Consider the following 57,671-nt stretch of genomic DNA (forward strand, 5'->3'; position numbering starts at 1 on the left):
CTCGGGCTCGACCCGATCGTCGACAACGACGCCCTCCGCCGCCGTATCGGCGTGATGCTCCAGGGCGGCGGTGCCTACCCCGGCGCCCGCGCCGAGGAGATGCTGCGTCTCGTCGCCGCCTACTCGGCCGACCCGATCGACCCCGAATTCCTCCTCGACGCACTCGGTCTCGGCGACGTCCGACGCACGTCGTACCGACGCCTCTCCGGCGGACAACAGCAGCGCCTCGCGCTCGCCTGCGCGATCGTCGGCCGTCCCGAACTCGTGTTCCTCGACGAACCGACCGCCGGCCTCGACGCCCACGCGCGTCTCGTCGTCTGGGAACTCGTCGACCGACTCCGCGCCGACGGGGTCTCCATCCTGCTCACCACCCATCTGATGGACGAGGCGGAGGAACTCGCCGACCAGGTCGTGATCATCGATCACGGCCGCGCGGTCGCCGCCGGGACGCCCGCCGATCTCACCAGCACCGGCGCCGAGAACGAGTTGCGGTTCACCGCACCCCGCGGGCTCGATCTGTCGATGCTGACGCTCGCGCTGCCCGAGGGTTACCACTGCACCGAGGCGAATCCCGGCTCATACCTCGTCATCGGGCCGATGACCCCGCAGGTCCTCGCGACGGTGACCGCCTGGTGCGCGAAGATCAACGTCCTCGCCACCGATCTCCGTGTCGAGACCCGCAGTCTCGAAGACGTCTTCCTCGACCTGACCGGACGGGCCCTACGACCGTGAACTCCCCCGCAGTGAACTCCCCCGCGCCCGGCACCGGACTCTTCGCCGACGGCATGTTCCGGCCGGCGCCGCGTCCGGCCTCCCTACCCGCGATGATCACCGCACAGTCGACGCTCGAGCTCAAGCTCCTGTTGCGCAACGGTGAGCAGCTGCTGCTCACGATGTTCATCCCGATCACCCTGCTCGTCGGTCTGTGCCTGCTGCCGATCAACACGACGTTCGGCGACGGCCCGGCCGAGCGGGCCACGCTCTTCGTTCCCGCGATCCTCACGGTCGCCGTGATGTCGACAGCGTTCACCGGCCAGGCCATCGCCGTCGGCTTCGACCGTCGGTACGGGGCCCTGAAACGATTGGGCGCCACGCCGATTCCACGCTGGGGCATCATCGTCGGCAAGTCGGTGGCGGTGCTGATCGTGGTGGCCCTGCAGTCGGTCATCATCGGCGCCATCGGATTCGCCTTCGGGTGGCGGCCCGACCCGGTCGGACTGCTCATCGGCGCGCTGGTGATCATCATCGGCACCGCCTGCTTCGCAGCGCTCGGACTGCTCCTCGGCGGCACGCTCAAGGCGGAGGTCGTCCTGGCCCTGGCAAACCTGCTCTGGTTCGCCTTCATCGGTTTCGGCAGCCTCGTGGTCGTCGACTCCAACGTTCCCGGCGCCGTGCACACTCTGGCACGGTGCATCCCCTCGGGTGCGCTCAGTGAGGCCCTCGAAATGGCCTCACGCGGTTCGTTCGACGCTTTCGGGGTGGGCGTCTTGCTGGTGTGGGCCGCAGTGGCCGGCACCTTGGCGGTGAGGTGGTTCCGATTCCGATGACGACGTCGCAGACTTCGACACGACCCGACGGGGCGGACCCCGACCGGGCGACTCCCGACGAGCGCGGTGACGGGCGGATGAGCGGGTTCTGGCGGTCCATCCCGGGATTCGGCCGGCCGACGATCCGCTTCGTGCACCGCTGGGCGATCGCGCTGCTCGTCTCCAACGTGGGGATCGTCGCCACCGGCGGCGCCGTGCGCGTCACGGGTTCGGGACTCGGTTGCCCGACCTGGCCGCGCTGCACCGACGACTCCTTCGTCCCGCACGGCGAACTCGGCATCCACGGTGCCATCGAGTTCGGCAATCGGATGCTGACCTGGGTCCTGATCGTCATCGCGATCGCCACCTGGATCGCCGTGCTCCGGTACGCCGGATCGGCACGTCGCGACAAGTGGCTCGTCACCCTGATCGCGCTCGGCATCCCGTTCCAGGGCGTGATCGGCGGCATCACCGTCCTGACCGACCTCAATCCGTGGGTCGTGGCGCTGCACTTCATCCTGTCGATGATCTTGGTGTCGGCGGCAACCGTACTGGTCTTCCGGATGCGTCCGTACCCGACTCCGTCCGAGCCCGCCCCTGCCGACACCGACACCCCGGGGATGGCGACCCGGCGACTGGGCATCTACCTGGCAGGTCTGCTCTACGCGGTCACCTGGGTGACGATCTACCTCGGCACGGTGGTCACCGGCTCCGGCCCGCACGCCGGCGACGTCGACGCTCCCCGCAACGGACTCGACCCCGACAACGCCACCCAGCTCCACGCCGACGCGGTGTTCGTCCTCGTCGGACTGGGTTTGGCGGCACTCGTCTACGCCCGCGTCTTCGCGCGCCCCCAGCAGCGCTCGGCGCTGGTCTTCGTGGGGCTGCTCGCTCTACAGGGCGTGATCGGCTTCGTGCAGTTCTTCACCGATTTGCCCGTCGCACTGGTCATCGCGCACATGTTCGGCAGTGCGCTACTGCTCATCGGCGCCACCTGGCAGGTGCTGGTCGCCCGGGTGACCGATCAGCCGCGCGTCGACGCGGCCTGACCACGAGCCACGAACGAGAACGACCCCCGGCGATCACGCCGGGGGTCGTTCTCTGTTCTGCAGGTCGGACCGTCGGGTCAGAGGATCGCGCGGTTGCGCGCCTTCGGGAAGCGCTTCTGTCGGGCCACCCAGCCGGCCATCTTGCGGTAGTGCGACGGCTTGACGGTGGTCTCCGAGGTGAGATCGCGGTCCCACTCGGCGATCTCGAGACCGTCGACGGCATCGACGACGGCCTGCGCGGTCGCGAGGTCGGCGACGACGCGGTCACCGAGCACGCCCCCGGCATCACCGACGAGCGTGATCCGAACGCCGGCCGCACCGATGCCCTGGAGAACGACCTTCGCGCTGCCGCCCTCGCGGGCGACGAACTTCTTCACCGAGGCGACGACATCGCCCGGGGCCTGGACGGTCGGCGTGGCTGTGGTGTCGGTGGCGGCACTGTCAGTCATGACGCTCAGCATACCGGTGGGCCCGGGCCGGTCCCGATAGCGGGATCGGCATCACATCCGGCGTGTTCCCCGTGTACAACGGGTGTCGTGCGCGCGATACAGGTGACCCGCCACGGCGGCCCGGACGTACTGGCCTTCGGAACCGTCGACGACCCGATCCCGGCCGCCGACGAGGTGATCGTCCGGACCTCGGCAGTCGGCGTCAACTACATCGACACCTATCTCCGGCGCGGGCTCTACCCGTCGACCCCGCCGTACATCCCGGGCACCGAGGGCGCGGGTGAGATCGTCTCCCTGGGCTCCGGAGTATCCGGCCTCGAAGTCGGCCAACGGGTCGCGTGGTGCGCCGCACCCGCGTCGTACGCCGAACTCGTGGCGGTGCCCGCAGCGCAGGCGGTCGTCGTCTCCGACGGGATCGACGACGCCGTCGCAGGATCGTCGCTGCTCCGCGGGCTCACCGCCCACTACCTCCTGGACGGGAGCGCACATCCGCATCCGGAGGACACGGTGCTGATCCACGCCGGGGCGGGCGGGGTCGGGCTGATCCTCACCCAGATGGCCAAGCGCCACGGGTTGCGGGTCATCACGACGGTGTCGTCCGACGAGAAAGAGGAGCTGTCCCGGGAGGCCGGAGCCGACCACGTGCTGCGGTACACCGACGACCTCGCCGCGCGGGTCCGGGAACTGACCGACGGCCGCGGTGTCCCGGTGGTCTACGACGGAGTCGGCGCGGACACCTTCGAGCAGTCGCTGGCCGCCACGGCCGTCCGCGGCATCATCGTCCTGTTCGGCGCCTCCAGCGGACCGGTGCCGCCGTTCGATCTCCAACGCCTCAACCCGGCCGGTTCGTTGTCGGTGACCCGGCCCACGCTGGCGCATTTCACCGCGACGCCGGAGGAACTCAACTGGCGCGCGAGCGAGTATTTCGAGGCGATCGAAGACGGCGACGTGGACGTGCGGGTGGGTCAGCGATACCGGTTGGCCGACGCCGCACAGGCCCACGCGGACCTCGAGGCCCGCAGGACCACGGGTGCGACCGTACTGCTGCCGGCCGATTCCTGACGGGTCGCCTCGGACGGGATCAGAAGTACGAGGAGATCGTCTGCATGCCGACGACCGCGTCGATCGCGAGGCCACAGAAGACGATCGCCAGGTACTCGTTGGACTGCAGGAACACCTTGAGGGGCTTCACCTCGGCACCGCGCTTGGTGTCGCGGTAGAGCTTGGTGACCCGCTCGAGGAACCAGGCGCCCGCGAGAAGGGCGATCACGGTGTAGATCCAGCTCGTGGCCGGGATGAGGGCGAGCGAGCTGATGACGGTCAGCCAGGTGTAGACCAGCATCTGACGCGTGACGCGTTCCTCGGTCGCGATGACCGGGAGCATCGGCACGCCCGCTGCCTTGTAGTCCTCCTTGTAGCGCATCGCGAGCGCCCAGGTGTGCGGCGGAGTCCAGAAGAAGATGACCAGGAACAGCACGATCGGCTGCCAGCTGATGGAGCCGGTGACGGCGGCCCAGCCGACGAGCGTCGGCATGCAACCGGCGGCACCGCCCCACACCACGTTCTGCCAGGTGCGGCGCTTGAGGATCATCGTGTAGACGCCGACGTAGAAGATGATCGTCGCCGAGACGAGCAGGGACGACAGCAGGTTCGCGGCGAAGTACAGAACCGCGAACGACGCGGCCCAGAGCACCAGGCCGAAGATCAGCGCACTGCGCGTGGCGACCGCCCGACGTGCCAGTGGGCGCCGTTCGGTGCGCTTCATCTTCTTGTCGATGTCGGCGTCGACCACCATGTTGAGGGTGTTGGCGCTGCCGGCACCGAGCCATCCACCGATCAGGGTGAAGGCGATGACGGCGATGTCGACCTGACCGCGATCGGCCTGCAGCATCACCGGGATGGTCGCAACCAGCAGCAGCTCGATGACCCGCGGCTTCGTCAGCGCGACATACGCAAGCACCGTCGCGCGCACACGTCCGGCCCACGTCAGATCCGCCGGCATGACCGGCTCGGTCGAAACCTGCTGTGATGCGGTGTCGGTCGAGTGGGATGCGGCGGGATGGTCTCCGCTCACACGCTCCCCTATCCTCACGAACACTCCTCGTCCGCCCGCACAGATCGCCGCGGGCTACTACAGAGCATGGTAGACGTTTGCCTTTGCGAACCGTGAATCGCGTCGTGGCGGAGGCCGTGACCGGCGACGATCGGCGAACCGGCGGGTAACTTTCGGTCGGCGCGCAGGTCGCCGTCGCAGCCGATTACTCTGGACTCGAACGCGCCGAAAACCGAGCAGGCACAGGAGACAATCACCATCGTGGCCGACACAGATGAGATCCGCGCACTGACCACCCCCCGCCATCCGGACGACTGGACCGACCTCGACACCCGGGCAGTCGACACGGCCCGCCTGCTGGCCGCCGACGCGGTGCAGAAGTGCGGGAGCGGCCATCCCGGTACCGCGATGAGCCTCGCGCCGCTGGCCTACACGCTGTTCCAGCGTGTGATGCGGCACGACCCCACCGACACCGACTGGGCCGGCCGCGACCGCTTCGTGCTGTCCTGCGGACATTCGAGCCTGACCCTCTACATCCAGCTCTACCTGGGCGGCTTCGGCCTCGAGCTGTCCGACATCGAGGCGCTGCGCACCTGGGATTCGCTGACCCCGGGCCATCCGGAGTTCCGCCACACCCGCGGTGTGGAGATCACCACCGGCCCGCTGGGGCAGGGTCTCGCCTCGTCGGTCGGCATGGCGATGGCCGCCCGCCGCGAGCGCGGCCTGTTCGACCCGGACGCGGGCGTCGGTGAGAGCCCGTTCGACCACTACATCTACGTGGTCGCCTCCGACGGTGACATCGAGGAGGGCGTGACCTCCGAGGCCAGCTCGCTCGCCGGCACCCAGCAGCTCGGCAACCTGATCGTGTTCTACGACCAGAACCAGATCTCGATCGAGGACGACACCGACATCGCCTTGTCCGAGGACGTCGCCAAGCGCTACGAGGCCTATGGCTGGCACGTGCAGACCGTCGAGGGCGGCGAGGACGTCGTGGCCATCGAGGCCGCGATCAAGGCCGCCCAGGAGGTCGTCGACCGTCCGTCGATCATCTGCCTGCGCACCATCATCGGCTACCCGGCACCGAACATGATGAACACCGGCATGGCCCACGGCGCCGCTCTCGGCGAGGACGAGGTCGCGGCCACCAAGAAGGTCCTCGGCTTCGACCCCGAGAAGAACTTCGAGGTCACCGACGAGGTCATCGCGCACACCCGCAAGCTCGTCGAGCGCGGTGCCGAGCAGCGCAAGGCGTGGACCGCCTCCTTCGATGCGTGGGCCGAGAAGAACCCCGAGCAGAAGGCGCTGTTCGACCGCCTGACCGCCCATGAGCTCCCCGAGGGCTGGACCGACAGCCTGCCGAGCTGGAACGTCGGCGACAAGGACGTGGCCACGCGCAGCGCCTCGGGCAAGGTGCTCGGCGCCCTCGCGCCGGTGCTGCCCGAGCTGTGGGGCGGTTCCGCCGACCTCGCCGGCTCGAACAACACCACGATGGACGGCGAGCCCTCGTTCGGCCCGACGTCGATCAGCACCAAGAAGTGGTCGGCCAACCCTTACGGCCGCACCCTGCACTTCGGTGTCCGAGAGCACGCGATGGGTTCGATCCTGTCGGGCATCGCCCTGCACGGACCGACCCGCGCCTACGGCGGCACCTTCCTGCAGTTCGCCGACTACATGCGTCCGGCCGTCCGCCTGGCCGCGCTGATGGAGATCGACCCGATCTACGTCTGGACCCATGACTCGATCGGTCTCGGCGAGGACGGCCCGACCCATCAGCCGATCGAGCACCTGGCCGCACTGCGGGCCATCCCGAACCTCGACGTCGTGCGTCCTGCCGATGCGAACGAGACCGCCTACGCCTGGGCGCACCTGCTGACCCGGCGCAACCACCCGGTCGGCCTGGCACTCACCCGCCAGAACCTCCCGATCCTCGAGGGAACCTCGGCGCAGGGCGTCGCCAACGGCGGCTACATCCTCAGCGATTCCGAGGGCGACCCGCAGGTCGTGCTCATCGGTACCGGTTCCGAGGTATACCTGGCCGTCGAGGCGCAGAAGGCGTTGGCCGACAAGGGAATCAAGGCCCGCGTCGTGTCGATGCCGTGTGTCGAGTGGTTCGACGAGCAGCCCAAGGGGTACCAGGACCACGTCCTCCCGCCGTCGGTTCCGCGTGTCGCCGTCGAGGCCGGCATCGCGATGCCGTGGTATCGCATCGTCGGCGCCGGTGGCGAGATCGTCAGCATCGAGCACTTCGGTGCATCGGCCGACTACAAGGTGCTCTTCACCAAGTTCGGGATCACCGCAGAGGCCGTCACCTCGGCCGCCGAACGCGTCGTCGCCGGCTGACCAACCCAAGGAGAGAGATCGTGACCCAGAACGAGAAGCTCGCCGAACTGTCCGCCGCCGGTGTCTCGGTGTGGCTGGACGATTTGTCCCGTGACCTGATCAGCTCCGGCGACCTGGCCGAACTGATCGCGACCAAGTCGGTGGTCGGCGTGACCACCAACCCGTCGATCTTCCAGGCTGCACTGTCGAAGGGCACCGCCTACAACGCCCAGGTCAACGAACTCGCCGCTCGTGGCGCCGACGTCGACGGCACCATTCGCACGGTGACCACCGACGACGTCCGCAACGCCTGCGACGTCCTCGCACCGGTGTACGAGGAGTCCGACGGCGTCGACGGCCGGGTGTCGATCGAGGTCGATCCGCGCCTGGCCCACGACACCGACGGCACGGTCGCCCAGGCGATCGAGCTGTGGAAGATCGTCGACCGGCCGAACCTGCTGATCAAGATCCCCGCCACCAAGGCCGGGCTCCCCGCGATCACCAAGGTCATCGCCGAGGGCATCAGCGTGAACGTGACGCTGATCTTCTCGGTGGAGCGCTACAAGGAGGTCATGGACGCCTACCTCGAAGGCCTCGACGCCGCCGCGGAAGCCGGTCACGACCTGTCGAACATCCACTCGGTGGCGTCGTTCTTCGTGTCGCGCGTCGACACCGAGATCGACAAGCGCCTCGACGCCATCGGCACCCCGGAGGCGGTGGAGCTCAAGGGCAAGGCCGCACTGGCCAACGCCCGCCTGGCCTACTCGGCCTACCAGCAGGTCTTCGAGGTCGAGTCGCGCTTCCCCGACCTGCTCGCCCATGGGGCCCGCCCGCAGCGCGCGCTCTGGGCGTCGACCGGTGTGAAGAACCCGGACTACCCCGACACCCTGTACGTCAGCGAGCTCGTCGCGCCCAACACGGTCAACACCATGCCGGGCAAGACGATGGACGCCTTCGCCGACCACGGATGGGTCAACACCGGCTCGATCATCGGCCTCGCACAGGAGTCGCAGGAGATCTTCGACAAGATCGCGGCACTCGGCGTGGACACGGTCGACGTCTTCAAGGTCCTCGAGGAGGAGGGCGTCAGCAAGTTCGAGGACGCGTGGAACGATCTGCTCGACGCGACCGCCGAGCAGTTGTCCGCGGCGAACAAGGGCTGAACCCACGTGGCCGACGGCGAGGACGCAGTAGGACCCGATTCCTGGATCAATCCGCTCCGTGACCCACAGGACAAGCGGCTCCCCCGCATCGCGGGCCCGTGCAGTCTGGTCATCTTCGGCGTCACCGGAGACCTGGCACGCAAGAAGTTGATGCCTGCGGTATACGACCTCGCCAACCGCGGGCTGCTCCCCCCGTCGTTCGCGCTCGTCGGGTTCGCCCGGCGCGACTGGAGCGACGAGGACTTCGGGGCGGTCGTGCACGACGCCGTGCGGGAACACGCCCGCACGGGCTTCCGCGAGGAGGTGTGGGAGCGCCTCGCCGAGGGCTTCCGCTTCGTGCAGGGCAACTTCGACGACGACGCCGCCTTCGACAAGTTGCGCGACACCCTCAAGTCGCTCGACAACGAACGCGGTACGGACGGCAATCACGCCTTCTACCTGTCGATCCCGCCCGGTGCCTTCCCGACAGTGTGTGAACAGCTCGAGCGAAGCGGGTTGGCGGCACCGACCGGCGACAGCTGGCGCCGGGTTGTCATCGAGAAGCCCTTCGGTCACGACCTCGAGTCGGCCCGTGAGCTCAACGCCATCGTCAACAACGTCTTCCCGGAGTCGTCGGTGTTCCGCATCGATCACTACCTGGGCAAGGAGACGGTGCAGAACATCCTGGCGCTGCGTTTCGCCAACCAGCTGTTCGATCCGCTGTGGAGTGCGCACTACGTCGACCATGTCCAGATCACCATGGCCGAGGACATCGGTCTCGGCGGCCGGGCCGGATACTACGACGGCATCGGCGCGGCGCGCGACGTCATCCAGAACCACCTGTTGCAGCTGATGGCGCTGGTGGCGATGGAGGAGCCGATCTCCTTCGAGCCCAAACAATTACAGGCGGAGAAGGCCAAGGTCCTCGCCGCCACCCGCAACATCGAGCCGCTGTCGGAGAACACGGCCCGAGGCCAGTACACCGCGGGCTGGCAGGGCAGCGAGAAGGTCCGCGGCCTCAAAGAGGAATCGGGTTTCGCGAAGGACTCCACCACCGAGACCTTCGCCGCGATCGCTCTCGAGGTCGATTCCCGACGCTGGGCGGGGGTGCCCTTCTACCTGCGCACCGGCAAGCGCCTCGGTCGGCGCGTCACCGAGATCGCGCTGGTCTTCAAACGGGCACCGCATCTGCCCTTCGACCAGACGATGACCGAGGAACTCAGCCAGAACGTGCTGGTGATCCGAGTCCAGCCCGATGAGGGCATGACGCTCCGGTTCGGCTCCAAGGTCCCCGCGACGAGTATGGAGGTCCGCGATGTGAACATGGACTTCAGCTACGGCACCGCGTTCACCGAGGCGTCTCCGGAGGCCTACGAGCGGCTGATCCTCGACGTGCTGCTCGGCGAACCGTCCCTCTTCCCCGTCAACGAGGAAGTCGAATTGTCCTGGAAGATCCTCGATCCGGTGCTCGATTACTGGGCCCAGAACGGTCGGCCAGACGCATATGAGGCGGGAACGTGGGGGCCGGCGTCCGCCGATGAGATGCTCGCGCGCCATGGCCGACAGTGGAGGCGTCCATGATCGTCAACCTGCCGGACACGACGAGCCGGGAAGTCGCCAAGCGACTGGTCAACCTGCACGAGACCGAGGGTTCGGTCAACAACGGCCGTGTGCTGACGCTGGTCGTCTGCGCCGAACACGACGAACCGACCGAAGGCGCCATCGAGGCCGCGATCGCCGCGAGTCGCGAGCATCCCAGCCGCGTCATTGTCGTCTCCCGCGGTGTGCGCCATGCCCGTTCGCGGATGGATGCCGAGATCCGCGTCGGCGGCGACGCCGGCGCGTCGGAGGTCATCGTGCTGTCGCTGGCGGGCGACATGGCCGACCACGCGCATGCGGTGGTGATCCCCTTCTTGCTGCCGGACACCCCGGTGGTCACCTGGTGGCCGAGTATCGGTCCCTCGAAGCCGGCCTCCGATCCGCTCGGGACGCTGGGCCGCCGCCGGATCATGGACGCCAACCGTGACCCCGGTCTGAACACCGTCCTCAAACGGCGTCTGGCCGGGTACTCCCCCGGTGACACCGACATCGCCTGGACGCAGCTCACCCCGTGGCGGGCGATCCTGGCATCGGCACTCGATCGCCCTCCGTTCACCCGGGTCCTCGAGGTCGACGTGACCGGACCCGATCGCAGCCCGGCCATCGATCTGCTCGCCGGTTGGCTGCGGTCGGCGCTGGGTGTGCCGACGCGCAGGTTCACCGGCAGCTTCGAGGTCCGACTGGTCCGGACCGACGGCGACACCGTGCTGGCCGTCGACGAGGCAAACAACGCGGTGCTGACCGCTCCGGGTAAGCCGGACGGGAAGATCGCGATGACGCCGCGATCGCTGCCTGTGTGCATCGCCGAGGAATTGCGACGTCTCGACATCGACGAGGTGTACGCCTCAGCGCTGGCGGGTGTCGCCGACGTGGAGCGGATCTCGCCGGAGCAGGAGGCGCTCCTCCGCGCCGATATGCGAGCCGCGGTGAACCACGCTGCGCAGCAGAGTGATTCAGCAGCATCCGACGAAGAGGAGTGAACGACGTGGCCATCGAGACGCTGGTCTTCGATTCCAAGCAGGAACTGGTCCACACCGCGGCCGCCCGTTTCGTCGACCTGGTGACCCGCGCACAGTCCGAACGCGGCGTCGCGAGCATCGTCCTGACCGGCGGCAGCAACGGGATCGGCATCCTGTCGGCGCTGGCCGCCGACAGCGGCACGATCGACTGGTCGCGGGTCGATCTCTACTGGGGCGACGACCGTTTCGTGCCGGCCGACGACCCGGAACGCAACTCCGGCCAGGCCCGCGAGGCCCTGCTCGACAAGGTGCCGGTTGACCCGTCGCGGGTGTTCCCGATGGCCCCGTCCGACGGTCCGTTCGGCGACGACATCTCCGCCGCCGCAGCCGACTACGCGGCGATCCTGGCCGGCCGCTCGGTCGACGGCATCGCCCCCGAGTTCGACCTGCATTTGTTGGGCATGGGCGGCGAAGGCCACATCAACTCCCTCTTCCCGCACACCGCCGCCACCGCGGAGACCGAGAAATCCGTTGTCGCCGTGGAGGACTCGCCCAAGCCGCCGCCGCGTCGGATCACTCTGACGCTGCCCGTGGTCAACCGATCGCGCAACGTGTGGTTCCTCGTCGCGGGCGCCGACAAGGCCGAGGCCGTGGCCGCCGCCCACAACGGGGCCGATCCGGCGGACTGGCCCTGCGCGGGCGCCCATGGCACCGACGAAACCATCTGGTTCCTCGACGAGGACGCCGCCAAGAACCTCTGACCGATGCGGCCCTCAGGCCGTCGCCGGTGCGCCGGCGGAGCCGGTGAGCAGAGTCAGAAGGTACTCCGACGCCATCCCGAATGCGACGCCGACCACGAACGCACCCGCAACGAGCACACTCGGGTGCTGCCAGCTGACCGGATCGTTCACCGCTGACCCGGTGGCCGCTACCGTGCCTGCGGTCGAGGCGAAGCCGAGAAAGCCTGCAGGCGTGCCGCCCCCCGGCCGATTCTCAATCGCTCGCGACGGCGCCGGGCTTGGACAGCAGGTCCCGGATCCCGGCGTCGATGAACGCGGTGTCGACGTCGTTGGCACCACCTCCCGCGAAGTGCCCCCAGATTCCCGGGATGACCCGCACCTCGCCGTTGGCGATGAACTGCGTCGCCCACTGCTCGTCCTCCGGCGGGAAATAGAGATCCTTCTCCGCAGGCATCGCGAGCATCGGACATACGATGGAGCGCAACGCCTTTTCGGTGTCCCCGTCGAATCCCGGGGTGTTGCCGACGTCGCCCGCATGCCAGGTCCTCAGCATCGCGAGCAGGTTGTTCGGGTCACGGCCGTCACGAAAGAAGTTCTCCCAGAACCCGTAGAGAAAATCGTCGAACGAAGTGAATCCCAAGGCACGCCACTCCTCCTCCCAGTAGAAGGCCTGCGAGTAACCCCAGCCCGAGTACACGCGCGCGAAGGCGCGGAGTCCTTTGATCGGCAATGCTTCTGGCGTGTAATCACCATCGGCGTAGGCCGCGTCGGCCTTGAGGGCGAACTCGAGCGACTCCAAGAACACCTTGTTGTGCGGAGAGGTGATGCTCGAACCGCAGAACGGAGCCGCACGTTCCACCATCTCAGGATGGCTGACCGCCCACTGATAGGTCTGCCCGGCACCCATCGACCAGCCGGTGACCAACGCGATCCGTGAGACTCCGAACTTCTCGGTGACCAGCCTGTATTGGGCCTCGACCTGGTCATAGAACGTCACAGCTGGGAATCGGGCACGGTCATACGGCGGCGGGGTGTTCGACGGCGACGAGGACAGGCCGTTGCCGAGCATGTTCGGCACGATGATGAACCAGTCGTTGGGATTGAGGGCCTTGTCGTCTCCGATCAGCCACTCGTTGTCGGTGTGCCACCCCGAGTACCACGTCGGGTAGACGATGACGTTTGACTTGTCGTCGTTGAGCGCACCATAGGTCTTGTAAGCGAGGCGGGCTCCGCGAAGGGTGGAGCCGGATTGCAGGGTGAAGTCTCCCAGTTCGAAATACTCGGCGTCCGTTGGTGCCGGCATGGTCGGTCTCCTCGTGGTTGGGCGTGAAACGAATCGGGTGATGACGGGATCAACTGCTGACTGCACATTGGCCGCGATCGACCTGTACCGGCCCCTGAGCCGAAGGACGGACGTCGATGTCGAAAATCGCCGTCGGGACGTAGAGGGTGGCACAGGAGTTCGGCACGTCGACGACGCCGGAGAATCTGGCCTCCACCGGTGCGGCACCGAGCAGGAGATACACCTGCTCCTTCGTCCAGCCGAACTTGGACAGATACTCGATCGCATTGAGGCAGGCGTTCTGGTACGCCAGCGTCGAGTCGAGATAGTGCTGATTTCCCTGCTTGTCCACAGAGAATCCGACAAAGGTGAGGAACTCTGAGTAACGCGGCTCGACGATCCCCGGGATGAAGACCGGGTTCGTGGTGACCCCGTAGGTCTCCATTCCCCCCTTGATCACCTCGACCCGGAGATCGATATAGCCGCCCATCTCGATCGCCCCACAGAAGGTGATCTCCCCGTCGCCCTGCGAGAAGTGGAGGTCGCCGAGCGAGAGATTCGCGCCGTCGACGAAGACCGGGTAGAAGATCCGACTGCCCTTCGACAGATTTTTGATGTCCTGATTTCCGCCGTTCTCGCGAGGCGGCGCGGTGCGGGCGGCCTCGCCTGCGATCCGCTCGTGGTCGGCGGGGTCGACACCACCGAGCACCGCATTGTGCGGTAGCGGCGGCAGGGCGAGCGGTGGTACGCAATCGGGGTCGGTGTCGATCAGCGCCTGCTCGCGCGAGTTCCAGGTCGCCAGCAGGCTCTTGCTCGGTGCGGTGCCCATGAGTCCCGGATGGATCAGCCCGGTGAACTCGACGCCCGGGATATGGCGGCTCGTCGCCTGCTGTCCGGCGAAGTCCCAGACCGCCTTGTAGGCCTGGGGGAAGAAGTCGGTGAGAAATCCACCGCCGTTCTCGCGAGCGAAGATGCCGGTGTACCCCCATCCCTGTCCGGCGACCGGGCCCTGCTGCTGCGGCACCGGGCCCACGTCGAGGATGTCGACCATCAGCAGATCGCCCGCCTCGGCGCCTTCCACTCCGAAGGGCCCGGACAGCTGATGCACCATCGACAGGTCACAGTCACGGATGTCATCTGCGTCATCGGAGTTGAGAATCGTACCGTCGAACCACTCCTTGGACTCGACCCGGAAGGACTGTCCCGATCGAACGGTCGCCACTGGTGGGATCTCGGGGTGCCACCGGTTGTGGCCGACGAGCTCCTGTGCGCGAAAAGGTTTGGCATGATCGACGGGAAAGATGACGTCAGGCATATGGATTCCTCCTAGGAGAGTTGGGTAGTCGAGAATCGACCTGTCAGGGCCGTGGCAGCTGCCGCCAGCGCGGATCCTGCGTGGGCGCGCGGCGACCTGCCGCGGTACGCGACCGGGTGACAACGGACGGACTCTCCGCGGAAGACTGCTGCAGGGCAAGCAATTTCGTTGCCAATGGATCGTGTGACAACACCGCCGTCGGCCCGTAGACGCGGGACGCCTTCCCGCCGCAGGTGCCACAGCGCGCCGCAGCCGGAGCCTCCCCCATCGGAAACCGCTGTTCGAAGTCACCGTGGGCGGGGCACCGGTAGTCGTAAACGGTCACTGAACCCTCCATCGGCCTCATTACTCCCATTTGGGAGTAATGAGGACACTACTCAGCGCCGCTAGGGTGTCAATGCCAGAACGGCGGTGGATGTTGCGATTCCGGAACTGTTAACGCCGGTGCAACAGACCTCGTACCATTCACGAAAGGCGTTACACAGCAGAAACCTCGTGCAGGGTCGAGCGGTGTCAGAGTGACAAACGAGCGGGTTTCATCCTTGCGACCCGCGAACCGACGACACAGCCGACTCCTCGTACACCAGGGAGATGATCGGTTCGACCTCCCGTAGGAGCAGGGCACCTTGAGCAGAGATCTGAAGCGTCACCCGACGACGGTCATCGGGCGCCGGGCTCCGGTACACGGCTCCGCTTTCGACCAGGGAATCGATCGCACGAGTCGCCGAGGTCGGCGGGATCACCAGGGCATCGATGAGGTCGGCCATCGACGACCCGGGGTTGGCCTCGACGGCGGCCAGGGCTCGCCACCGGTCGGCCGTCAGTCCGTGTTCGCGAAGCGATGCGTCGAGACGGGCGGAAACGAACGCAGCCTGACGCAAGAGAGAAAGGGCGGCGAGGACTTCGGTCATGATTGGTCCCCTTTCGCGTTGTCGCCCGCGCTCGACTCCGACGGCGTGCACAACCTGCAACATACCAACTCATCGCCACTTGTTCGCGGGGCCGGTGACCGACGAACTCGAACCGATACTTCTTGCCGAGTTGCACTCGTCCTCCCTCGAACAGGGCCGGCCGGGATCTTCGGGCCGCAATGTCTGGCCGCCGCCGAACTGGCGGCAACCGAGATCGAGGCGACGGGCGGAATCGGCGGACGGGCAGTCGAATTCGTTCATCTCGACGCTGGACGACCGCCGGCACAGGTTGCACGCGACGTGGGGTTGCTCCTGCACGACGGCGCCATCGACGCGATATCCGGATGGCACCTGTCGAACACCCGACAGGCCATCGCCCGTGTGGTGCGTGGCTCGATTCCCTACGTGTACGCCGCCGCATACGAGGGCGGCGAGAACAGTGATGGCGTGGTGTGCAGCGGTGAGGTCCCGATCGACCAGATCCTCGCCTCCTTGCAGTGGTTTCGGCGAGAGCGCGCTCTGAAGCGCTGGTACATCGTCGGCAACGACTACATCTGGCCCCGAGGCACGGCGGTAGCTACACGGAAAGGGTTGGAGGGCAGCGATGTCGGCGTTGTTGCCGAATGCTATCTGCCGCTCGGTACCGAGGACGACTCACAGTGGGATGCGACGTGTACTGCCGTGGCCCGAGCCGAACCGGACGGCGTTCTCTCGCTCCTCGTCGGGTCCGACGCCGTCCGCTTCAACCGCGCGTTCGCGCGGCATCAGCTTGACGTCTCCGTCGCCCGATTCAGTCCGTTCACCGACGAAACCGTGGTCCTCGCCAGTGGCGCCGAGGCCACCGGCGATCTGTACATCTCCGCGGGATGGTTCGCCGGCCTGGGCTCGGCGTCGGCAACGGATTTCACCACCGGATTCACACGCGCTTTCGACCTTATCCATGGGACCGGTCCCATCGGAGTCGGCGCAGCACCACCGCCGGGGACGATGGCCGAAACCACCTATTCTGGGCTGAAAGTGCTCGCCGGGATGGCCCGCGACGGCATGCCGAGTGTCGATGACGCTCGACGGGTACTCGAGTCATGGGGCTGGGACTCACCGCACGGACCGGTGGATATGCGAGACGGAAGTGCCCGGCACCGAGTTCACCTCGCGGCGGCCGACGGCGTCGGACTCGATGTCATCGCACGTGTGAACTGAGGTCGCCATCGATCGGGACGCCTCGCGGACCGAGGTTCTACGACCCGGCCTGCCGCTCCTGACCACGGACCTCCCGCGATCATCCGGTGGCCGGCTCGCTAGGCTCAGTGCTCGTGACCGAGACCTCGACCTACGCGAACGTGACCCTCGACCCGGCCGCCAACGTCTACTTCGACGGCAAGTGCGTGAGCCACACGTTCCATCTCGCTGACGGCACCCGCAAGTCGGCCGGCGTGATCCTGCCCGCGACGCTGAATTTCGGTACCGGCGCACCCGAGATCATGGAACTGCACAGCGGTGCCTGCCGGGTGCGGCTCGCCGGCAGCGAGCACTGGACCACTTACGGCGCGGGCGACTCGTTCTCGGTACCCGGCGATTCCTCGTTCGACATCGAGGTCACCGACGCCGTCAGCTACGTCTGCCACTACGGCTGAGGAATCATTCGGGGAGGCATCGTGTTGCACGCCACATGCGCGGCAATGCACTGTGGGTGCTCGCCCACCCCGATCAGTCCTCCCTGAGTAGCCATCTGCGGAATGTCGGTATCGCGGCGTTACGCGAAAAAGGTTGGCGCGTCGTCGAATCCGACCTCTACCGGATGAGATGGGATCCGCTCCTCGTCACCGACGACGGATCGGCCGATGTCCGCGCCGAGCAACGGAAACTCGCCGATGCCGATCTGGTGATCCTGCAGTTCCCTCTGTGGTGGTACGGCGTGCCTGCCATCCTCAAGGGCTGGTTCGACCGGGTCTTTGAGAGCGGGTTCGCCTACGACGTCCCCGACCCCGAGACCGGACGGTTCCTCAAGTACGGTCGCGGCGGACTCATCGGGAAGCGGGCGCTCGTCGTCGTGACCGCCGGGGACCGGCACGCGAGCCTCGGGCCCCGCGGGATAAGCGGCCACATCGACGACGTGCTGTGGCCGACCCTGCATGGAACCCTCTGGTACACCGGCATGCAGCCGCTCCGACCGCACCTCATCACCGAGGCCGACGACGTCGACCAGCAAACGGTCGGTTCGGTGGAGCGGTCGCTGATCGATCGCCTCGACCACGTCGCGGAGGAAGAACCGATCTCGTATCTGCCGATGGAGGACGAGTTCTACGATCACTCGATCCGCCTGCACGACCACATCTCACCGGGCGTCGAGGGCAACGCCGCGCACCAGCACTGCGCGGTCTAGCCCGAGTTGCGCAGTGCCGTCGCCAGGCCGTTCATGGTGAGCTGGATACCGCGCCGCACCAACGGGGTGTCCTCCCCCGCACGGAATCGGCGCAGCAGTTCCACCTGCAGCAGGTTGAGCGGCTCGAGGTACGGGAAGCGGTTGTAGACAGAGCGTTTCAGGGCCGCGTTGTCGTGCAGCAGGTCGTCGGTGCCGGTGATCTTCGCGCACATGGCGATCGTGCGCTCGTGTTCGTCGACGATCATGCCGAACACCTTGTCGCGTAGTTCCTCGTCGGGAACCAGCTGTGCGTAGCGTTCGGCGAGACCCATGTCGGACTTCGCCAGCACCTGCGCCATGTTCGACATGACTGTGCGGAAGAACGGCCACTTCTCGTAGTAGCGCTGCAAAGCCTCGAGACGGGTGGGATCGTCGCCGACCCATTCCTCGAATGCGGACCCGGTGCCATACCAGCCCGGGAGCATCACTCGTGACTGTGTCCACGACAGCACCCATGGGATCGCGCGGAGATCCGAGATCTTCTCGGTCTGCTTGCGCGACGCCGGGCGGCTGCCGATGTTGAGGGCGCCGATCTCCGACAGCGGCGTCGACGTGGTGAAGTACTCGACGAATCCCGGTGTCTCGTGCACGAGGCGGCTGTACGCCGCGCGCGCCTTGGCGGCGATGTCGTCCATGATCTCGTAGGCCGACTCCGATTCGTCGCCGAGACCCTCGACGTCGAGCAGCGACGACTCGATGGTCGCGGCCAGCAGCGTCTCCAGGTTGCGGCGTGCAGTCACCGGTTCGGCGTACTTGGCGGCGATGATCTCGCCCTGTTCGGTGATGCGCAGCGATCCCCGCACCGCGCCCGGCGGCTGCGCGAGGATCGCGTCGTAGCTGGGCCCGCCGCCGCGGCCGACGGTGCCACCGCGACCGTGGAAGAGCCGCAACCGGATTCCCGACTTCGACGCCGCCTCGACGAGGTCGAGCTCGGCGCGGTACAGCGCCCAGTTGGCGGCCATGTAGCCGCCGTCCTTGTTGGAGTCGGAGTAGCCGAGCATGATCTCCTGCATGCCGTTCTGGGACTCCACGAGCGCCCGGTAGAACGGCACGTCGAGCACGGCGAGCAACGTGGTGGCGCCCTGCTGCAGGTCCTCGATCGTCTCGAACAGCGGCACGACCCGGACAGTGGAGCGCGGCGTGTTCTCCCCCGCGGCACCGGGGTCGTAGAGACCGGCCTCCTTCAGCAGGATCAAGGCCTCGAGCATGTCACTCACCGAGGTGCACATGCTGATGATGTAGTTGGGCACCGCTTCCGGACCGAACGTCGCGACCGCCTTCGCCGCCGCACGCACGATCCCGAGTTCCTTGGTCGCCAGCTCGCTGAGTTCCGCGTCGGGACTGGTGAGGGGCCGGCGCCGCTGTAGCTCGGCGGACAGGATCTCGACCCGCTCGTCCTCCCCCAGCGAGGCGTAGTCGGCGTGGACCCCCGCCCAGGCCAGGAGTTCGGCGACGACCTCCTCGTGCATGTCGGAGTTCTGCCGCATGTCGAGACCGGACAGATGGAAACCGAACGTACGCACCGACTCCCGAAGCGACAGGAGGCGATCGTCGGCGATGGTGGCGTCGTTGTTGACCCGCAGCGCGGCGTCGATGACGTCCAGGTCGGCGAGCAGTTCCGATGCGTCGTCGTAGGGTGGCTTGCCGTCGACGAGGAAGAGGTCGCTCGAGGAGAGGAAGTCGTCGTCGAACATCCCCCGCGCCGTCGCCGCGAGACGGGATCGGATGTGCCGCAACGCGAGCCGGAATGGTTCGTCGACGCCCGGGTCGTCGGCATCGGCACCGGCGAGTTCCAGCAGCGGCTCGGTGCCGGTGATCAGTCGCGCCGACATGCTCAGTTCCTGCGCGAGGTTCTCGAGTTCGGCGAGATGGTGCCCGACCGCGGTCGCGGCGGCCAGCGTGGTGGCCAGGGTGACGACCTCGGCGGTCACGAACGGGTTGCCGTCCCGGTCGCCGCCGATCCAGGACCCCATGCGGATCATCGGCTCGTCGGCGAGACCCGCCTCCGGGTACGCCGACCGCAGTGCGGCACGCACCGAGGTGTTGATCGCCGGCACCACGTCGAAGAACGAGGCATCGTAATAGCGCAGACCGGAACGGATCTCGTCCTGGATGGTGAGTCGTTCGAGGCGGATGAGCGCGGTCTGCCACAGCGTGAGGATCTGGCGGCGGATCGCCTCGGTGACCTCGGCGTCCTCGTCGGGGGTCAGTTCGGTGCGGCCGCGGAAGCGCATCAGCTCGGTGATGCGGTTCTGCGCCTCGAACACCGTGCGACGCCGCGTCTCGGTCGGGTGGGCGGTGATGACCGGCACGACGTTGGCGTCGGCGAGCGCCTTGCCGACCTCCTCGTCGGCGAGTCCGGCGTCGGCGAGCTGACGGTAGGTCGCGGCCAGGCTGGACTTCTGCGGCGGGTCACCGGCCCGCACGTGAATGGCACGGCGACGTTCGCGGTGGATGTCCTCGGCCAGGTTGGCCAGCAGCGCGAAATGGCTGAAGGCGCGGATGACGGGCACCGCGGTGGCCACGTCGAGATCGACGAACATGTCCGCGAGTTCGCCGCGATCGATCTCGTTGCGACGCACGCCGAATGCGGCCACCCGAGCCGATTCGACGAGATCGAAGACCTCGGTGCCGGAGTGCTCGGCGACGACCTCGCCGAGGATGCCGCCGAGCAGTCGGATGTCCTCGCGTAATGGTTCGGTGAGTGCACGGCCCTCGTCGTCGACGACGATGTGGTCGACGATCGAGATGGACGGACGCGATGCCGGGGCTCCCTGTGCGGGGGCGGTTTCACTCATACCCTCAAGTATCCCGAGATCAGGGGTATCCGGCATCCCGGGGAAAGCGACGGGCGACGCGTCAGACGCGTCGCCCGAGGTCGAGAGCAGAAATCAGCTCAGGAAAGTTTGATGTCGACGCCCACGCCGACGATGAAGATCACCCAGATGAGGCCGACGAAGATGGTCAGCCGGTCGAGGTTGCGTTCGACGACGCTCGAACCCGACAGGCTGGACTGGACACCGCCGCCGAACAGGGACGACAGACCGCCACCCTTGCCGCGGTGCAGCAGGACGAGCACGATCAGCAGCACGCTGGTCACGATCAATCCGATGTCGAGTGCACCTTGCACAGTCACGAGTCGAAACGCCCTTCCGTAAACACCTGGAGAAACAGCTGTGGCAGGTGGTGCCGACGCAAATCGACACCAACCTGCCACAGTGTACGCGTGGGTGCGACCCGTCAGGGCAAGGGGCCACCCGCGGCGATCGCCGACAGCGTCGCGAACTCGTCGGATTTCAGCGACGCGCCCCCGACGAGAGCTCCGTCGACGTCGGTCTGGCCGACGATGTCGCCGACGTTCTTGGCGTTCACCGAGCCGCCGTAGAGGATGCGGACCGAGGCCGCGGTCTCCGCGTCGGCGATCTCCGCGAGGGTTTCGCGGATCGCCTTGCAGACCTCCTGGGCGTCGGCGGCACTGGCCACGCGACCGGTGCCGATGGCCCAGACCGGCTCGTAGGCGATGACGGTCTTGGCGATCTCGTCGGCCGAGAGGCCCGCCAGCGAACCCTTGAGCTGCGCGACGTTGTACGCGACGTGCTCGCCGGCCTCGCGGATCTCGAGCCCCTCGCCGATGCAGACGATCGGGGTGAGCTCGTGCCGCAGCGCGGCCTTCGTCTTGGCCAGCACGACCTCGTCGGTCTCGCCGTGCAGGGTGCGACGCTCCGAGTGCCCGACGACGACGAAGGTGCAGCCGAGCTTCGCGAGGAAGGCACCGCTGATCTCGCCGGTGTAGGCGCCCGAGTCGTGCTGCGACAGGTCCTGCGCACCGTAGGTGAGCAGGAGCTTGTCGCCGTCGACGACGGTCTGCACGCTGCGGATGTCGGTGAACGGCGGGATGACCGTCACGTCGACCTTGTCGAAGTACTTCGCCGGCAGGGCGAAGGCGATCTTCTGAACCAGCGCGATGGCCTCGAGGTGGTTCAGGTTCATCTTCCAGTTGCCCGCGATGAGCGGTTTACGAGTTGCCATGGCTCAGCTCTCCAGCACCTTCAGTCCGGGGAGTTCCTTGCCCTCGAGGTACTCCAGCGACGCGCCACCTCCGGTGGAGATGTGCGAGAAGTCCGAGTCGGGCAGACCCAGGGTCCGCACTGCGGCGGCCGAGTCGCCGCCACCGACCACGGTGAACGCACCGTTGCCGGTCGCCCCGGCGATGGCCTCGGCGACACCGCGCGTGCCGGCCGAGAACTTCTCGAACTCGAAGACGCCCGACGGACCGTTCCAGAAAATCGTCTTGGCGCCCGAGAGGACCGCGGCGAATCGCTTCACCGACTCCGGTCCGATGTCGAGGCCCATCCAGCCGTCCGGAATGGCGTCGGCAGCGACGGTCTTCGCCTCAGCGTCGGCGGCGAACTTGTCGGCCACCACGACGTCGATCGGCAGGTGGATGACGTCGCCGAAGCGCTCGAGCAGGCTCTTGCAGACCTCGATCTGGTCTTCCTGCAGCAGCGAGGTGCCCACCGAATGGCCCTGTGAGGCCAGGAAGGTGAAGGCCATGCCGCCGCCGATGACGAGCGTGTCGACCTTGGGAGCCAACGCCTCGATGACCCCGAGCTTGTCGGAGACCTTCGAGCCACCGAGGACGACCGCGTACGGGCGGGTCACGTCTTCGGTGAGCTTCGACAGGACGTCGACCTCGGCCGCCACCAGCTCTCCCGCGTAGTGCGGGAGGAGCTTGGCGACGTCGTAGACCGAGGCCTGCTTGCGGTGGACCACTCCGAAGCCGTCCGACACGAACGCGCCGTCGTCGCCGACGAGTTCGACGAGGGCCTTGGCGAGCTTCTCGCGCTCGGCGTCGTCCTTGGAGGTCTCCCGCGGGTCGAAGCGGATGTTCTCCAGGAGCAGGACGTCACCGTCGGTGAGACCCTCGGCGCGGGCGAGCGCGTCGGTGCCGACGACGTCACCGGCGAGCTGCACGTTGCGACCGAGCTCCTCGCCGAGACGCGCAGCGACGGGCGCGAGCGAGAACTTCGGATCCGGCTCGCCCTTCGGCCGACCCAGGTGCGCGGTGATGATCACCTTGGCACCGGCGTCGATGAGCGCGTTGAGGGTGGGCAGGGATGCGAGGATGCGACCCGGATCGGTGATCGTCGACCCGTCGAGCGGGACGTTGAAATCCGAACGGACCAGCACTCCGCGACCCGAAACACCCTCTTCCAGAAGGTTCTTCAGAGTGGGAACACCCATGAGGCGTTGACTCCTCTTTCGTTGTACGACGAGTGGACTAGAGAGACTTGCTGACGAGTCCGATGAGGTCGACGAGGCGGTTCGAGTAGCCCCACTCGTTGTCGTACCAGGACACGACCTTGGCCTGATCGTCGATGACCTTGGTCAGGCCGGCGTCGAACAGCGAGCTGTGCGGGTCGGTGACGATGTCGGAGGAGACGATCGGGGCGTCGTAGTACTTCAGGATGCCCTTGAGCGGACCCTCGGCAGCGGCCTTGAGCGCGGCGTTGATCTCCTCGGCGGTGGCCTGCTTGGCCAGCTGCGCGGTGAGGTCGGTGACCGAGCCGGTGGGGATCGGCACACGCAGGGCGTAGCCGTCGAGCTTGCCCTTCAGCTCCGGGAGGACCAGGCCGATGGCCTTGGCGGCACCGGTCGAGGTCGGCACGATGTTCAGGGCGGCGGCGCGGGCGCGACGCAGGTCCTTGTGCGGGCCGTCCTGCAGGTTCTGATCCTGGGTGTAGGCGTGGATCGTGGTCATGAGGCCCTTGACGATGCCGAACTCGTCGTTGAGGACCTTGGCCAGCGGGCCGAGGCAGTTCGTGGTGCACGAGGCGTTCGAGATGATGTTCTGGCTGCCGTCGTACTTGTCGTCGTTGACGCCCATGACGATGGTGATGTCCTCATCCGACGCGGGGGCCGAGATGATGACCTTCTTGGCGCCGGCGTCCAGGTGACCCTGGGCCTTGGCGCGTGCGGTGAAGATGCCGGTCGACTCGACGACGACGTCGACGCCCAGATCGCCCCACGGGATCGAGGCGGGGCCTTCCTTGACCTCGAGCGCCTTGATCTTCTTGTCGCCCACCACGATGGTGTCGTCGCCTTCGAGGCTGACCTCGTCGGGCAGACGGCCGAGGATCGAGTCGAACTTCAGCAGGTGCGCGAGAGTCGCGTTGTCGGTGAGGTCGTTGACCGCGACGATCTCGATGTCAGTGGTGCCCAAAGCCTTTTGCGCTTCGACGGCACGGAAGAAGTTGCGGCCGATCCGGCCGAATCCGTTGACGCCTACCCGAACAGTCACAGTTGTGCTCCTTAGCGGTATTCATGGTCAGGCCTGTGGGTCAAGCCCTGCTGGCCGCGCCGTGAGCGGTCACCGATGGCACACAGGGGCGACCCCCGGTCCGCACACGTCGACCTCAGCCTAGTAGGCCGGGTTGGGTCCGGCACACCGCAGGTCCGACTGTTGGCTTCCCCGCAGTGCTCAGGCCTCGTCGAGCAGCTCTGAGGTGACCGCCGATTCGGTGTCCGGGATGCCGTCCTGGCGAGCTTTCTTGTCGGCCATCGACAGCAGACGACGGATGCGTCCGGCGACGGCGTCCTTGGTCATCGGAGGATCGGCGAGCTGGCCGAGCTCCTCCAGGGAGGCCTGCCGATGGGTGATGCGCAGCTGTCCGGCCGCGACGAGATGATCAGGGACCTCGTCACCGAGGATCTCCAGGGCGCGTTCGACGCGGGCCGCCGCGGCCACCGCCGCGCGGGCCGAGCGTCGCAGGTTGGCGTCGTCGAAGTTGGCGAGACGGTTCGCGGTCGCACGCACCTCACGGCGCATGCGGCGTTCCTCCCACACCAGGCGGGTGTCGTGGGCCCCCATCCGGGTGAGCAGGGCGCCGATGGCCTCGCCGTCGCGGATGACGACCCGGTCGGCGCCGCGGACCTCGCGGGCCTTGGCGGTCACACCGAGGCGACGGGCCGCTCCGACGAGGGCAAGCGCGGCCTCCGGTCCGGGGCAGCTGACCTCGAGGGCCGACGAACGTCCGGGTTCGGTCAACGAGCCGTGTGCGAGAAACGCACCGCGCCAGGCGGCTTCGGCGTCGGCGACACTTCCGCCGACGACCTGGGCGGGGAGCCCGCGCACCGGACGGCCACGCAGGTCGAGCAGGCCGGTCTGCCGGGCGAGGCCCTCGCCGTCCTTGGTGATGCGCACGATGTAACGGGCCGACTTACGCAGTCCGCCGCCGCGCAGGACGTGGACGTCGGAGCCGTAGCCGAACAGGTCGTGGATCTCGCGTCGTAGGCGCCGCGCGACATTGCCCATGTCGACCTCGGCCTCGACCACCACGCGGCCGGCCACGATGTGCAAGCCGCCGGCGAACCGCAGCAGGGCCGACACCTCGGCTCTCCGGCAACTCACCTGGGTCACCGTCAGGCGACTCAGCTCGTCTTTCACCGCCGCCGTCATCGCCACCGGTTCCTGTCCTCCTGTCAACAGCCCACACGTCCCTGAAGAAAACGCCGAATCATCGCCTGTGTCAGGCGTCCGCCCGGTCAGCGTAACGGTTCGATTCACCTTCGCACAGTTCGTTCACCACGGCGGCGACTTTCGCCGGGTCATGGACCCGGCGACCGGGTACGGCGACATCGCCGACGTTCAGTTCGGCGCCGAAGAGCCCCGCCGCACGCACGAGATGCTCTCGTTCACGTCCGGCGGGCACCGACGACGCATCGACCAGGACGTTGTCGACACGGAAGGTGTCGGCGTGCGCGTGCAGGACGTGCAGATGCCGCTCCACCGAGAACCCCGGGGTCTCCCCCGGTTCGGGTGCGAGGTTGACCACCAGCACCTTGCGGGCGGCGGTGCGCTGCAGCGCCTTGAGCTGTTCGGGCACCAGCACGTGCGGGATCACGCTGGAGAACCACGAGCCGGGCCCGAGCATCACGAGATCGGCGGATTCGATTGCCTCGACGGCACTCTCGCAGGCGGGCGGATCCTCGGGGATCAACCGCACGCGGCGCACCTTGCCGGGCGTCGTGGCGACCGCCACCTGTCCGCGGATCTCCCGGCTGATGCGAGGGTCCGCCTCGAGTCCGGAGACGTCGGCCTCGATGTCGAGCGGGACGGTTGACATGGGCAGCACCTGACCGACGATCCCGAACATCGACCGGAGCTCCTGCAGCGCGGCCACCGTGTCGCCGAGGACCTCCGTGAGGCCCGCCAGCATCAGGTTGCCGATGGGGTGTCCGGCGAGGGCTCCGCGACCGCCGAAGCGGTGCTGCAGCACTTCGGCCCACAGTTCGTGGCGCCGACGGGTGTCGGGATCGCCCGCGGTCTGGAAGTCCTCGAGCGCCTTGGGTGCAGACATCAACGCGGCCAGCGCCATCCGCAGGTCCCCCGGCGGGATGAGCCCGAGTTCGGCACGGAGTCGGCCCGACGACCCGCCGTCGTCGGCGACCGTCACCACCGCGGTGATGTCGGTGCTGAGGTAGCGCATGGCGGTCAGCGTCGCGTACAGGCCGTGGCCGCCGCCGAGTGCGACGATCTTCTGGGTCATTCGCGCCCCAGATCGCGGTGCATCACGCGCACGTCGTAGGAGGCCACGCCGGAGTCGTCGACGGTCTTGCGGAGTCGTCGGGCGAGTTCCTCGGAGATGGCGACGCTGCGGTGTTTGCCACCGGTGCAGCCGACGCTGATCGTCATGTACCGCTTGCCTTCTCGCAGGTATCCGCGACCGACGATGGACACCAGGCCGGTGTAGAGGTCGAGGAAGTCACCTGCGTCGGGCTGGCCGAGGACGTAGTCACGGACCGGCGCCTCCTGCCCGTTGTGGTCGCGCAGTTCGTCGATCCAGTGCGGGTTGGGCAGGAACCGCACGTCGGCGACGAGATCGGAGTCGATGGGCAAACCGTACTTGAATCCGAAGGACTGCACCGCGATGCTCAGCCGCGGTTCGGTGTCGCCCGGGGACACCCCCTCCACCACGGAGCGGAGCTTGGCCGCGGTCAGCGCCGAGGTCTCCACGACCAGGTCGGCGACGTTCTTGATCGGCGCCAGGATCGCGCGTTCACGGGCGATCCCCTCGATGAGGGTTTCCTTGCCCTGCAGGGGGTGTCGGCGACGCACCTGCTCGAAGCGGCGCACCAGCGCCTCCTCGCTCGCGTCGAGGTAGAGCAGCCGGGTACGAATCCCCGACTCCTCGAGGCTGTCCCGCAGCTGTTCGAGTTCATGCGCGAGGTTGGGGTGGGAGGCGCGCAACACCATTGCCAGCCGGGTGATCGTCGGGTCGTTCTCCCGCACCATCCCGACCATCGTCGAGATCAGCGACGGCGGAACGTTGTCCGCGACGTACCAGCCGTCGTCCTCGAGCACGTTGGCCGCCGTGGATCGGCCTGCACCGGACATGCCGGTGACGAACAAGACGGTGAGCCCGTCGGGCACCTCGCCGTTCCGGACCCCTCCGTTCAGCTGCTGGTCGTGTTCGGCCTCGGCCTGCTCACTCATCGACACCTCGTCCCGCGTCACCGGTCACCACCGTCATCTCTGCCTCGTTCACCGCGTCGGACACCACCGTCTCCACCGGCACCGCCTCGGACTCCACCGGTTCGGACTCGGGCACCGCCTCGACGACGGTGTCACCGCCGAGCGCGCTCTGCACCGCACGTGCGGTGGTCAGTCCGATCCCCGGGACCTGGGCGATCTCCTCCAAGGATGCCTCACGCAGACGCGCAACCGACCCGAAGTGGGTCACCAGCGCGGTGCGTCGTGTCTTCCCGAGACCCGGGATGCCGTCGAGCGCCGAGGCGGTCATCCGCTTGCTGCGCTTGCTGCGGTGGAAGGTGATGGCGAACCGGTGCGCCTCGTCGCGAACGCGCTGCAACAGGAACAGCGCCTGGCTGCTGCGCGGCAGGATCATCGGGTCGTCCTCGCCGGGCACCCACACCTCCTCGAGTCGTTTGGCGAGTCCGATGACCGCGACGTCGGTGACGCCGAGCTCATCGAGGACCGCCGCGGCCGCATGCACCTGCGGTGCACCGCCGTCGACGACGAACAGGTTGGGCGGGTACGCGAATTTCCTTGGCTGCGCAGGGGTCTCGGGCACGGCGTCGACCTCCCCCGACTCGGGCGGCGGCGCATCGCGGTCGGCACGGTGCCGGAGGAATCGGCGGCGGGTCACCTCGGCGATCGACGCGACGTCGTCGGAGTGGCCGTCGCCGGCGGCATGACGGATCGCGTAGTGCCGGTAGTCGGACTTGCGCGGCAGCCCGTCCTCGAAGACGACGAGAGAGGCGACGACGTCGGTGCCCTGAACGTGCGAGATGTCCACACACTCGATACGCAGCGGCGCCTGATCGAGCATCAGGTTCTCCTGCAGCTCGGTGAGGGCTGCCGAGCGGGTGGTGAGGTCACCGGCGCGTCGGAGCTTGTGCTGGGTGAGCGCTTCGCCTGCGTTGCGGGCGACGGTCTCGAACAGCGCCTTCTTGTCGCCGCGCTGCGGGACGCGCAGTTTGACCCTGCTCCCCCGCAGTCCGCACAGCCACTCCTCGAGTTCGGCTGCGTTGGCGGGCAATTCGGGGACCAGGACCTCGCGCGGAACGGACTCGCCGTGTGCGCGGTTCTCGCCGACGTCGACGGTGGCGTCGAAATCGACCTGCGCACCGTAGAACTGGGTGATGAACTCGCCGATGACATCGCCGTCGGTGCCGTTGTCGCTGCGTTCGACGACCCAGCCACGCTGACCGCGGACGCGTCCGTCGCGCACGTGGAAGACCTGTACCGACACCTCGAGTTCGTCGCCGGCGATTGCCACGACGTCGGCGGTGGTGCCGTCGCCGAGGACCACGGCCTGCTTCTCCATGGCGCGTCGGAGGGCGCCGATGTCGTCGCGCAGGCGGGCTGCGCGTTCGAAGTCGAGATCTTCGGCCGCAGCGGTCATATCGCGTTCGAGCTTGCGGATCAGCAGGTCGGTGCGGCCGGCCAGGAAGTCGCAGAAGTCCTCGACGATCTCACGGTGCTCCTCGGCGTCGACGCGGCCGATGCAGGGGGCGGAGCACTTGTCGATGTAGCCGAGCAGGCACGGGCGGTCGATCTGGCGATGCCGTTTGAACACGCCCGCCGAACAGGTGCGCGCCGGGAACACCCGCGTCAGCAGGTCGACGGTCTCGCGGATCGCCCAGGCATGTGCGTACGGACCGAAGTAACGCACGCCGCGGCGGCGCGGCCCGCGGTAGACGAACAGCCGCGGGTATTCCTCGTTGAGGGTCACGGCGAGCATCGGATAGCTCTTGTCGTCGCGGTAGCGGACGTTGAACCGCGGATCGAACTCCTTGATCCAGTTGTATTCGAGCTGAAGCGCCTCGACCTCGGTGCCCACGACGGTCCACTCGACCGACGCCGCCGTCGTCACCATCTGGCGGGTGCGCGGGTGCAGCGAGGCGATGTCGGCGAAGTACGAGGTCAGACGCGACCGGAGGTTCTTGGCCTTGCCCACGTAGATGACGCGACCGTGCTCGTCACGGAACTTGTACACCCCGGGATCGGTCGGGATGGTTCCGTGAGCAGGACGGTAGGTAGTCGGGTCGGCCACGTGTTCCAGGCTAGTTGGCGGGTCGGACGGTCCCGCGATAGCGCTCTTCGAGCTCGCGGAACCGGGCCATCGCCTCGACGGCCCGCGGGCCGTCGTTGGCCTGAACGGCCAGGACGGTGATGTGTTCGTCGGACGGGAACAGCAGCCAGGCGCCGTAGCCCTTCTCCGGGTAGGTCAGCCCGAGCACCTGGTCCCAACCGAACAGCCGGACCGGTACGAGGTTGCGCACCTCGACGCCCTCGGCCCCGACGCGCAGCCGCGGACGGGTCAGCAGGAGGATGGCGCCGGAGACGAGGACGCCGATCAGGATGATCGCGACCTGGTCGGAGCCGCCGAGGTTGCGGACCCCGACGTCCTCGACCGTCAGCAGCAGCCCGAAGATGATGTGGATGGCCAGCACGATCACGGCCGCGATGATCGCCCAGCGGGGCAACTTACGCGGCCGATAGACCAGGTCCCATCGCGGGGAGGTCACGCCGATGCTCCTCCGACCGCGTTCGGCAGGGCCTCACCGCGTGCCAGTGCACGCAGGGTCAGTGCCGACGCCAGTGCGGCGACGGTCGCCTGGGCGCCCTTGTCCTCGGTCGAACCGGGCAGGCCCGCGCGGGCGATGGCCTGCTCCTCGGTGAGCGTGGTCAGCACACCGTTGCCGACCGGGGTCGACTCGTCGAGCGAGACGCGGGTCAGACCCGCGGTCACCGCGTCGCACACGTACTCGAAATGCGGTGTCTCACCCTTGATCACGACGCCGAGCGCGACGACGGCGTCGTGGGTGCGGGCCAGCGCCTGCACGATGACCGGCAACTCGATCGCACCTGCCACCTGCACGATGGTCGGCTCGGTGACACCGTTCTCGTTGGCCGCGCGGACCGCGCCGTCGAGCAGTGCGCCACAGATCTTCTCGTGCCACTGCGACGACACGATCGCCAGCCGGAGCTTGCCGGCGTCGGCGAGTTCGAGGGTCGGTTCTCCGTGGCCGCTCATGCAGGGGCTCCTTCAGATGCATCGTCACCGGTGTGCGCAAGGTCGTCGAGGCCCACGAGGTCGTGTCCCATCCGGTCGCGCTTGGTGCGAAGGTAGCGCAGGTTCTCGGCGTTGGCGCGCACCGGCATCGGCACACGGTCGACGATGTGCAGGCCGTAGCCGTCGAGGCCGACGCGCTTGGCCGGGTTGTTGGTGAGCAGACGCATCGACGACACACCGAGGTCGACGAGGATCTGGGCGCCGAGACCGTAGTCACGGGAGTCGGCGGGCAGACCCAGTTCCAGGTTGGCGTCGACGGTGTCGGCGCCGGCGTCCTGCAGCTGGTAGGCCTGCAGCTTGTGCAGCAGGCCGATGCCGCGGCCCTCGTGGCCACGCATGTACAGGATGATGCCGCGGCCTTCCTCGGCCACCATCTCCATCGCGGCGTCGAGCTGCGGACCGCAGTCGCAGCGCAACGAGCCGAAGACGTCGCCGGTCAGGCACTCCGAGTGCACGCGGACGAGGACGTCGTGTCCGTCGTCGCTGGAGATGTCGCCCTTGACCAGGGCGACGTGCTCGACGTCGTCGTAGACGCTGGAGTAGCCGACGGCGCGGAAGTCGCCGTGACGGGTGGGGATCCGGGCGTCGGCGACGCGCACGACGTGCTTCTCGTGACGACGACGCCATGCGATGAGGTCGGCGATCGAGATCATGGCTAGGTCGTGCTCGTCGGCGAAGACGCGCAGCTCGTCGGAGCGGGCCATCGAGCCCACGTCCTTCTGGCTGACGATCTCGCAGATGACACCGGCCGGTGCGAGGTCGGCGAGGCGGGCCAGGTCGACGGCGGCCTCGGTGTGGCCGGGACGACGCAGCACGCCGCCCTCCTTGGCGCGCAGTGGGACCACGTGGCCGGGACGGGTGAAGTCACCCGCGGTGGCCTCCGGGTCGGCGAGCAGGCGCATGGTGGTGGCGCGGTCCGAGGCACTGATGCCGGTGCCGATGCCCTCGCGGGCGTCGACGGTCACGGTGTAGGCGGTGCCGTGCTTGTCCTGGTTCATCGAGTACATCGGGGGCAGACCGAGACGGTCGCAGGCGTCGCCGTCGAGCGGGACGCACAGGTAGCCCGAGGTGTAGCGGACCATGAAGGCGACGAGCTCCGGGGTGGCCTTCTCGGCCGCGAAGATCAGGTCGCCCTCGTTCTCCCGGTCCTCGTCGTCGACCACGACGACCGCCTTGCCGGCGGCGATGTCGGCGATGGCCCGTTCGATCGAGTCGAGCTGGACTCGTTCGTCGGTGGTCGCGTCTTCACCATCACGCGGCGATTCGCTCATCAGAACCTCACTCGTTGTGCTCATTTCGGCCGCTGTGCTCATTTCGTCTCGGTGACTTCAAGCGCAGGGACAGCTGGGGTATTTCCGAGGTGCAGACGTTCGACGTACTTGGCGATCACGTCGACCTCGAGGTTGACCACGGTGCCGGGCTTGGTTGCACCGAGGTTGGTCTCGTTGAGGGTGGTGGGGATCAGGGAGATCTCGAACCACGAGTCGTCACCCGGTCCGCCGACGGACGAGACGGTCAACGACACACCGTCGACGGTGATCGAGCCCTTCTCCACGAGGTAGCGGGTGAGCTTCTCCGGCACGCCGATGCGCACGACGGTCCAGTTCTCCGAGGGGCTCACGGACAGGACGCGACCGGTCCCGTCGACGTGGCCCTGCACGATGTGGCCGCCGAAACGCCCGTTGGCGGGCATGGCGCGTTCGAGGTTGACGGTGCTGCCCGCGGCGAGGTCGGACAGCGAGCTGCGACGAAGCGTCTCGCCCATCACGTCGACGGTGAACTCGCCCGGTCGGAGGTCGACGACGGTCAGACACACGCCGTTGACCGCGATGGAGTCGCCGTGGCCGGCATCGGCGGTGACGATGGGTCCCCGCACGGTGAAGCGGGCTGCGTCAGAGAGATCCTCGCGGTCGGCGATGACGCCGAGTTCCTCCACGATTCCGGTGAACACGCACTCCTCCTGCTCGCTCGGAGCAGACAGGGCGGCACTGTGTCGCCTGTTCTCTCGCATCCGGACTATGACCGTCGGCTTCGGAATCTCACCGAATCTGCTGTCCCTGTCTTCCGACAGGCGCTCGCGGGCTGGAAGGTGCATATCCATAGCACCCTCATCACCGCCGGTGGGGAATCTCACCCCGCCCCGAGAACTGGTGATATCGACGCTAGCACGATGCACGAACGGAGTCGCATTGGAATTTCGCTGAGCGAAACAGTCCGGCCCAGGTGTGTCGCGCATCTCGCCCTGCTCAGACCTGCGCCGATGGCCGCACAGAGCGGGCCAGTGTGACCAACACGTCATTCCCGAGCGTCGTGACCTCGCGGGTCTCGAACCGTCTGGCGTCGCCCAGAGTGGTGACTCCCGGGATCTCGATGGAACTGCGTCCCGCGCCCAGGACCATCGGCGCCACGTAGGCGTGCACCTCGTCGACGAGGTCGGCGGCAAAGAAGGCGCCGAGGATGTGCGGCCCGCCCTCCACCAGGACCCAGAGTGCGTCGGGCAGTGCGGCGAGGACGTCAGCCGGGTCGTGGGAGTCGACCCGGACCAGCGGTCCCCCGGTGTCCCCGCGGAGGTTGGCGTCGGCCGGTAGGTCGCGGTGTCCGAGCACCACGCGCGCCGGCTGGTGCGGATAGAGCCCGCCGTCGGCGGTGCGGGCGGTGAGGGTCGGGTTGTCGGCGAGGGCCGTGCCGGTGCCGATGACGATGGCGTCGAGGCGTGATCGCTGCTCGTGGGCGTGGTCGCGGGCGGCGGGACCGGTGATCCACTGGCTGGTGCCGTCGGGAGCAGCGATCCGGCCGTCGATGCCGGCCGCGATCTTGGCGGTGACCATCGGCCGCCCGAGCCGCTGTCGGGTGAGCCACGGACGCAGTGGACCGTTCTCCACGACGTCGGCCGCGACTCCCCCGGTCACCCGGATGCCGGCGGCCCGGAGGGTATCGGCGCCACCTGCGGCTACGGGGTTGGGATCGCTGACCGCGTAGTGGACCTCGGCGACGCCGGCCTCGATGAGTGCCTGCGAACACGGACCGGTGCGTCCGGTGTGGTTGCAGGGTTCGAGCGTGACGATCGCGGTGCCGCCCCGTGCGGCGTCACCCGCCGCACGCAAGGCCATGACCTCGGCATGCGGGCCGCCCGGCGGTTGGGTCGCGCCGACGCCGGCGACAGTGCCGTCAGCGGCCAGGATCACCGCTCCGACAGGCGGATTGGGTGAGCTGACACCCATGGCCGCATACGACGCCTCGACGGCGCGGACCATGGCGGCGGCGATGTCCATGTGTCAGGTCAGATGTCGCTGTGGGCGCGTGCGGTCGCGGCGGACTCGCGGAGGGCGGCGACGGCCTGGCCGGGGTCGGCGGCACCGTAGACCGCCGATCCGGCGACGAAGCAGTCGATTCCGGCCTCGGCCGCCTCTTCGATGGTGTCGGCGTTGATGCCGCCGTCGATCTCGACGAGCAGCCTCAGATCCTCGGAATCGATGAACTTCCGGATGGCGCGGGCCTTCTCGAGAACCTCCGGGATGAACTTCTGCCCACCGAAACCGGGTTCGACGCTCATGATGAGCAGGGTGTCAAAGTCGCGGAGGATCTCCAGATACGGCTCGAGCGCGGTGCCCGGCTTGATCGACAGACCCGCCTTCGCACCGGCGGCGCGGATGTCACGGGCGACGCCGATCGGATTCTCGGTGGCCTCCGCATGGAAGGTGACGTTGTAGGCGCCGGCCTCGGCATACGGCGGCGCCCAGCGCTCCGGGTTCTCGATCATCAGATGGCAGTCGAGCGGGATGTCGGTGGCCTTCAGCAGGCTCTCGACGATCGGCAGACCCAGCGTCAGGTTCGGCACGAAGTGGTTGTCCATCACGTCGACGTGCAGCCAATCGGCACGGGTGGCACCGGGCTTGGCAACAGCAGCCGCCTCGTCGGCGAGATTCGCGAAGTCCGCGGACAGAATGGACGGAGCGATCATGGGCGCGTTACCAGCGGTGCACATGGTGGACAAGTGTAGGGCGCGGCAGTCACCGCCCCCGCGATCGGTAGAAGTAATGCGCGCTATATGCCGATTTCTTCTACTCGACGCCGGACATCGGCCAGCCAGGGTTCTGGTGCTCCGGTGCGCGCGGGACGGCGCTGCTTCCGCGCACCTCGGACTCTGGGGGCACGCCTTCGGGGCGGGGTAGCGAATCACATCCCGCCATTTCTCGATGGAATTCAGGACCGTTCGCAACGAACTCGAAATCGAGCACTCGCCAGCCTCCGAAGACGTCGTTCTGAGGCCGCCGCGCACTTCCACGCTGTCGCGGGGGCGGCGACTGACCAATCCTGTCAAATTCGATTATCGAAACCAGACTGCTCTTCGCATAGGTCTCCCACAATCCTGTGCTGATTACCCCTGTCGGACTTGACGCGTAACCGAATTCGCACAGAACGAGTCTAGTCATGGATCCGCGATCATCACGACGCAAAACGCTGAACGTCGACGTGCCAACCAACTCTCTTCCAGCGCTGGCCGAGTTCGGCCGTAGCACCGAGGAAGCGAATCCGTCTGGCGCAGCCTCCAGAAATCCGGGATAAGCCCAAGACGTCGAACTTCCCTCGCGGGCCACATAGAACGACTCCACAAACCCGCGAACGAACGTACCTTCGGCTGCCAGAGGATCGAACTTCTCGTCGGCAACCCATCTGAAAGTGACGTCGAAACCTGGCGGTAGGCCTTCGTCGACGCCAGAGCCAGATTCCTCGACTCCCCTTGAGTCGGCATCTTGGGTGCACGAGCACAGTACGAACGCAGAAACTAGTACCGCCACAACCCGAAGAAGAAGCGTCCTCACCATCCACCCCCGTTGGGGGTTGGACGATTATGCCTCTCCATCTCACCTTGGTACTGATTCAAGAAATCATTGTCGCGAGCCCCAAAGAGCCTCCCCGCCACCTCGCTCAACACCGTCCTATCCATTCCATCCGGACTCAGCCCGTCGCGTCGCAACGATTCGACGAAAGCAGGATCGTCCATCCTGTCGCCGTAGATTTCCCTCATCTCAGGGCTGTCTACGAAATCCGGATTGTTCTTGAGATAGCCTTCCATCATTCCTTCGTATACGAAATCCATATTCGTACTTCTGAAAACACTGGCTCGCACCTCGTTGAACTTGACGTCAGGAGAGATGTCAGACGCGTTGGGAGGATCGCCGATAATACTCAACTTGAGCGCCGAGGACGAGAGATCGACAAGAGAACTCAGGCCCGGATGGAGGCCCGGTATCGCAGTTCCCAGAGCTGCAATCGAGTCAAACGCCGCCCCATAGCGCGCGTAATCTCTGGCCGCCTTGTAGCGTTCGTCCTCGACATCCTCATCCAACATGTCGTTTAGACCTGCAGTCATCGCGCCGTGGAGTCTGCCTGCAATTTTGCCTAGGCCAGAGCGACTGTCGTCGGCACCGAATACTTGCTCCAAGACACCCGCTTGCATCATGGCATTTGTGTTCACGATTCGACCAGCTTCAGGATCCGTGTCCAAGACCTGGAAGAGTCCCTTCAAGTCGTGGGCATCACTTAGCTGTGAAGCGCCACGCGTCTGGAAGATATCCTGGTCAGCGCCAGCCATCTCAGCGAGGTATGGCGCTATCGATTTCGCCAACGTCCTCGTCAGCTCCGGGTTTAGTTCGCCGAGAGCTTGGTCGCCGTGCACATCGGCGAAATAATCCTTGTTGTCGCCAAGGTATTCACCTAGTGCGGTTGCGATTTGGCCGGACCGGACGCTATCAGCCATTCTCACATCGGGCGCTCCGTCGGGGGTGCTCGCTACGTCCGGCATCCAGTTGAAAAGCTTATTGACGCCAGAGTTTTCTTTTCCGTCATCGTCTGTCCAATCGAACGAAAGAAGGTTCTTCAGAGTGCCCGCATCATGGAGAGTCGTTTTGTTCCCATCAAGGTCGTAGGCGGCGATCCCGCCGCCATCAACGTCCCGCCCCGTCCCGGACATAACAGCGTCATGAACCGCGATGTGGTCCGTGCCGGCCACATCGAGCATTCGAACGAGTAGACCTTCAACCTCGGACTTGTCAATATTGCTGTGGCCGAAGGTTCCGAGGTCGGTGACGTAAGCCCCCTCTCTACCGGCCGCTACCTCGCCAGCCCTTGCTATCAAAGCGCGGTCCACATCGCTACCAAGTTGAAGAGAGTCAGAACCGTATAACTCATCAGCGTCCAACGACCGATGCTCGAGGATATCCACCAATGACTTGAGGTCATTGAACGTGTTCAGATTGTTAACCGACTTGCTACTCCCCGAATGCGCACCCGCGTCGCTGGCGCTCAGCTGCCCCTTGCTACTGGCCGGACTCGTCAACACCTCGCGAACTGGCGCAGACAGTTCGTTCAGTCCGCCCGTCACAAATCTCGGTCCCGGTGGCAATCCCATCTGCTCAAGTGGGCCGGCAAGGAACGTCGGCTCGACCTGCTGGTCTGTCCGCAAGCTTGGGTTACCGAGAAGGTAGATACCGTCACCGAGCGCGTTCTTGAGCTGAAGACGTTCCGCGCCAGAGTATTCGTCACCGAAACGCTTCAAAGCGTCGAGCGAGTAGGGCGCCGAGCCTTCAGCACTCTGACCCCAATTGGGCGTGTAGATGGCCTTCAGATAATCGAACTGTTCTTTAGAGATGACCGCTTCTTCGCCGCGTGCCAGCGCCGCGCGCTGTTCGGGCGTCAGACTGGTCGCACGGTAGAAGCGTTCCTTCTGCTCCGGTGTTGCAGTCCCGCTCATGATCGCCTGGACGTCGCGACTTGCTTGCCCGGCGGAGAAGCTCGAACTGAGCGGAGCGTTGATCTCGGCGTTGCCGAAGACCACATTCAGCGCGCGGGCACCGTTACGGTCGTCCTCCCCGATCTGGTACGCCAGCGACTGCAGCGACAACGTCGCTGTCTTCGCCTCCTCGGCGCGCTTGGCCAGGTCGTTCCGAATCGACTGTTCGGCCGCGCTTCCGGCCTCCACACCGTTCAACTCCGAGGCGTAGTCCCGAGCGTCGCGCACGGTCCAGTCATCCGAGACGCTGAACTTGTCGAGTTCGAGGCCGAGCGCCTTCGTCAGAGCAGTGCTTCGGTTGGGGCTGATCGCGGCGGCCGTGTCGTGCAGCACCCTCGCGGCCGCGTTGAGTTCGGTGGCGAGCCTGTTGATCTCGTCTCGGTCGGACGTCGTACGGTCTTCGCACGCACGCTTGGATTCGCCCGACCAGCCCTCCACGTTCATGGGAGCATCGGCCATCGTCTTGGTCTGGGTTCGCAGATGTTCGGCTGTCGTCTCCAGAGAGTCCGCAGACTGGAGCAGGACCATCACGTCCCAGCTGTTGACGGTCGACCGTGTCGGACGGTTCATCAGAACACGGAAATGGCTCGGAAACCGCTCGCCAACTCTTCATCGGTGTCTGCGAACTCGGTCGCAACCTGGTAGCAGGTCTGCGAAACCGCGTCCATGCGAGCAGCTGCGCGACCGAGAAGAGTTCGAACGAGGTCATCTTTGCCGGCGCAGGCGCCATTGAATGCCGAACCCGGCATCGCCGCAGCTGCGTCAGCGAATCCGGTACTGCCCGACCAGAGCGCCCGGGTGGCATTCGAACACTCGGCCAGCGTCTTGCCGACGCCCTCTATTGCACCCTTCTCGGCTTCCAGGCGATAAGTCACTGTGAGTCCCCCGTCCCCGGCATCAACACCTCTTGACACCCCTCCACTCAGACAACCTAGTACGAGACAGTACGAAGTGGGGATTCGACATCCACAATCACGGAACCCGGACCATGGCCCACACGTCCGGGCCGTCGTCGGGCAGAGAAACCTTCCCGGTCACCTCGAACCCGAGTCGTTCGTAGAATCTGACGTTCTCCGGGGATGAGGTCTCGAGGTATGCGGCATACCCCTCTGTCCGGGCCGCCTCGAGCCCTGGCTCGAGCACAGCTCTGCCGAGCCCTCGTCCCTGCGAATGTGGCGCGACCCCGACCGTGGCCAGATTCCAGACGGGTTCGGCCGGCCGGAGACCGGCGGTTGCCTCGTCGGCCCGCGCGGCGACGTTTACTCGGTCTCCGTACAGGTCGACCACTCGGGATGCGATGTCGCCGAACGCCTCGTCGAGACCCGACGAGGACGGAGTGATCCACACCGCCACGGCGGCAAGGTCGTCCGAGACCCAGACGCGGCCGCACCGCATGCCGATCTCGGCGAGATACAGACGCTGCAGAGACTCCACGCGTGCGCCATGGTCACGCGCATCCACCGTGTGTCTGGTGAACGGATAGTCGGCGAAGGCCTGGCCGAGCGTTTCTGCGGCAGCGTCGACGTCTTCCGGAGTCGCCGGTCGAATCAAAGGGCGGATCGTCACGCGAAGCGAGGTTACCCGGCGCCTCGCAGCATTCAAGCGACCGCGAGTAGCTGCAGCAGCTTCGTCTCGATCATGCTGCGGTCAGGACTTTGGTGACCGATTGCCGGCGGCGGGGCACTCCGATGCCGGGCGCCGGTCGGGGTGATGACGTCGATGACCCGGATGTCTCCGGCCATACGAACCGAATATCCCCAGCCGTCAGCCTCTTTCGCCCGATTGTGGGTGACACAGATGCCGTCGGCGTTGGCTTCGCTGGTCGGGCCGTCGTGTCGATGCGGTTTCGCGTGGTCGATCTCTACGATCGGCACGCCGCAGTACGGAGTTCGACAGCGCTGGTCTCGGAGTCGAACGAAGTGCGCGAGTGCGGCCGGGAAGGTTCGCGATCTCGACTCCATCGACACCAGTGCACCATCCGACGGACGTGCATAGACACGACGCAGCGTCGAGGCGGTCTCGCCATCGGGCGACACCGATGCGGCGACGAGTTCCCGTGCCACCGCTGCCGGGATCGGTCCGTACCCCTGCACTTCAGCCGCCGAATCGTTCAACCCGAGCAGACACTCGTCGGACATGATCATGTTCACTGCCACCGGCACCGGCTCCGCTGCGGATCGACCGGTGACACGTTCGACCAGCGTGTCGGCCATAATCTGCGCGTGCGTGCGATCGTCGGTGCCGAGCACCGAGTCGGCGTGCTTCTTGAGCGAGGCATATACGGAGATCCCCTGCGTCATCGGCAACAACGCCGAAAGCTGGGTCATCAGATCCGGCGCCGGCCGCACGCTGACCCGCCGATCCTTCTCGGACTTGGCCTTTCGCGCAACCACCGCGGCCGGTTCGAGTTCGTAGGCATGACGCTTTGCCCGGGCTTCGACCTCTCGATCGGAAGCACCCACCAGCGCCCGATGGTCGCCGCACACCCGGCGGTCGATCTCCTCCCGCGATTCGCGAGTCAGATAAGCGGTCTCGCGGACGAGGATCGTGGCACGCCACTCGGTGAGGACTCCGTCCGCGAGAGCCGCCATCGTATGCGGCATCTCATGTGCCAGGGCACGAGCGAACCCGAGGTACTGGCTCCCCTTCTGCGGTGAGGCCTTACGCGCCAACCCTATTTCGGCGGCAAGCCCCCGGCCCCTTCGCTGCGGCGGGACATTCCTCGCGGCCTCATCGGCTGCACGAAGCTGATCGAGGTTCGCGGTCTCACGCACCTGCGCCGCGGAACAGGCGGACTTCACCTCCTCGAGCAGCGTCAGTCGATGCACCGACTCGACCTCGTCGACGCCCGCAGCCATCCCGGCGAGGAGGTGTTGAAAAGCGCGAAGATCATCCGTCGACAGGTCCGGGGTTCCGACTGCGCGTGTTTCGTACATACATTCGATGATACCTACTTTCCCCCTGCTTCGACGTCGTTTTTCACAACAATGCGAAACTCCAATCACTTAACCATTGAGTTCATCAACTCATCGCGTAACACTTAGCCACATGGCAAACAGTTCGGCCGCCCTCGATGAGATATTCGGTGCATTATCGGACCCGACTCGACGCGCCGTCGTCGAACGTCTCGGGCGCGGGTCTGCGAGCGTCGGCGAACTCGCCGACCCCTTCCCCATGTCCCTCCCGTCCTTCATGAAGCACCTGAGGGTTCTCGAGGAGAGCGGCCTGGTCATGACCAAGAAGACCGGGCGCACCCGAATGTGCACGCTCGACCGTCGACGCCTGCGACGCCTACAGACCTGGCTCGAACACCAGCGCATCGTCTGGACCGAACGCACCGACCGACTCGAAGCCTTCGTCACCGAAACCGAGGAGACATCATGATCGACCCCGAACTCGACCTGACCCTGCAACGCATCATCCGCGCACCGCGGCAACGGATCTGGGACGCGTGGACGAAACCCGAGCAGCTCGCGAAGTGGTGGACGCCCTCCCCGACCGTCACCCGGGTCGAGCGTCTCGAACCGCGTCCCGGTGGTGCACTGGTCACGCAGATGAGCGACGACGGCGATACCTTCGTGCCGCACATGGACGCCGTGTTCCTGGTCGTCGACGACCACGAACGCCTGGTGTTCACCAACGCCATCGACAGTTCATGGCGGCCCGCCGAACCCGCACCCGTCCCCATGACCGCCGAGATCACCCTCTGCGAACATCCCGACGGGACCGAGTACAGCGTCGTCGTGCGACACGGCAATCCATCCGATCGCGAACAGCATCACGATCTCGGCTTCTACGACGGCTGGGGCTCGGTCACCGCGGCGCTCGCCGCACTCGTCGAAAACGAGGGGTCGCGATGAGAGTCACCGTCACCGAGTTCATGACCCTCGATGGCATGAATACGAACCGACGCCCGGGCGGCGGTAGCAGACCACGAGGGCGTCGCCGCGGTCACTGCCTCGCACGGCAAGTGAACGATCAGTCCCGGGTCAGCGCCGCCAGGAACATCGCATCCGTGCCGTGGATGTGCGGCCACAGCTGAACGTGCGGCCCATCGCCGAGAAGCTCCGGCCCCAGCTTGCCGACGGTCACCAGCGGGCGGGCGTCGAGTTGACGCGCACCTTGCACCGATGCCAGAACATCGGCGACCACCGACGTGGTCTCGGCCGGGTGCGGCGAGCACGTCGAATAGACCACCACGCCACCGGGTTTGACCAGCCGAAGCGCCTCGGTGAGCAACTCCTTCTGCAGCACGACGAGTTCATCGACATCGGCAGCTGTTCGGCGCCAACGAGATTCGGGCCTGCGGCGCAGCGAGCCGAGACCGGAACAAGGCGCGTCGAGCAGGATGCGGTCGTATCCGGGTTCGAGGCCGCTCGACCGGGCGTCGGCGACGTGGATCGTCACCGGCAGGTCGCTGACCACCTTGCGGATCAGTTCGGCGCGATGCTTCGACACCTCGATGGCATCGAGTCGGGCGGCATCGATCTCGGCGAGCGCGCCGATCAGCGCGGCCTTGCCGCCGGGTCCGGCGCACATGTCGAGCCAGCGGCCGGAGTCGCCGGCGACCTCGGCGACCGTGACCGCACGCGCGATCAGCTGGCTGCCCTCGTCCTGGACACCGGCGTAGCCCTCGCGGATAGCGTCGACGTCACCGGGATCACCGCTGGGCAGGTACACGCAGTACGGCGAGAAGTTGCCTTCCTCTCCCCCGCTGGTCAGCGCCAGTTCCTCGGCGGTGATGTAGCCCGGCCGGGCGACCAGGTGCACTGGCGGCCGTTCGTCGTCGGCGGCGAGCGCCGCCTGCAACTGGCCGGCCGAACCGCCGAGTGCGTCGCGGAACACCTCCGCGATCCAGCGCGGATGCGCGTACTGGAAGGCCAGGTAGCCGACGAGGTCCTCGGCGGGCGACGGCGCGAGCTCCTCGACCCACATGTCCTCGTCCTTCTGCGACACCTTCCGCAGCACGGCGTTGGCGAAACCCGAAGGGCCCATGCCGTTCTCGGAACGTACGAGATCCACCGACGTCGACACCGCCGCATGGGAACCCACGCGCGTCCGCAGCAGCTGATAGGCGCCCAGCCGCAGCACGTCGAGCACCGGGCCGTCGATCTCCTCGACGGGCCGCTTGGCCGCCGCGGCGATCACCGCATCCAGCAGGCCCTGTGCACGTGCGGTGCCGTAGGCGAGTTCGGTCGCGAACGCGGCGTCCCGACCCTCGATCTTGCGGTCCCGCAGCATTTTCGGGAGGACCAGGTTCGCGTAGGCGTCCCGCTCACGAACCGCGCGTAGCGTGTCCCGCGCCGCGACGCGGGCCGGGTCGAGGTCCTTCTGCCGGAACTTCGCGGAGTTGTTGTCCCGCTTGCCCTGGCTCGGTCGGCGATCCGCACTCATCCCAGTACCGTCCCATCGGTCAGTCGGGCGCCGCGCGCCCAGTCGGCGGCCGGCATCGGCTTCTTCCCCGGCGGTTGCACCGTGCCGAGTTTCACCGGTGTCGAACCGGTTCCGACGAACACCGCCTTCTTGGTCACCGCGACCGCACCCGCGGGCAACGGCTCGGCACGGACCGCTTCCGGTAGCGACGCATCGTCCTCGGCGACGGGGCGCACCGGGCCCACCTTGATCCGGGCGTCGTCGAGACTCGTCCACGCCCCGGGCGCCGGCGTGTAGGCGCGGATGAGGCGATCGATGATGTGCGCGGGCAGATCCCAGCGGATACGCGCATCCTCGACCTCGACCTTCGGCGCGTGGCTGACGCCGGCCGCGGGTTGCGGTTCGGGGATGAGTCCCCCGGCCTCGATGCCGTCGAGCGTGTTGACCAGCAGGCCGGCCCCGGCGTCGGCGAGACGGGCGAGCAGGTCGCCGCTGGTGTCGGTCGGCCGGATGGTCTCGGTCAGGATGCCGTAGACCGGCCCGGTGTCGAGGCCTTTCTCCAGCCGGAAGGTGCTGGCACCGGTCACCTCGTCACCTGCGGCGATCGCGGCCTGCACCGGCGCCGCTCCGCGCCACGCGGGCAACACCGAGAAGTGCAGGTTGATCCAGCCGTGGGTCGGCAGCGCGAGCAGATCCTCGGGCACGAGGCCACCGTAGGCGACCACTGCCGCGCAGTCCGGCGCCCAGCGTCGCAACGTCTCGGCGACATCGGGTTCGGACATCCGACGCGGGGTGATCACTTCCAGGCCGTGCTCGTCGGCGAGGACGCCGATCGGTGACCGCACGACCTTGCGGCCGCGGCCCGACACCGCGTCGGGCCGGGTGATGACGCCGACGACCTCATGCGACGGCGAGTCGAGAAGGGCCTGCAACGACGGCACGGCCACCTCGGGGGTGCCGGCGAAAACGATGCGCATTCATCCGATCGTAGGCGGGTCCACCTGGACCCGGATCGGCCCGGTCTGCCGGTGCGTGTTGCGTCGTGCCTGCCCGGCGGCGAGAGCCTCTGCCAGAAGCCGTCCGTGCTTGCGCGGCAACCGCACCAGGATGCGGTCCATCTCGTCGTCCGCGGCGGCCTCCCACTCGGTGCTCCCAGCCGGCGGTCGCACCCCGGGCGGGAGCGGTACCGGCCCGAGAACGTCCGCACCCTCGGGCAGTTCGAGGTGTTCGACGAAGTCGGTGATGACCTGCGTGGGCCCGTCGACCGAGGCCATCGTGACCGCCGGCGGAAATCCCAGTTCGACGCGCTCGTTCAGTTGGAGCGACGCGAATCCGACAGGGTCCCAACGGATCAGCGCCTGGACAGGGGCCAGGGTCGAGTCGGCGACGATGACCACGCGGCCGCCCTCGCCATGCGGCCGGACCATGCCGGCCAACGCCATCCAGCGTCGGACGGCGTGTTCCTCCGCGCGTAGATCGGCACGGTCGAGTTGTGCCCAGGTGTCGACGACGATCGCCGCGCCGTAACCGTCTGGTGCGACCGGTTCGGCGCCCGGCGTCGCGACGACGAGTCGTGCGCCCGGTTCGATCTCGTCGAGGATGGTGTCGCCGCCGCTCGTGTGGACCGGCACACCTGCGAAGGCACGTCCCAGTTCCTCGGCGGTGCGTCGAGCGCCGGTGACCGTCGCGCGCACCTTCGTGTTGCCGCACTCGGGACAGCGGAAGACCGGCTCCGGGCGGCCGCACCAGCGGCAACTCAGACGCTGGTTGCCGTCCATCTGCAGGGGTCCGTTGCACGCGCGGCATCGAGCGTGCTCGCGACACCGCGTACACGCCAGCGACGGCACGTAGCCGCGGCGCGGGACGCTGAAGACAACCGGCTGGTCGGCGGCGAACGCTGAGCGGGCCGCGTCGAAGGCGACCTCGGGGATCCGCGCGGACCTCGCCATCGGATCCCGGGCGATCTGGCGGTCGTCGTCGGAGATTGCCTGCACACGCGGACTGCGGTGGCGGACGAGCGGTCGGTCGGCGACGAGGTCGTGTGCCCACCCCGATGCGACGAGCGCCTGCGCCTCCGCGGTCCGGGCGAAGCCGCCGAGCAGCAGTCCGCACCGTTCCTGATGCGACCGCAGGACCGCGACTTCACGCGGGTGCGGGTACGGCGCGCGGGGATCGGCCATGCTGTCGTCGCCGTCATCCCAGACGACGACGAGACCGAGGTCGGTGACGGGTGCGAACACCGCACTGCGCGTGCCGATCACGAGTTTCGCCGCGCCGCGTCGTGCGGCGAGCCAGCGGCGGTACCTCGCGGTGGGACCGAGACCGGCGGCCAGCGCGACTCCCCGATCGCCGATGAGCGGTTCACATTCCGCCCACACCCGGTCGAGGTCCCGCTGGTCGGGCACGATGATGATGCAGCCGCGCCCGGCCGCCAGGGTCGTCGCGGCGAGTTCGGCGAGTCTGCGGGGCCAGTCCTCCCCCGGCAGCGCCTGCCACGCCGCACGCGGGTGCCCACCGTCGGCAATCGCCTCGAAGAACGACTCGGCCAGCGGGTAGCGTCGCCACGCCTCCGGGTCGGGCGCCTCGACGACGGTCGTCGGTTCCGGCGTCGTCTCCTTTTCGGTGCGTGCGTGACGTGGCGGAATCGCCAGCCGGACAACATCTCCCATGGTGCCCGCGTAGCGGTCGGCGACGGCGCGGCACAGCGAGGCCAGTTCCGGTGACAGGACAGGCTCGGCGGAGACGACGCGGTCGAGCCAGCCCAGCTTGCCGGGGTGATCGCTCTTCTCGATCCGATCGAGCAGGAATCCGTCGATCAGACGACCGGCGAACCGAACGCGGACCCGCGCCCCCGGAACCGCCGTCGCATCCTGATCGGAGTCGATCAGGTAGTCGAACGGTCGGTCGAGGTGTGCGAGTCCGAGTATGGGCAGCACACGGGCCACCGGCAGCGAATCAGCCGGGACCCGTGCGCCTTTCGGGGGCAGGGACTGCGCCCTTCGGGGTCAGAGTCCGGCGGCCGCGCGCAGCTTGTCCGCGCGGTCGGTCCGCTCCCACGGCAGATCGACGTCGGTGCGACCGAAGTGGCCGTACGCGGCGGTCGGACCGTAGATCGGACGCAGCAGGTCCAGGTCGCGGATGATCGCGAGCGGACGCAGGTCGAAGTTCTCCTTGATGACACGCTCGATGACCGCCGGGTCGACGTGCTCGGTGCCGAAGGTCTCGACGAACAGACCGACCGGAGCGGCCTTGCCGATGGCGTAGGCGACCTGGACCTCGATGCGGTTGGCCAGGCCCGCGGCGACCGCGTTCTTGGCGACCCAGCGCATCGCGTAGGCGGCGCTGCGGTCGACCTTCGACGGGTCCTTGCCGGAGAAGGCGCCGCCACCGTGGCGGGCCATGCCGCCGTAGGTGTCGACGATGATCTTGCGGCCGGTCAGGCCGGCGTCGCCCATCGGACCGCCGAGGACGAACTTGCCGGTCGGGTTGACCAGCAGGCGGTAGTCGGAGGTGTCGAGGTTCGGCAGGTCGATGTCGGCGAGAACGGCGTCGACGACCTGCTTCTTGATGTCGGGAGCCAGCAGGTTGTCGAGGTCGATGTCGGCGGCGTGCTGGGTCGACAGGACGACGGTGTCGAGACGGACCGGGATGTCACCGTCGTATTCGATGGTGACCTGGGTCTTGCCGTCGGGACGCAGGTACGGCAGCGTGCCGTCCTTGCGGACCTCGGTGAGACGACGCGACAGACGGTGCGCGAGTGCGATCGGCACCGGCATCAGCTCGGGGGTCTCGTTGGTGGCGTAACCGAACATCAGGCCCTGGTCGCCGGCGCCCTGGCTGTCGATCTCGTCCTCGGAGATGCCGCTACGGCTCTCGTGGGAGTTGAAGACGCCGCCCGCGATGTCCGGGGACTGCGCGCCGATGGCGACGTTGACGCCGCACGACGCGCCGTCGAAGCCCTTGGTCGAGGAGTCGTAGCCGATCTCGAGGATCTTGGCGCGGACGATGCCGGGGATGTCGGCGTAGGCCGTGGTGGTGACCTCGCCCGCGACGTGGACCTGGCCGGTGGTCACCAGGGTCTCGACCGCGACCCGGGCCTTCGGGTCGTCGGTGAGGATGGCGTCGAGGATCGAGTCGCTGATCGCGTCACAGATCTTGTCGGGATGTCCCTCGGTGACGGATTCGCTCGTGAACAGGCGTGACGAGGTGGTCATCAGATCCTCTCGAGATCTCGCGCGCGGATGGTTCCGGCGCCGTTTGGCAGGTATCGGCCGTCGTTGTGGCCGGTGGAGTCACTTTCAAAACTACACAGCAGGCAGTTGCTGTCGCGGCGCCGCTCAGGCCCCCCGACCATCAGGCACCAGTTGACGCACTTCGTCAAGTATCCGACTCGACATGAGTGTTTTCGATCCGAAGGGCAGAGCGGTCTCGTCACCCTTGGCGGACAGCAGCCAACCGGTGTTGTCCTCGGTGCCGAACGCCTTGCCGTCGCCGACCGCGTTCACCACGAGCAGGTCGCATCCCTTGCGGGCGAGTTTGGCCCGACCGTGGTCGAGGACCCCGCCGGTCTCGTCGCCGGTCTCCGCCGCGAAGCCGACGATGACGGTCTCGGACGGAATCCGACCGTCGTCCCGCGCCTCGACCAGCCCGCGGAGGATGTCGGGGTTGGTGGTGAGTTCGATCGGGGCCGGACCCTGAGCGCCCTTCTTGATCTTGGCGTCGGCCACCGCGATGGGCCGGAAGTCGGCTACGGCGGCGGCCATGATGACGACGTCGGCGTCGGCCGCCCGTTTCGTCATCTCCTCGGCGAGTTCCTGCGCGTTGGAGATCCGCACGATGTGGACACCGGCGGGATCGCCGGGGTCGCCGGTCGAACCGGCGACGACGGTGACGCTCGCGCCGCGCTGTGCGGCCGCGCGGGCCAGCGCGAATCCCTGCTTGCCTGAGCTGTGATTGCCCAGGTAGCGCACGGGATCGAGGGGTTCGCGGGTGCCGCCGGCGCTGATGAGTACGCGGACACCGTCGAGGTCGTAGGGCAGGGCGTCGGCGCGGTCGAGGAGCAGCTCGCCGATGAGCGCGATCTCCTGCGGGTCAGGGAGACGGCCGCGGCCGGAATCCGTGCCGGTGAGCCGGCCGGACGCCGGGGTCATGACCGTCGAGCCCTGTTCGCGCAGCGTCGCGATGTTGGCCTGGGTGGCCGGGTGCTCCCACATCTCGGTGTGCATGGCCGGCACGAACAGCACCGGGCACCGCACGGTGAGCAGCGAAGCGGTGAGCAGGTCGTCGGCGCGTCCCTGAGCGGCGCGGGCCATGAGGTCCGCGGTCGCCGGCGCGATGATGACGAGGTCGGCGCCCTGGCCCAGACGCACATGCGCGACCTCGTCGACGTCGTCGAAGACGGTGGTGCTGACCGGGTTACCGCTCAGTGCCTCGAAGGTCGCCTTGCCGACGAACTTGAGTGCGGCGGGGGTCGGCACCACGCGGACCTCGTGCCCGGACTCGGTGAAGTGGCGGATCACCGAGCACACCTTGTATGCGGCGATGCCTCCACCGACGCCGATGAGGATCCGGCGTCGTGTCTTGGTCGGTTTGGTCATCCCGACGCCGAGACTATTCGCCCTCGGTGTGCTCGAGCAGGTCGGAGTGGATCTCGCGCATCGCGATCGACAGCGGCTTCTCCTGCAGGCCCGGCTCCACCAGCGGGCCGACGTACTCGAGGATGCCGTCGCCGAGCTGGTTGTAGTAGTCGTTGATCTGGCGGGCACGCTTGGCCGCGTAGATGACGAGAGCGTACTTCGACGAGGCGCGCTCGAGGAGATCGTCGATCGGCGGATTGGTGATACCCAGCGGCGTGTCGTATGCCGGTGCGTCGGCGATCTCGGTGATGTCGAAATTGGTCGGGGTGGTCACACAAACTCCTGCGTCGAGGTCTGGGATGTCAGAGAGGCTGGTCAGGTCGCGGGCGCGGTGGGCTGCTCAGGTCCGACCAGCAAGGATACCAAGTCGGAGGCCGCTCGGTCGACTTCGCTGTTCACGATGACGTGGTCGAACTCGTCTCGGGCGGCCATCTCGACCTTCGCGGTGGCCAGCCGGCGCTCGATCGCCTCGGGGCTCTCGGTGCCGCGACCGGTCAGCCGGGCCACCAGTTCGTCCCAGCTCGGCGGTGCGAGGAAGACGGTGGTCGCCTCGGGCAACCGGGCGACGACATTGCGCGCCCCGACCAGGTCGACCTCCACCAGAACGGGTTTACCGGCCTCCAGAGCCGCGAGGACGGGCGCGAGCGGGGTGCCCGATCGCTGCAGGCCACCATGGATTTCCGCCCACTCCAGGAGCTCGTCACCGGCGATCATCTTGTCGAAGTCCTCGGCGGACACGAAGTAGTAGTCGCGGCCGTCGACCTCACCGGGACGCGGTGCACGGGTGGTCGCCGAGACGCTGAAGTACAGGTCGGGCAACGCGGCGCGCACCTTGGCGACCACGGTGGACTTGCCGACGGCCGAGGGGCCGACCAAGACAATCAGTCGACCCCTCGTGCGTGCGGCTCCCGCGGTATCCGGCCGGTTGGTCACCGCCGGTCCCACGTGCTCGTCACGCTGCCGTGTTCGGTTGCGATGCTCACGCTCAGGAGCTGAACTTCTCGAGCAGAGCCTTGCGCTGACGGTCGCCGAGACCGCGCAGGCGGCGGGTCGGGGCGATCTCCAGCTCGGTCATGATCTCCTGAGCCTTGACCTTGCCGACCTTGGGCAGGGCCTCGAGCAGTGCCGAGACCTTCATCTTGCCCAGGATCTCGTCGTTCTCGGCATCCTTGAGCACCTGCTGGAGATCGGTGCCACCGCGCTTGAGGCGCTCCTTGAGCTCCGCGCGGACGCGACGAGCGGCAGCTGCCTTCTCCAACGCAGCGGCGCGCTGCTCGTCAGTCAACTGGGGAAGGGCCACGGGTTCCTCCGTCTTTCGTTCTTGATTGGGACTGTCATCGTCCGCCCGGGGGCGTCCGACGGCTTTTGCCACACTGGTGACGCTGCGTCGTCTTCGCAACGATGCGGTCGGGTGGGGACCCGTCCGGCATCACCGATTGTTGGCGGCGAATGCGACCGTACCCACGTGATCAGGCATTTGCGAGCGCGACCCCCCGTTTTCGCGGTGTTTTCTCATGTTGTAGTGCACCGCGGTGGTTCGCTCCGCCACATCGACGCTTCACTCATTGTTGCAACGCTCTGACTACGGCTTTTGCACCGAAACTGCAGGTCACAGCAGTGACACTGGCGACGGAGGTCGATAGCCATGCAAACTACATGCGATCGCGCGATTCACACCCTGAGACAGATGTGACTGGAGTGATGTGACCAGATCCGCGCGGAATTCGATCGCGGTTCGAGCGTGTCGCGTGCTTTCCCCGGCCACCTCGGCGTCAGCCGAGCGCGGCCTCGACCTCGTCCCGCGCCTGTACGAACGCCTTCCGCAGCGAAGCGACGTCGGGACCTGCGCGGAGCACGCCACGCGAACTCGCCGGGAGCACCCAGGCCGGGTCGGCACCGTCGAAGACCACCTTCAGGTCCTCCGCGGTGGCGCCCTGGGCGCCCAGACCCGGAGCCAGGATCGGACCGTTCAGGTCGGCGAGGTCGAGTCCGTGCTCGCGGGTGGCACCCACGACGAGACCGACCGTGGCCGTGCCGTCGGCGTTCTCGGCCGCCGCGGCGTCGACGATGGACTGCGCGACCGTCCGCTCCCCCGCCGAGGTCTTCTCGGTCAGGGCCTTCTGTACGTCGCCACCCTCCGGGTTCGACGTTCGGGCCAACACGAACACACCACGCCCGCCCTCACGGGCCAGATCCAGCGCAGGACGCAGCGATTCGTATCCGAGGTAGGGCGAGGCGGTCACCGAGTCGCTGCACAACGGGGAGGCATCGGCCAACCAAGCCCGCGCGTAGGCAGACATGGTCGAGCCGATGTCACCGCGTTTGGCGTCGGCGATCACCAGGGCACCGGCCTCGCGGCAACCCGCGATGACCTGTTCGAGTACCGCGAAACCCGCGGCACCGAACGGCTCGAAGAAGGCGACCTGCGGCTTGATCACCGCCGCCGACGGGGCCAGCGCCTCGACGCAGATGTCGGCGAAACGGGACAACCCGTCGACGGACACGTCCAGGCCCCAGTCGGTCAGCAGCGCCGCGTGCGGGTCGATGCCCGCGCACAGGCGTCCGCGTTCGGCCGTCACCTGCCGGTAGCGGGCGCCGAAACCGGACGCTTCCGTCACGACCGGCCGGCCATGTCCGCGTGGCGTCGCTGGATCGAGCGCACCGCGACGTCACCGTTGATGGCGGCCTCGATGCCCTGCACCGCGGCACTGGCGCCCTGCACCGTGGTGATGCACGGGATGTTGACCGAGACGGCCGCACTGCGGATCTCGTAGCCGTCGACACGCGGGCCCGAGTTGCCGTACGGGGTGTTGATCACCATGGTGACCTCACCGGCGCGGATGATGTCCACGACCGTGCGCTGCCCCTCGGCGGCCTCGAAGTGCTTGAGCACGGTCTCGCACTTGATTCCGTTGCGGCGCAGCACATCCGCGGTGCCCTCGGTGGCCAGGATCTCGAAGCCGAGGTCGGCGAGGTGCTTGACCGGGAAGATCAGCGCCCGCTTGTCCTTGTTGGCGACCGAGACGAAGATCTTGCCGCTGGTGGGCAGCGATCCGTAGGCGGCGGTCTGCGACTTGGCGAACGCGCGACCGAAGTCGGCGTCGATGCCCATGACCTCACCGGTGGACTTCATCTCCGGGCTGAGCAGGTTGTCGACACCGCTGCCGTCCTCGCGCCGGAACCGGTTGAACGGCAGGACCGCTTCCTTCACCGAGATCGGCGCGGTCGAGGGGGACTCGCCGCCGTCACCGGTCTCGGGCAGGATGCCCTGCTTGCGCAGGTCGGCGATCGACGCGCCGAGCATGACGCGGGCACAGGCCTTGGCCAGCGGCACCGCGGTCGCCTTGGAGACGAACGGAACCGTGCGGCTCGCACGCGGATTCGCCTCGAGCACGTAGAGGACGTCGTCCTTGAGTGCGTACTGGACGTTGAGCAGACCCTTCACCCCGATGCCCTTGGCGAGCGCCTCGGTGGAGGTGCGGACCATCTCGAGGTCGGCGCGACCGAGGGTGACCGGCGGCAGCGCACACGCGGAGTCACCGGAGTGGATACCGGCCTCCTCGATGTGCTCCATCACGCCGCCGATGTAGACCTCGTCGCCGTCGCACAGGGCGTCGACGTCGATCTCCACCGCGTCCTCGAGGAAACGGTCGACGAGCACCGGGTGGTCGGGGGTGAGCTCGGTGGCACGAGAGATGTAGTCCTCCAGGGATTTCTCGTCGTACACGATCTCCATGCCGCGCCCACCGAGCACATACGACGGACGTACCAGCACCGGGTACCCGATGCGGGCGGCGGTGTCGCGGGCCTCGGCGAAGCTGGTCGCGGTACCGAACGCCGGCGCCGGGAGGCCGGCCTCGGTGAGGACCTTGCCGAACTCGCCGCGATCCTCGGCGAGGTCGATGGCGGCCGGGCTGGTGCCGACGATCGGGACACCCGCCTCCTCGAGCCGACGTGCGAGACCCAGCGGGGTCTGGCCGCCGAGCTGCACGATGACACCGGCGACGGTGCCGGACTGGGATTCGGCGTAGTAGACCTCGAGCACGTCCTCGAAGGTCAGCGGCTCGAAGTACAGACGATCGGCGGTGTCGTAGTCGGTCGAGACCGTCTCCGGGTTGCAGTTGACCATCACGGTCTCGTACCCGGCCTCGCTGAGGGTGAGCGCGGCGTGGACACACGAGTAGTCGAACTCGATGCCCTGACCGATGCGGTTGGGGCCCGAACCAAGGATCAGCACCTTCGGACGATCCGGCTGCGGCGCGATCTCGCTGGTCGCCGCGGGATCGAGCTCGTAGGTCGAGTAGTGGTACGGCGTCTTCGCCTCGAACTCGGCCGCACAGGTGTCGACGGTCTTGTAGACCGGGCGCACACCGAGCGACAGACGATGCGCGCGCACCGCGGCCTCGTCCTCGAATTCCGAACGGAGCGCGGCGATCTGACGATCGGAGAAGCCGTTCGACTTCGCCTCGCGCAGCAGCGCCTCGTCGAGGGTGTCGGCGTCGCGGATCTCCGCACCGAGTGCGGCGATGCCGCCGATCTCGGCCAGGAACCACGGGTCGATCGCGGTGGCCTCGTAGAGCTGCTCGATGGTGGCGCCGGCGTCGAAGGCCAGCATCAGCCTGTACAGACGCCCGTCCTTCGGCGTCTTGATCTCCTCGAGCAACGCGGGCAGGTCGACGGTCTTCGGGTCGGGCCGGTTGGCCTCCACCCAGAAACCGCCGGCCTTGGTCTCCAGCGAACGCATGACCTTGCCGAGCGCCTCGGCGAAGCTGCGGCCGAGGCTCATCGCCTCGCCCACCGACTTCATCGTGGTGGTCAGGGTGTCGTCGGCGCCGGGGAACTTCTCGAACGCGAACCGCGGAGCCTTGACCACGACGTAGTCGAGCGTGGGCTCGAAGCAGGCCGGGGTCTCCTTGGTGATGTCGTTGACGATCTCGTCGAGGCTGTACCCGATGGCCAGCTTCGCGGCGATCTTGGCGATCGGGAAGCCGGTGGCCTTCGACGCCAGGGCCGACGACCGCGACACACGCGGGTTCATCTCGATGACGACGAGGCGGCCGTCGCGCGGGTCCTGGGCGAACTGGATGTTGCAGCCGCCGGTGTCGACGCCGACCTCGCGCAGGATGTCGATCGAGAGATCGCGCATGATCTGGTATTCGCGGTCGGTGAGGGTCATCGCCGGGGCGACGGTCACCGAGTCGCCGGTGTGCACGCCGACCGGGTCGAGGTTCTCGATCGAGCAGACGACCACCACGTTGTCGCGGTTGTCGCGCATGAGCTCGAGCTCGTATTCCTTCCACCCGAGGATCGACTCCTCGATGAGGACGTTGGCCGTCGGTGACGCGGCGAGACCGCCACCGGCGATCCGCTCGAGGTCGGCGTCGTCGTAGGCCATGCCCGAGCCGAGACCGCCCATGGTGAACGACGGCCGCACGACGACCGGGAAGCCGAGTTCGGCGACGGTCTCGCGGACCTCGTCCATGGTGTGGCAGACGCGGGAGCGGGCGCTCTCGCCGCCGACCTTCTCCACGATGTCCTTGAACATCTGACGGTCCTCGCCGCGCTGGATGGCGTCGAAGTCGGCACCGATCAGCTCGATGCCGTACTTCTCCAGCGAGCCGCGATCGTGCAGTGCGACCGCGGTGTTCAGCGCGGTCTGCCCGCCGAGGGTGGCGAGCACGGCGTCGATGGGATGACCGGCGTCGCGCTCGGCCTCGATCACCTTCTCCACGAACTCGGCCGTGATCGGCTCGATGTAGGTGGCATCGGCGAACTCCGGGTCGGTCATGATCGTCGCCGGGTTGGAGTTCACCAGGCTGACGCGCAGGCCCTCGGCCTTGAGCACGCGGCAGGCCTGGGTGCCCGAGTAGTCGAATTCACAGGCCTGGCCGATGACGATCGGGCCGGAGCCGATGACCAGGACGTGGTTGATGTCTTCGCGGCGCGGCATCAGGCACTCGCTCCTTGCGCACGGTCACCCTCGAGCAGGGTGACGAATTTGTCGAACAGATACGCGGCGTCGTGGGGCCCGGCGGCCGCCTCCGGGTGGTACTGCACGGAGAAGGCGCGGCCGGAGAGCAGCTCGAGGCCCTCCACGGTTCCGTCGTTGGCGCAGACATGGCTGACCCGCGCGCGGCCGAAGTCGGAGTCGAACTCCTCCCCCGCCTCCCCCTCGAGTGCGAAGCCGTGGTTCTGCGAGGTGATCGAGACCTTGCCGGTGGCATGGTCGACAACCGGGATGTTGATGCCCCGGTGCCCGAACTTCATCTTGTAGGTGGACCGGCCGAGGGCCCGGCCCAGGATCTGGTTGCCGAAGCAGATGCCGAACAGCGGCAGGTCCTGACCGAGGACGCCGCGGGTGAGCTCGACGACGTCGTCGGCGGTCGCCGGGTCACCCGGGCCGTTCGACAGGAACACACCGTCGGGTTTGAGGTCGGCGATCGCGTCGAGCGCGATGTTCGACGGCAGCACGTGCGTGCGGACGCCGCGCTCGGCGAACATACGCGGAGTGTTGGTCTTGATCCCGAGGTCGATGGCCGCGACGGTGAACCGGTGCTGGTCGACCGGCTCGACGACGTACCCGTCGGAGGTGGTGACCTCGTCGGCGAGTTTGGCGCCCTTCATGTCCGGCTGGTTGCGGACGCGGCCGACGAGTTCGTCGGTGTCGGCCAGTGCCGGGCCGGAGAAGATGCCGGCCTTCATCGAGCCGTGGTCGCGGAGGATGCGGACCACGGTGCGGGTGTCGATCCCGCCGATGCCGACGATCCCCTGCTTGACGAGTTCGTCCTCGAGCGAGGTGGTGGCGCGCCAGTTGGAGACGCGACGCGTGGGATTGCGCACCGCATATCCGGCCACCCAGATCTTGCCGGAGTCGCCCTCGACCCCGGTGCTGCCCGCGCTGCCGGTGCTCTCGCCGTCCTCGGTGTTCCAGCCGGTGTTGCCGATCTGCGGCGCGGTGGCCACGACGATCTGCCGGTGGTAACTCGGGTCGGTCAGGGTCTCCTGGTAGCCGGTCATCGCGGTGCAGAACACCGCTTCACCGAGGGTCTCGCCCACTGCGCCGAAGCTCCGGCCGGTGAACACCTGGCCGTTCTCCAGCACCAAGACCGCTGTGTTCATTCCTGTGTCCCCTGTCCACTGTCATGCTGCCCGGCAAAGGCGTTCACCCAGCCGGGATAGATCGATTTGTCGTCGGCGCGGATACCCGTGTCGATCTCGGTGCCGCTGGGCAGGACCCATCGGATCACCAGGACACCGTCGGCGCTCATCACCTTGCCCGCGATGCCGCGTTCGGTGCGTACCGCGGTGATCGCCGCGCGGGGAATCCAGATGTCGCTCGCACCCTGTCGGGAGATGAGGATTCCCTCCGCGAACTCGGCGATCGTCGCCGACGCGCGGTCGGAGATGTCTCCCACGACCACGCGGTTCTGCCAGCTCGGCGCCATGGTACTGCCGAGGTAGAGGCCGGTGTCGGGGCCGCGCTGCTCCGCCCCGAGATCGGCCGGGGTGGGCGGCAGTTCGCCGATGAGCTCGGCTTGTGCCGCCTGCTTCTTCTTGTTGCCGGTGATCAGCAGGTAGAACATCGACAGCAGGCCGATCACGATCAGCAAGCACACGCCGATGAACCACGCGTTGAACACGAACCTGCCGTAGCCAAGCCACGTGGTGAAGAGCGACGCGGCCACGAGGATGAGGATGACGCCCGGGACCAGTCCGCGCCGGGACTCGGGGCTCATCGGGTCACCCGGCCCTCGCGGGTGGTGACCACGCCGCGCAGGACGGTGGCGGTGATGGTCGCCGGCATCGTCATCTCCTCGAACGGAGTGTTGCGCGACAGGCTGGCCAGTTCGTCGCCGCGGACCACCCACGAGGTGTCCGGGTCGACGACGGTGAGGTTGGCCGGCTCACCGACCTCGATCGGGCGGCCCTGATCGGTCAGTTCGACGATCTGTGCGGGCCGCTCGCTCATCACCCGTGCGACGCCGCGCCAGTCGAGGAGTCCCGGCTTCACCAGGGTCTCGACGACAATCGGCAGCGCGGTCTGCAGCCCGAGCATGCCCGGCTTGGCCTGGGCGAACTCGCAGCACTTCTCCTGCGCGGCGTGCGGTGCGTGGTCGGTGGCCACACAGTCGACGATCCCATCCGCCAGGGCCTGCCGCAGGGCTTCCTTGTCACGGACCTCGCGCAGCGGTGGATTGACCTTGTTGACCGGGTCATATGTTGCGAGACGCGAGTCGTCGAGGAGCAGGTGGTGCGGGGTCACCTCGGCGGTGATCGCGATCCCCTGGTCCTTGGCCCACCGCAGCAGTTCGACGGTGCCCTCGGTCGAGGCGTGGCAGATGTGGATGCGGGCGCCGGCATCTCGGGCGAGCAGTGCGTCGCGGATGACGATCGACTCCTCGGCGGCACGCGGCCAGCCCGCCAGGCCCAGGCGGGATGCGGTCGGGCCCTCGTTGGCGACGGCACCTACGGTCAGGCGCGGCTCCTCGGCATGCTGGGCGATGAGCACGCCCAGGCCGGTCGCGTACTCCAGGGCGCGGCGCATGAGCAGGGGGTCGTAGACGCACTTGCCGTCGTCGCTGAACATCCGGACGCCCGCGGCTCCGGCGTTCATCATGCCCATCTCGGCGAGTTGCTTGCCCTCGAGACCGACGGTGACGGCACCCACCGGGTACACGTCGACGAGGCCGACCTCGCGGCCGGAGCGCCACACGTTGTCGGTGACGGTCGAGTTGTCGGCGACCGGGCTGGTGTTGGCCATCGCGAAGACCGCGGTGTAGCCGCCCAGGGCGGCGGCCTCGGAGCCGGACCGGATGGTCTCGGTGTCCTCGCGGCCGGGTTCGCGCAGATGTGTGTGGAGGTCGACGAAACCGGGCAGCAGGACGCCGCCCTTGCCCTCGATGCGCTCGGCGCCCTCGGGTGCAGACAGTCCTGCACCGATCTCGGTGATCACACCGTCGACGACGAGAACATCGACCGGCTCGCCTTCGCCGTAGGGGCGAACATCACCGAGCAGGACGGTTCCGGTTGCCGGGGCGGTCACTGGCGAACTCCTGACGTGCTGGGGGTGTGCGTACTCGGCGTCACAGCTGGGCTCCCGCCGAGTCGGAACCGACGAGAAGACGGAAGAGCACCGCCATGCGGACGTGCACGCCGTTGCGGACCTGTTCGAGGACGGTGGCCTTGGGCGAGTCGGCGACCGACCAGCCGATCTCCATGCCACGCAGCATCGGGCCGGGGTGCAGCACGACCGCGTCGTCGGAGAGCATCGCGAGGCGACGGTCGTTGAGACCGAAGCGAACCGAGTACTCGCGGGCGCTCGGGAAGAACCCGCCGTTCATGCGCTCGGCCTGCACGCGCAGCATCATGACCGCGTCGACCGACGGCAGTTCGGCGTCGAGGTTGCCCGAGACGGTGACCGGCCACTCGCCCACTCCCGCCGGGAGCAGGGTCGGCGGGGCGACGAGGACGACCTCGGCACCGAGGGTCGACAGCAGGTGC

The 57,671-nt window shown here is 67.3% G+C and carries 54 protein-coding genes and 1 riboswitch (2 of these 55 running past the window's edge); of the genes, 14 read left to right on the forward strand and 40 right to left on the reverse strand.

The features are described from left to right. The 3 genes in view from M1L58_RS00525 to M1L58_RS00535 are tightly spaced (at most 11 nt apart) and all read left to right on the forward strand, a layout consistent with a single transcriptional unit that may run on beyond the window. Positions 1-732 carry the 3' portion of an ABC transporter ATP-binding protein gene (locus M1L58_RS00525; protein WP_248657459.1) on the forward strand. The gene continues 219 nt to the left of window position 1, outside the view, so 732 of the gene's 951 nt are visible here — the last part of the coding sequence; the start codon falls outside the window, past its left edge; the stop codon is at positions 730-732. Between the two features lie 11 nt (positions 733-743). Then, positions 744-1,547, forward strand: a complete 804-nt coding sequence (locus M1L58_RS00530; protein ID WP_374112644.1) for an ABC transporter permease — start codon at positions 744-746, stop codon at positions 1,545-1,547. Then, positions 1,544-2,575, forward strand: a complete 1,032-nt coding sequence (locus tag M1L58_RS00535; RefSeq protein ID WP_248657460.1) for a COX15/CtaA family protein — start codon at positions 1,544-1,546, stop codon at positions 2,573-2,575. The genes M1L58_RS00530 and M1L58_RS00535 overlap by 4 nt, the downstream gene beginning before the upstream one ends. Before the next feature lie 77 nt (positions 2,576-2,652). Here M1L58_RS00535 and M1L58_RS00540 read toward each other — a convergent pair whose 3' ends face one another. Further along, on the reverse strand, positions 2,653-3,036 hold the full coding sequence (locus M1L58_RS00540; RefSeq protein ID WP_040535790.1) for a hypothetical protein: 384 nt from the start codon (positions 3,034-3,036) through the stop codon (positions 2,653-2,655). A gap of 75 nt (positions 3,037-3,111) precedes the next feature. Here M1L58_RS00540 and M1L58_RS00545 point away from each other — a divergent pair, with 75 nt between their 5' ends. Further along, positions 3,112-4,086 carry a quinone oxidoreductase family protein gene (locus M1L58_RS00545; protein ID WP_248657461.1) on the forward strand — a complete coding sequence of 325 codons (975 nt, stop codon included), beginning with the start codon at positions 3,112-3,114 and terminating at the stop codon, positions 4,084-4,086. A gap of 19 nt (positions 4,087-4,105) precedes the next feature. On the opposite strand, the gene M1L58_RS00550 is transcribed toward M1L58_RS00545, so the two are convergent. Then, positions 4,106-5,098: a heme o synthase gene (locus M1L58_RS00550; RefSeq protein ID WP_248657462.1), complete on the reverse strand. Its 993-nt coding sequence runs from the start codon at positions 5,096-5,098 to the stop codon at positions 4,106-4,108. A 240-nt stretch (positions 5,099-5,338) separates the two neighbouring features. Here M1L58_RS00550 and tkt point away from each other — a divergent pair, with 240 nt between their 5' ends. The 5 genes from tkt to pgl are packed head-to-tail and all read left to right on the forward strand — an operon-like array spanning position 5,339 to position 11,857. Next, positions 5,339-7,417 carry a transketolase gene (gene tkt / locus M1L58_RS00555; protein WP_248657463.1) on the forward strand — a complete coding sequence of 693 codons (2,079 nt, stop codon included), beginning with the start codon at positions 5,339-5,341 and terminating at the stop codon, positions 7,415-7,417. Positions 7,418-7,437: 20 nt separating this feature from the next. Beyond that, positions 7,438-8,559, forward strand: a complete 1,122-nt coding sequence (tal, locus tag M1L58_RS00560; RefSeq protein ID WP_248657464.1) for a transaldolase — start codon at positions 7,438-7,440, stop codon at positions 8,557-8,559. A gap of 6 nt (positions 8,560-8,565) precedes the next feature. Further along, positions 8,566-10,119: a glucose-6-phosphate dehydrogenase gene (gene zwf / locus M1L58_RS00565; RefSeq protein WP_006866294.1), complete on the forward strand. Its 1,554-nt coding sequence runs from the start codon at positions 8,566-8,568 to the stop codon at positions 10,117-10,119. Further along, entirely contained in the window at positions 10,116-11,117 is a 1,002-nt protein-coding gene (locus M1L58_RS00570) for a glucose-6-phosphate dehydrogenase assembly protein OpcA (RefSeq protein ID WP_006866295.1), read from the forward strand. Before zwf ends, M1L58_RS00570 begins: the two co-directional genes overlap by 4 nt. A gap of 5 nt (positions 11,118-11,122) precedes the next feature. Next, entirely contained in the window at positions 11,123-11,857 is a 735-nt protein-coding gene (gene pgl / locus M1L58_RS00575) for a 6-phosphogluconolactonase (protein WP_248657465.1), read from the forward strand. Positions 11,858-11,869: 12 nt separating this feature from the next. Here pgl and M1L58_RS23430 read toward each other — a convergent pair whose 3' ends face one another. The 5 genes from M1L58_RS23430 to M1L58_RS00595 all read right to left on the reverse strand — a co-directional run bounded on the left by M1L58_RS23430 (position 11,870) and on the right by M1L58_RS00595 (position 15,344). After that, on the reverse strand, positions 11,870-12,175 hold the full coding sequence (locus M1L58_RS23430; RefSeq protein WP_248657466.1) for a DUF1097 family protein: 306 nt from the start codon (positions 12,173-12,175) through the stop codon (positions 11,870-11,872). Next, a complete protein-coding gene (locus tag M1L58_RS00585) occupies positions 12,090-13,139 on the reverse strand; it encodes an alpha/beta fold hydrolase (protein ID WP_248657467.1) in 1,050 nt (349 codons plus the stop codon). The genes M1L58_RS23430 and M1L58_RS00585 overlap by 86 nt, the downstream gene beginning before the upstream one ends. A 49-nt stretch (positions 13,140-13,188) precedes the next feature. Next, entirely contained in the window at positions 13,189-14,433 is a 1,245-nt protein-coding gene (gene fmdA / locus M1L58_RS00590) for a formamidase (RefSeq protein ID WP_006866298.1), read from the reverse strand. A 43-nt stretch (positions 14,434-14,476) separates the two neighbouring features. Beyond that, positions 14,477-14,788 (reverse strand): zinc ribbon domain-containing protein, encoded by a 312-nt coding sequence (locus M1L58_RS23565; RefSeq protein WP_083876390.1) that lies wholly within the window; start codon positions 14,786-14,788, stop codon positions 14,477-14,479. Positions 14,789-14,969: 181 nt separating this feature from the next. Continuing rightward, the gene (locus M1L58_RS00595; RefSeq protein WP_248657468.1) at positions 14,970-15,344 is read right to left on the reverse strand and encodes a MarR family winged helix-turn-helix transcriptional regulator; all 375 of its coding nucleotides are present in this window, start codon (positions 15,342-15,344) and stop codon (positions 14,970-14,972) included. Positions 15,345-15,389: 45 nt separating this feature from the next. Between M1L58_RS00595 and M1L58_RS00600 the strand changes: the two genes are divergently transcribed. The 3 genes from M1L58_RS00600 (at position 15,390) to M1L58_RS00610 (ending at position 17,727) form a co-directional block, all read left to right on the forward strand. Then, entirely contained in the window at positions 15,390-16,544 is a 1,155-nt protein-coding gene (locus M1L58_RS00600; protein ID WP_308221783.1) for a substrate-binding domain-containing protein, read from the forward strand. 107 nt (positions 16,545-16,651) lie between these two features. After that, entirely contained in the window at positions 16,652-16,978 is a 327-nt protein-coding gene (gene ppnP / locus M1L58_RS00605) for a pyrimidine/purine nucleoside phosphorylase (RefSeq protein ID WP_248657469.1), read from the forward strand. 35 nt (positions 16,979-17,013) lie between these two features. Continuing rightward, the gene (locus M1L58_RS00610; protein ID WP_248657470.1) at positions 17,014-17,727 is read left to right on the forward strand and encodes an NAD(P)H-dependent oxidoreductase; all 714 of its coding nucleotides are present in this window, start codon (positions 17,014-17,016) and stop codon (positions 17,725-17,727) included. Here M1L58_RS00610 and ppc read toward each other — a convergent pair. From ppc to M1L58_RS00705, 19 genes are all read right to left on the reverse strand, one after another. Continuing rightward, the gene (gene ppc, locus M1L58_RS00615; protein WP_248657471.1) at positions 17,724-20,564 is read right to left on the reverse strand and encodes a phosphoenolpyruvate carboxylase; all 2,841 of its coding nucleotides are present in this window, start codon (positions 20,562-20,564) and stop codon (positions 17,724-17,726) included. The two genes, M1L58_RS00610 and ppc, sit on opposite strands and share 4 nt — an antisense overlap. 98 nt (positions 20,565-20,662) lie before the next feature. Beyond that, positions 20,663-20,896 carry a preprotein translocase subunit SecG gene (secG, locus tag M1L58_RS00620; protein WP_006357231.1) on the reverse strand — a complete coding sequence of 78 codons (234 nt, stop codon included), beginning with the start codon at positions 20,894-20,896 and terminating at the stop codon, positions 20,663-20,665. Positions 20,897-21,006: 110 nt separating this feature from the next. Next, positions 21,007-21,795 (reverse strand): triose-phosphate isomerase, encoded by a 789-nt coding sequence (tpiA, locus tag M1L58_RS00625; protein ID WP_006866305.1) that lies wholly within the window; start codon positions 21,793-21,795, stop codon positions 21,007-21,009. A 3-nt stretch (positions 21,796-21,798) separates the two neighbouring features. Next, positions 21,799-23,010 carry a phosphoglycerate kinase gene (locus M1L58_RS00630; RefSeq protein ID WP_248657472.1) on the reverse strand — a complete coding sequence of 404 codons (1,212 nt, stop codon included), beginning with the start codon at positions 23,008-23,010 and terminating at the stop codon, positions 21,799-21,801. A 37-nt stretch (positions 23,011-23,047) separates the two neighbouring features. After that, positions 23,048-24,067: a type I glyceraldehyde-3-phosphate dehydrogenase gene (gap, locus tag M1L58_RS00635; RefSeq protein WP_248657473.1), complete on the reverse strand. Its 1,020-nt coding sequence runs from the start codon at positions 24,065-24,067 to the stop codon at positions 23,048-23,050. 180 nt (positions 24,068-24,247) lie between these two features. After that, a complete protein-coding gene (whiA, locus tag M1L58_RS00640; protein ID WP_174310871.1) occupies positions 24,248-25,225 on the reverse strand; it encodes a DNA-binding protein WhiA in 978 nt (325 codons plus the stop codon). 70 nt (positions 25,226-25,295) lie between these two features. Beyond that, complete coding sequence (locus tag M1L58_RS00645; protein WP_006866308.1) at positions 25,296-26,315, reverse strand: gluconeogenesis factor YvcK family protein; 1,020 nt, start codon at positions 26,313-26,315, stop codon at positions 25,296-25,298. Then, positions 26,312-27,262: an RNase adapter RapZ gene (gene rapZ / locus M1L58_RS00650; RefSeq protein ID WP_227026311.1), complete on the reverse strand. Its 951-nt coding sequence runs from the start codon at positions 27,260-27,262 to the stop codon at positions 26,312-26,314. The genes M1L58_RS00645 and rapZ overlap by 4 nt, the downstream gene beginning before the upstream one ends. Further along, a complete protein-coding gene (gene uvrC, locus M1L58_RS00655; protein WP_248657475.1) occupies positions 27,255-29,345 on the reverse strand; it encodes an excinuclease ABC subunit UvrC in 2,091 nt (696 codons plus the stop codon). The genes rapZ and uvrC overlap by 8 nt, the downstream gene beginning before the upstream one ends. 10 nt (positions 29,346-29,355) lie before the next feature. Further along, positions 29,356-29,820: a PH domain-containing protein gene (locus M1L58_RS00660; protein ID WP_248657476.1), complete on the reverse strand. Its 465-nt coding sequence runs from the start codon at positions 29,818-29,820 to the stop codon at positions 29,356-29,358. Further along, on the reverse strand, positions 29,817-30,329 hold the full coding sequence (ribH, locus tag M1L58_RS00665; RefSeq protein WP_006866312.1) for a 6,7-dimethyl-8-ribityllumazine synthase: 513 nt from the start codon (positions 30,327-30,329) through the stop codon (positions 29,817-29,819). The genes M1L58_RS00660 and ribH overlap by 4 nt, the downstream gene beginning before the upstream one ends. Continuing rightward, on the reverse strand, positions 30,326-31,639 hold the full coding sequence (locus M1L58_RS00670) for a bifunctional 3,4-dihydroxy-2-butanone-4-phosphate synthase/GTP cyclohydrolase II (RefSeq protein ID WP_006866313.1): 1,314 nt from the start codon (positions 31,637-31,639) through the stop codon (positions 30,326-30,328). Before M1L58_RS00670 ends, ribH begins: the two co-directional genes overlap by 4 nt. 38 nt (positions 31,640-31,677) lie before the next feature. Further along, positions 31,678-32,319 (reverse strand): riboflavin synthase, encoded by a 642-nt coding sequence (locus tag M1L58_RS00675; RefSeq protein ID WP_248657477.1) that lies wholly within the window; start codon positions 32,317-32,319, stop codon positions 31,678-31,680. A 44-nt stretch (positions 32,320-32,363) separates the two neighbouring features. Continuing rightward, positions 32,364-32,520: riboswitch (FMN riboswitch) on the reverse strand. A gap of 94 nt (positions 32,521-32,614) precedes the next feature. Beyond that, positions 32,615-33,640, reverse strand: coding sequence for a bifunctional diaminohydroxyphosphoribosylaminopyrimidine deaminase/5-amino-6-(5-phosphoribosylamino)uracil reductase RibD (ribD, locus tag M1L58_RS00680; protein ID WP_248657478.1), 1,026 nt, complete (start codon positions 33,638-33,640; stop codon positions 32,615-32,617). Positions 33,641-33,648: 8 nt separating this feature from the next. Beyond that, complete coding sequence (gene rpe / locus M1L58_RS00685) at positions 33,649-34,353, reverse strand: ribulose-phosphate 3-epimerase (RefSeq protein ID WP_154882426.1); 705 nt, start codon at positions 34,351-34,353, stop codon at positions 33,649-33,651. Positions 34,354-35,187: 834 nt separating this feature from the next. Further along, a complete protein-coding gene (locus tag M1L58_RS00690) occupies positions 35,188-37,731 on the reverse strand; it encodes a TPR repeat region-containing protein (RefSeq protein ID WP_248657479.1) in 2,544 nt (847 codons plus the stop codon). Next, positions 37,731-38,036 carry a hypothetical protein gene (locus M1L58_RS00695; RefSeq protein WP_040535798.1) on the reverse strand — a complete coding sequence of 102 codons (306 nt, stop codon included), beginning with the start codon at positions 38,034-38,036 and terminating at the stop codon, positions 37,731-37,733. Before M1L58_RS00695 ends, M1L58_RS00690 begins: the two co-directional genes overlap by 1 nt. A gap of 97 nt (positions 38,037-38,133) precedes the next feature. Further along, complete coding sequence (locus tag M1L58_RS00700) at positions 38,134-38,727, reverse strand: GNAT family N-acetyltransferase (protein WP_248657480.1); 594 nt, start codon at positions 38,725-38,727, stop codon at positions 38,134-38,136. A 32-nt stretch (positions 38,728-38,759) separates the two neighbouring features. Beyond that, positions 38,760-40,019, reverse strand: coding sequence for a DUF222 domain-containing protein (locus M1L58_RS00705; protein WP_248657697.1), 1,260 nt, complete (start codon positions 40,017-40,019; stop codon positions 38,760-38,762). Between the two features lie 190 nt (positions 40,020-40,209). Here M1L58_RS00705 and M1L58_RS00710 point away from each other — a divergent pair, with 190 nt between their 5' ends. Beyond that, positions 40,210-40,545 (forward strand): ArsR/SmtB family transcription factor, encoded by a 336-nt coding sequence (locus M1L58_RS00710; protein WP_248657481.1) that lies wholly within the window; start codon positions 40,210-40,212, stop codon positions 40,543-40,545. Continuing rightward, positions 40,542-41,021 (forward strand): SRPBCC domain-containing protein, encoded by a 480-nt coding sequence (locus M1L58_RS00715; RefSeq protein WP_248657482.1) that lies wholly within the window; start codon positions 40,542-40,544, stop codon positions 41,019-41,021. Before M1L58_RS00710 ends, M1L58_RS00715 begins: the two co-directional genes overlap by 4 nt. A gap of 118 nt (positions 41,022-41,139) precedes the next feature. Here M1L58_RS00715 and M1L58_RS00720 read toward each other — a convergent pair whose 3' ends face one another. The 14 genes from M1L58_RS00720 to M1L58_RS00785 form a co-directional block, all read right to left on the reverse strand. Further along, the gene (locus M1L58_RS00720; RefSeq protein ID WP_248657483.1) at positions 41,140-42,555 is read right to left on the reverse strand and encodes an RsmB/NOP family class I SAM-dependent RNA methyltransferase; all 1,416 of its coding nucleotides are present in this window, start codon (positions 42,553-42,555) and stop codon (positions 41,140-41,142) included. Then, positions 42,552-43,511 carry a methionyl-tRNA formyltransferase gene (fmt, locus tag M1L58_RS00725; RefSeq protein ID WP_248657484.1) on the reverse strand — a complete coding sequence of 320 codons (960 nt, stop codon included), beginning with the start codon at positions 43,509-43,511 and terminating at the stop codon, positions 42,552-42,554. The genes M1L58_RS00720 and fmt overlap by 4 nt, the downstream gene beginning before the upstream one ends. Beyond that, positions 43,512-45,479 carry a primosomal protein N' gene (locus M1L58_RS00730; RefSeq protein WP_248657485.1) on the reverse strand — a complete coding sequence of 656 codons (1,968 nt, stop codon included), beginning with the start codon at positions 45,477-45,479 and terminating at the stop codon, positions 43,512-43,514. It lies immediately after the preceding gene. 60 nt (positions 45,480-45,539) lie between these two features. Next, positions 45,540-46,748, reverse strand: coding sequence for a methionine adenosyltransferase (metK, locus tag M1L58_RS00735; protein ID WP_006866328.1), 1,209 nt, complete (start codon positions 46,746-46,748; stop codon positions 45,540-45,542). A gap of 123 nt (positions 46,749-46,871) precedes the next feature. Continuing rightward, positions 46,872-48,131: a bifunctional phosphopantothenoylcysteine decarboxylase/phosphopantothenate--cysteine ligase CoaBC gene (coaBC, locus tag M1L58_RS00740; RefSeq protein ID WP_248657486.1), complete on the reverse strand. Its 1,260-nt coding sequence runs from the start codon at positions 48,129-48,131 to the stop codon at positions 46,872-46,874. A 13-nt stretch (positions 48,132-48,144) separates the two neighbouring features. Next, entirely contained in the window at positions 48,145-48,444 is a 300-nt protein-coding gene (gene rpoZ, locus M1L58_RS00745) for a DNA-directed RNA polymerase subunit omega (protein WP_006357204.1), read from the reverse strand. A gap of 41 nt (positions 48,445-48,485) precedes the next feature. Beyond that, on the reverse strand, positions 48,486-49,115 hold the full coding sequence (gene gmk, locus M1L58_RS00750; RefSeq protein ID WP_248657487.1) for a guanylate kinase: 630 nt from the start codon (positions 49,113-49,115) through the stop codon (positions 48,486-48,488). Positions 49,116-49,155: 40 nt separating this feature from the next. Continuing rightward, positions 49,156-49,470 carry an integration host factor, actinobacterial type gene (gene mihF, locus M1L58_RS00755; RefSeq protein ID WP_004021989.1) on the reverse strand — a complete coding sequence of 105 codons (315 nt, stop codon included), beginning with the start codon at positions 49,468-49,470 and terminating at the stop codon, positions 49,156-49,158. 472 nt (positions 49,471-49,942) lie between these two features. Then, complete coding sequence (gene pyrF / locus M1L58_RS00760; RefSeq protein WP_248657488.1) at positions 49,943-50,788, reverse strand: orotidine-5'-phosphate decarboxylase; 846 nt, start codon at positions 50,786-50,788, stop codon at positions 49,943-49,945. Continuing rightward, positions 50,785-54,120 carry a carbamoyl-phosphate synthase large subunit gene (gene carB, locus M1L58_RS00765; RefSeq protein ID WP_248657489.1) on the reverse strand — a complete coding sequence of 1,112 codons (3,336 nt, stop codon included), beginning with the start codon at positions 54,118-54,120 and terminating at the stop codon, positions 50,785-50,787. Before carB ends, pyrF begins: the two co-directional genes overlap by 4 nt. Beyond that, positions 54,120-55,289: a glutamine-hydrolyzing carbamoyl-phosphate synthase small subunit gene (gene carA / locus M1L58_RS00770; RefSeq protein ID WP_248657490.1), complete on the reverse strand. Its 1,170-nt coding sequence runs from the start codon at positions 55,287-55,289 to the stop codon at positions 54,120-54,122. The genes carB and carA overlap by 1 nt, the downstream gene beginning before the upstream one ends. Further along, positions 55,286-55,906 (reverse strand): PH-like domain-containing protein, encoded by a 621-nt coding sequence (locus tag M1L58_RS00775; protein ID WP_248657491.1) that lies wholly within the window; start codon positions 55,904-55,906, stop codon positions 55,286-55,288. Before M1L58_RS00775 ends, carA begins: the two co-directional genes overlap by 4 nt. Beyond that, on the reverse strand, positions 55,903-57,213 hold the full coding sequence (locus M1L58_RS00780) for a dihydroorotase (protein WP_248657492.1): 1,311 nt from the start codon (positions 57,211-57,213) through the stop codon (positions 55,903-55,905). Before M1L58_RS00780 ends, M1L58_RS00775 begins: the two co-directional genes overlap by 4 nt. A 40-nt stretch (positions 57,214-57,253) precedes the next feature. Next, on the reverse strand, positions 57,254-57,671 hold the 3' end of the coding sequence (locus M1L58_RS00785) for an aspartate carbamoyltransferase catalytic subunit (protein WP_154882410.1). It continues 533 nt past the right edge of the window; the window shows 418 of its 951 coding nt (coding positions 534-951); its start codon lies beyond the right edge, outside the window — the gene reads right to left on this strand; it ends in the stop codon at positions 57,254-57,256.

Source organism: Gordonia sp. C13, from assembly GCF_023218005.1.
GTDB classification, from domain to species: Bacteria; Actinomycetota; Actinomycetes; order Mycobacteriales; family Mycobacteriaceae; genus Gordonia; species Gordonia namibiensis.

Coding starts and splice junctions, on each gene's coding strand:
- M1L58_RS00535 (WP_248657460.1), top strand. CDS start 1,544: ATGACGACGTCGCAGACTTCGACACGACCCGACGGGGCGGACCCCGAC.
- M1L58_RS00540 (WP_040535790.1), bottom strand. CDS start 3,036: ATGCTGAGCGTCATGACTGACAGTGCCGCCACCGACACCACAGCCACG.
- M1L58_RS00570 (WP_006866295.1), top strand. CDS start 10,116: ATGATCGTCAACCTGCCGGACACGACGAGCCGGGAAGTCGCCAAGCGA.
- M1L58_RS00585 (WP_248657467.1), bottom strand. CDS start 13,139: ATGCCGGCACCAACGGACGCCGAGTATTTCGAACTGGGAGACTTCACC.
- fmdA (WP_006866298.1), bottom strand. CDS start 14,433: ATGCCTGACGTCATCTTTCCCGTCGATCATGCCAAACCTTTTCGCGCA.
- M1L58_RS23565 (WP_083876390.1), bottom strand. CDS start 14,788: ATGGGAGTAATGAGGCCGATGGAGGGTTCAGTGACCGTTTACGACTAC.
- M1L58_RS00595 (WP_248657468.1), bottom strand. CDS start 15,344: ATGACCGAAGTCCTCGCCGCCCTTTCTCTCTTGCGTCAGGCTGCGTTC.
- M1L58_RS00610 (WP_248657470.1), top strand. CDS start 17,014: ATGCGCGGCAATGCACTGTGGGTGCTCGCCCACCCCGATCAGTCCTCC.
- ppc (WP_248657471.1), bottom strand. CDS start 20,564: ATGAGTGAAACCGCCCCCGCACAGGGAGCCCCGGCATCGCGTCCGTCC.
- tpiA (WP_006866305.1), bottom strand. CDS start 21,795: ATGGCAACTCGTAAACCGCTCATCGCGGGCAACTGGAAGATGAACCTG.
- M1L58_RS00630 (WP_248657472.1), bottom strand. CDS start 23,010: ATGGGTGTTCCCACTCTGAAGAACCTTCTGGAAGAGGGTGTTTCGGGT.
- whiA (WP_174310871.1), bottom strand. CDS start 25,225: ATGACGGCGGCGGTGAAAGACGAGCTGAGTCGCCTGACGGTGACCCAG.
- M1L58_RS00645 (WP_006866308.1), bottom strand. CDS start 26,315: ATGACCCAGAAGATCGTCGCACTCGGCGGCGGCCACGGCCTGTACGCG.
- rapZ (WP_227026311.1), bottom strand. CDS start 27,262: ATGAGTGAGCAGGCCGAGGCCGAACACGACCAGCAGCTGAACGGAGGG.
- ribH (WP_006866312.1), bottom strand. CDS start 30,329: ATGAGCGGCCACGGAGAACCGACCCTCGAACTCGCCGACGCCGGCAAG.
- M1L58_RS00670 (WP_006866313.1), bottom strand. CDS start 31,639: ATGAGCGAATCGCCGCGTGATGGTGAAGACGCGACCACCGACGAACGA.
- ribD (WP_248657478.1), bottom strand. CDS start 33,640: ATGGACATCGCCGCCGCCATGGTCCGCGCCGTCGAGGCGTCGTATGCG.
- rpe (WP_154882426.1), bottom strand. CDS start 34,353: ATGTGCACCGCTGGTAACGCGCCCATGATCGCTCCGTCCATTCTGTCC.
- M1L58_RS00690 (WP_248657479.1), bottom strand. CDS start 37,731: ATGAACCGTCCGACACGGTCGACCGTCAACAGCTGGGACGTGATGGTC.
- M1L58_RS00705 (WP_248657697.1), bottom strand. CDS start 40,019: ATGGCTGCGGGCGTCGACGAGGTCGAGTCGGTGCATCGACTGACGCTG.
- M1L58_RS00710 (WP_248657481.1), top strand. CDS start 40,210: ATGGCAAACAGTTCGGCCGCCCTCGATGAGATATTCGGTGCATTATCG.
- M1L58_RS00715 (WP_248657482.1), top strand. CDS start 40,542: ATGATCGACCCCGAACTCGACCTGACCCTGCAACGCATCATCCGCGCA.
- M1L58_RS00720 (WP_248657483.1), bottom strand. CDS start 42,555: ATGAGTGCGGATCGCCGACCGAGCCAGGGCAAGCGGGACAACAACTCC.
- fmt (WP_248657484.1), bottom strand. CDS start 43,511: ATGCGCATCGTTTTCGCCGGCACCCCCGAGGTGGCCGTGCCGTCGTTG.
- metK (WP_006866328.1), bottom strand. CDS start 46,748: ATGACCACCTCGTCACGCCTGTTCACGAGCGAATCCGTCACCGAGGGA.
- coaBC (WP_248657486.1), bottom strand. CDS start 48,131: ATGACCAAACCGACCAAGACACGACGCCGGATCCTCATCGGCGTCGGT.
- carB (WP_248657489.1), bottom strand. CDS start 54,120: ATGCCGCGCCGCGAAGACATCAACCACGTCCTGGTCATCGGCTCCGGC.
- carA (WP_248657490.1), bottom strand. CDS start 55,289: ATGAACACAGCGGTCTTGGTGCTGGAGAACGGCCAGGTGTTCACCGGC.
- M1L58_RS00775 (WP_248657491.1), bottom strand. CDS start 55,906: ATGAGCCCCGAGTCCCGGCGCGGACTGGTCCCGGGCGTCATCCTCATC.